At 58.2% G+C, this 57,671-nt stretch carries 53 protein-coding genes (1 of these 53 only partly in view); 27 read left to right on the top strand and 26 right to left on the bottom strand.

The features are described 5' to 3' along the window. The 6 genes in view from mreC to ACJO3M_RS01465 are tightly spaced (at most 34 nt apart) and all read left to right on the top strand, a layout consistent with a single transcriptional unit that may run on beyond the window. Positions 1 to 18 carry the final stretch of a rod shape-determining protein MreC gene (mreC, locus tag ACJO3M_RS01490; RefSeq protein ID WP_406999094.1) on the top strand. 819 nt of this gene lie to the left of the window's left edge, so the window shows 18 of its 837 coding nt (coding positions 820-837); its start codon lies off the left edge, out of view; its stop codon occupies positions 16 to 18. Continuing rightward, positions 18 to 494 (top strand): rod shape-determining protein MreD, encoded by a 477-nt coding sequence (gene mreD / locus ACJO3M_RS01485; protein WP_406999060.1) that lies wholly within the window; start codon positions 18 to 20, stop codon positions 492 to 494. Before mreC ends, mreD begins: the two co-directional genes overlap by 1 nt. Positions 495 to 503: 9 nt before the next feature. Further along, a complete protein-coding gene (locus tag ACJO3M_RS01480) occupies positions 504 to 1,106 on the top strand; it encodes a Maf family protein (protein ID WP_406999058.1) in 603 nt (200 codons plus the stop codon). Continuing rightward, positions 1,099 to 2,580: a ribonuclease G gene (rng, locus tag ACJO3M_RS01475; protein WP_406999056.1), complete on the top strand. Its 1,482-nt coding sequence runs from the start codon at positions 1,099 to 1,101 to the stop codon at positions 2,578 to 2,580. The genes ACJO3M_RS01480 and rng overlap by 8 nt, the downstream gene beginning before the upstream one ends. 13 nt (positions 2,581 to 2,593) lie before the next feature. After that, on the top strand, positions 2,594 to 6,331 hold the full coding sequence (locus ACJO3M_RS01470; RefSeq protein ID WP_406999054.1) for a YhdP family phospholipid transporter: 3,738 nt from the start codon (positions 2,594 to 2,596) through the stop codon (positions 6,329 to 6,331). Positions 6,332 to 6,365: 34 nt separating this feature from the next. Further along, a complete protein-coding gene (locus ACJO3M_RS01465; protein ID WP_406999052.1) occupies positions 6,366 to 7,208 on the top strand; it encodes a carbon-nitrogen hydrolase family protein in 843 nt (280 codons plus the stop codon). Positions 7,209 to 7,212: 4 nt separating this feature from the next. Here the strand turns inward: ACJO3M_RS01465 and yjgA are convergent, their stop codons facing one another. The 12 genes from yjgA to ACJO3M_RS01405 form a co-directional block, all read right to left on the bottom strand. Beyond that, entirely contained in the window at positions 7,213 to 7,734 is a 522-nt protein-coding gene (gene yjgA / locus ACJO3M_RS01460) for a ribosome biogenesis factor YjgA (protein ID WP_406999050.1), read from the bottom strand. A 46-nt stretch (positions 7,735 to 7,780) separates the two neighbouring features. Continuing rightward, on the bottom strand, positions 7,781 to 9,142 hold the full coding sequence (gene mgtE, locus ACJO3M_RS01455; RefSeq protein ID WP_406999048.1) for a magnesium transporter: 1,362 nt from the start codon (positions 9,140 to 9,142) through the stop codon (positions 7,781 to 7,783). A gap of 111 nt (positions 9,143 to 9,253) precedes the next feature. Beyond that, a complete protein-coding gene (locus tag ACJO3M_RS01450) occupies positions 9,254 to 9,523 on the bottom strand; it encodes an HPr family phosphocarrier protein (protein WP_406999046.1) in 270 nt (89 codons plus the stop codon). Between the two features lie 7 nt (positions 9,524 to 9,530). Beyond that, positions 9,531 to 10,418 (bottom strand): RNase adapter RapZ, encoded by an 888-nt coding sequence (gene rapZ, locus ACJO3M_RS01445; RefSeq protein WP_406999044.1) that lies wholly within the window; start codon positions 10,416 to 10,418, stop codon positions 9,531 to 9,533. A gap of 28 nt (positions 10,419 to 10,446) precedes the next feature. Beyond that, positions 10,447 to 10,917, bottom strand: a complete 471-nt coding sequence (gene ptsN / locus ACJO3M_RS01440; protein ID WP_406999042.1) for a PTS IIA-like nitrogen regulatory protein PtsN — start codon at positions 10,915 to 10,917, stop codon at positions 10,447 to 10,449. A gap of 88 nt (positions 10,918 to 11,005) precedes the next feature. After that, complete coding sequence (gene hpf / locus ACJO3M_RS01435; RefSeq protein WP_406988422.1) at positions 11,006 to 11,314, bottom strand: ribosome hibernation promoting factor; 309 nt, start codon at positions 11,312 to 11,314, stop codon at positions 11,006 to 11,008. Between the two features lie 84 nt (positions 11,315 to 11,398). Continuing rightward, the gene (locus ACJO3M_RS01430; RefSeq protein WP_406999040.1) at positions 11,399 to 12,919 is read right to left on the bottom strand and encodes an RNA polymerase factor sigma-54; all 1,521 of its coding nucleotides are present in this window, start codon (positions 12,917 to 12,919) and stop codon (positions 11,399 to 11,401) included. 173 nt (positions 12,920 to 13,092) lie between these two features. Beyond that, a complete protein-coding gene (gene lptB, locus ACJO3M_RS01425; protein ID WP_406988418.1) occupies positions 13,093 to 13,818 on the bottom strand; it encodes an LPS export ABC transporter ATP-binding protein in 726 nt (241 codons plus the stop codon). Continuing rightward, positions 13,796 to 14,353, bottom strand: a complete 558-nt coding sequence (lptA, locus tag ACJO3M_RS01420; RefSeq protein ID WP_406999038.1) for a lipopolysaccharide transport periplasmic protein LptA — start codon at positions 14,351 to 14,353, stop codon at positions 13,796 to 13,798. The genes lptB and lptA overlap by 23 nt, the downstream gene beginning before the upstream one ends. Then, complete coding sequence (gene lptC / locus ACJO3M_RS01415; protein WP_406999036.1) at positions 14,325 to 14,942, bottom strand: LPS export ABC transporter periplasmic protein LptC; 618 nt, start codon at positions 14,940 to 14,942, stop codon at positions 14,325 to 14,327. Before lptC ends, lptA begins: the two co-directional genes overlap by 29 nt. Before the next feature lie 14 nt (positions 14,943 to 14,956). After that, positions 14,957 to 15,514: a KdsC family phosphatase gene (locus ACJO3M_RS01410; RefSeq protein WP_406999034.1), complete on the bottom strand. Its 558-nt coding sequence runs from the start codon at positions 15,512 to 15,514 to the stop codon at positions 14,957 to 14,959. Positions 15,515 to 15,525: 11 nt separating this feature from the next. Next, complete coding sequence (locus ACJO3M_RS01405) at positions 15,526 to 16,524, bottom strand: KpsF/GutQ family sugar-phosphate isomerase (protein ID WP_406999032.1); 999 nt, start codon at positions 16,522 to 16,524, stop codon at positions 15,526 to 15,528. Positions 16,525 to 16,712: 188 nt separating this feature from the next. On the opposite strand from ACJO3M_RS01405, the gene ACJO3M_RS01400 reads away from it, so the two are divergent. From ACJO3M_RS01400 to ACJO3M_RS01350, 11 genes are all read left to right on the top strand, one after another. Then, entirely contained in the window at positions 16,713 to 17,525 is an 813-nt protein-coding gene (locus ACJO3M_RS01400) for an ATP-binding cassette domain-containing protein (RefSeq protein WP_406999030.1), read from the top strand. Beyond that, on the top strand, positions 17,522 to 18,304 hold the full coding sequence (mlaE, locus tag ACJO3M_RS01395) for a lipid asymmetry maintenance ABC transporter permease subunit MlaE (protein ID WP_406999028.1): 783 nt from the start codon (positions 17,522 to 17,524) through the stop codon (positions 18,302 to 18,304). Before ACJO3M_RS01400 ends, mlaE begins: the two co-directional genes overlap by 4 nt. 57 nt (positions 18,305 to 18,361) lie before the next feature. After that, positions 18,362 to 18,811: an outer membrane lipid asymmetry maintenance protein MlaD gene (gene mlaD / locus ACJO3M_RS01390; RefSeq protein ID WP_406999026.1), complete on the top strand. Its 450-nt coding sequence runs from the start codon at positions 18,362 to 18,364 to the stop codon at positions 18,809 to 18,811. A gap of 55 nt (positions 18,812 to 18,866) precedes the next feature. Next, positions 18,867 to 19,520 (top strand): MlaC/ttg2D family ABC transporter substrate-binding protein, encoded by a 654-nt coding sequence (locus tag ACJO3M_RS01385; protein ID WP_406999024.1) that lies wholly within the window; start codon positions 18,867 to 18,869, stop codon positions 19,518 to 19,520. After that, the gene (locus tag ACJO3M_RS01380; RefSeq protein ID WP_406999022.1) at positions 19,517 to 19,834 is read left to right on the top strand and encodes an STAS domain-containing protein; all 318 of its coding nucleotides are present in this window, start codon (positions 19,517 to 19,519) and stop codon (positions 19,832 to 19,834) included. Before ACJO3M_RS01385 ends, ACJO3M_RS01380 begins: the two co-directional genes overlap by 4 nt. A 121-nt stretch (positions 19,835 to 19,955) precedes the next feature. Beyond that, positions 19,956 to 20,198: a BolA/IbaG family iron-sulfur metabolism protein gene (locus ACJO3M_RS01375; protein WP_406988403.1), complete on the top strand. Its 243-nt coding sequence runs from the start codon at positions 19,956 to 19,958 to the stop codon at positions 20,196 to 20,198. A gap of 30 nt (positions 20,199 to 20,228) precedes the next feature. Further along, complete coding sequence (gene murA, locus ACJO3M_RS01370) at positions 20,229 to 21,491, top strand: UDP-N-acetylglucosamine 1-carboxyvinyltransferase (RefSeq protein WP_406999020.1); 1,263 nt, start codon at positions 20,229 to 20,231, stop codon at positions 21,489 to 21,491. A gap of 29 nt (positions 21,492 to 21,520) precedes the next feature. Further along, complete coding sequence (gene hisG / locus ACJO3M_RS01365) at positions 21,521 to 22,165, top strand: ATP phosphoribosyltransferase (RefSeq protein WP_406999018.1); 645 nt, start codon at positions 21,521 to 21,523, stop codon at positions 22,163 to 22,165. A 245-nt stretch (positions 22,166 to 22,410) separates the two neighbouring features. After that, entirely contained in the window at positions 22,411 to 23,718 is a 1,308-nt protein-coding gene (hisD, locus tag ACJO3M_RS01360; RefSeq protein ID WP_406999016.1) for a histidinol dehydrogenase, read from the top strand. A gap of 200 nt (positions 23,719 to 23,918) precedes the next feature. Continuing rightward, positions 23,919 to 24,971 (top strand): histidinol-phosphate transaminase, encoded by a 1,053-nt coding sequence (hisC, locus tag ACJO3M_RS01355; RefSeq protein ID WP_406999014.1) that lies wholly within the window; start codon positions 23,919 to 23,921, stop codon positions 24,969 to 24,971. Positions 24,972 to 25,135: 164 nt separating this feature from the next. Beyond that, positions 25,136 to 25,879 carry a Nif3-like dinuclear metal center hexameric protein gene (locus tag ACJO3M_RS01350; RefSeq protein WP_406999012.1) on the top strand — a complete coding sequence of 248 codons (744 nt, stop codon included), beginning with the start codon at positions 25,136 to 25,138 and terminating at the stop codon, positions 25,877 to 25,879. Positions 25,880 to 26,036: 157 nt separating this feature from the next. Here ACJO3M_RS01350 and ACJO3M_RS01345 read toward each other — a convergent pair whose 3' ends face one another. After that, positions 26,037 to 26,483 (bottom strand): Z-ring associated ZapG family protein, encoded by a 447-nt coding sequence (locus tag ACJO3M_RS01345; RefSeq protein WP_406999010.1) that lies wholly within the window; start codon positions 26,481 to 26,483, stop codon positions 26,037 to 26,039. 243 nt (positions 26,484 to 26,726) lie between these two features. On the opposite strand from ACJO3M_RS01345, the gene zapE reads away from it, so the two are divergent. From zapE to ACJO3M_RS01320, 5 genes are all read left to right on the top strand, one after another. Beyond that, the gene (gene zapE / locus ACJO3M_RS01340) at positions 26,727 to 27,824 is read left to right on the top strand and encodes a cell division protein ZapE (RefSeq protein ID WP_406999092.1); all 1,098 of its coding nucleotides are present in this window, start codon (positions 26,727 to 26,729) and stop codon (positions 27,822 to 27,824) included. A 67-nt stretch (positions 27,825 to 27,891) separates the two neighbouring features. Continuing rightward, on the top strand, positions 27,892 to 29,076 hold the full coding sequence (locus tag ACJO3M_RS01335; protein WP_406999009.1) for a thiolase family protein: 1,185 nt from the start codon (positions 27,892 to 27,894) through the stop codon (positions 29,074 to 29,076). Positions 29,077 to 29,559: 483 nt separating this feature from the next. Beyond that, complete coding sequence (locus tag ACJO3M_RS01330; RefSeq protein ID WP_406999007.1) at positions 29,560 to 31,413, top strand: DUF1302 domain-containing protein; 1,854 nt, start codon at positions 29,560 to 29,562, stop codon at positions 31,411 to 31,413. Positions 31,414 to 31,446: 33 nt separating this feature from the next. Next, entirely contained in the window at positions 31,447 to 32,808 is a 1,362-nt protein-coding gene (locus ACJO3M_RS01325; RefSeq protein ID WP_406999005.1) for a DUF1329 domain-containing protein, read from the top strand. 280 nt (positions 32,809 to 33,088) lie between these two features. Next, on the top strand, positions 33,089 to 35,785 hold the full coding sequence (locus tag ACJO3M_RS01320) for a helix-turn-helix transcriptional regulator (RefSeq protein WP_406999003.1): 2,697 nt from the start codon (positions 33,089 to 33,091) through the stop codon (positions 35,783 to 35,785). Positions 35,786 to 35,838: 53 nt separating this feature from the next. Here the strand turns inward: ACJO3M_RS01320 and yihG are convergent, their stop codons facing one another. From yihG to pilB, 12 genes are all read right to left on the bottom strand, one after another. Beyond that, the gene (yihG, locus tag ACJO3M_RS01315; protein WP_406999001.1) at positions 35,839 to 36,774 is read right to left on the bottom strand and encodes a 1-acylglycerol-3-phosphate O-acyltransferase, YihG family; all 936 of its coding nucleotides are present in this window, start codon (positions 36,772 to 36,774) and stop codon (positions 35,839 to 35,841) included. After that, positions 36,774 to 37,703, bottom strand: coding sequence for a glucosaminidase domain-containing protein (locus tag ACJO3M_RS01310; RefSeq protein ID WP_406998999.1), 930 nt, complete (start codon positions 37,701 to 37,703; stop codon positions 36,774 to 36,776). Before ACJO3M_RS01310 ends, yihG begins: the two co-directional genes overlap by 1 nt. Positions 37,704 to 37,808: 105 nt before the next feature. Then, positions 37,809 to 40,028: a hypothetical protein gene (locus ACJO3M_RS01305; RefSeq protein WP_406998997.1), complete on the bottom strand. Its 2,220-nt coding sequence runs from the start codon at positions 40,026 to 40,028 to the stop codon at positions 37,809 to 37,811. A gap of 135 nt (positions 40,029 to 40,163) precedes the next feature. Continuing rightward, positions 40,164 to 40,724, bottom strand: a complete 561-nt coding sequence (locus ACJO3M_RS01300; RefSeq protein WP_406998995.1) for a YfaZ family outer membrane protein — start codon at positions 40,722 to 40,724, stop codon at positions 40,164 to 40,166. Between the two features lie 160 nt (positions 40,725 to 40,884). Then, on the bottom strand, positions 40,885 to 41,073 hold the full coding sequence (yacG, locus tag ACJO3M_RS01295; protein WP_406988449.1) for a DNA gyrase inhibitor YacG: 189 nt from the start codon (positions 41,071 to 41,073) through the stop codon (positions 40,885 to 40,887). Positions 41,074 to 41,112: 39 nt separating this feature from the next. Then, positions 41,113 to 43,464, bottom strand: a complete 2,352-nt coding sequence (locus tag ACJO3M_RS01290; RefSeq protein ID WP_406998993.1) for a hybrid sensor histidine kinase/response regulator — start codon at positions 43,462 to 43,464, stop codon at positions 41,113 to 41,115. A gap of 85 nt (positions 43,465 to 43,549) precedes the next feature. Further along, positions 43,550 to 44,281: a tRNA (N6-threonylcarbamoyladenosine(37)-N6)-methyltransferase TrmO gene (gene tsaA / locus ACJO3M_RS01285; protein WP_406998991.1), complete on the bottom strand. Its 732-nt coding sequence runs from the start codon at positions 44,279 to 44,281 to the stop codon at positions 43,550 to 43,552. After that, on the bottom strand, positions 44,278 to 45,357 hold the full coding sequence (locus tag ACJO3M_RS01280; protein WP_406998989.1) for a hypothetical protein: 1,080 nt from the start codon (positions 45,355 to 45,357) through the stop codon (positions 44,278 to 44,280). The genes tsaA and ACJO3M_RS01280 overlap by 4 nt, the downstream gene beginning before the upstream one ends. Then, the gene (coaE, locus tag ACJO3M_RS01275; protein ID WP_406998988.1) at positions 45,350 to 45,949 is read right to left on the bottom strand and encodes a dephospho-CoA kinase; all 600 of its coding nucleotides are present in this window, start codon (positions 45,947 to 45,949) and stop codon (positions 45,350 to 45,352) included. The genes ACJO3M_RS01280 and coaE overlap by 8 nt, the downstream gene beginning before the upstream one ends. Continuing rightward, a complete protein-coding gene (locus tag ACJO3M_RS01270; protein ID WP_406998986.1) occupies positions 45,949 to 46,824 on the bottom strand; it encodes a prepilin peptidase in 876 nt (291 codons plus the stop codon). The genes coaE and ACJO3M_RS01270 overlap by 1 nt, the downstream gene beginning before the upstream one ends. A gap of 73 nt (positions 46,825 to 46,897) precedes the next feature. Further along, positions 46,898 to 48,118 carry a type II secretion system F family protein gene (locus ACJO3M_RS01265; protein ID WP_406998984.1) on the bottom strand — a complete coding sequence of 407 codons (1,221 nt, stop codon included), beginning with the start codon at positions 48,116 to 48,118 and terminating at the stop codon, positions 46,898 to 46,900. Between the two features lie 2 nt (positions 48,119 to 48,120). After that, positions 48,121 to 49,836, bottom strand: a complete 1,716-nt coding sequence (pilB, locus tag ACJO3M_RS01260; protein WP_406998982.1) for a type IV-A pilus assembly ATPase PilB — start codon at positions 49,834 to 49,836, stop codon at positions 48,121 to 48,123. 397 nt (positions 49,837 to 50,233) lie between these two features. On the opposite strand from pilB, the gene ACJO3M_RS01255 reads away from it, so the two are divergent. The 3 genes from ACJO3M_RS01255 (at position 50,234) to ACJO3M_RS01245 (ending at position 54,665) form a co-directional block, all read left to right on the top strand. Then, positions 50,234 to 50,707: a pilin gene (locus ACJO3M_RS01255; protein WP_406998980.1), complete on the top strand. Its 474-nt coding sequence runs from the start codon at positions 50,234 to 50,236 to the stop codon at positions 50,705 to 50,707. Between the two features lie 135 nt (positions 50,708 to 50,842). Continuing rightward, a complete protein-coding gene (locus ACJO3M_RS01250) occupies positions 50,843 to 52,387 on the top strand; it encodes an O-antigen ligase family protein (RefSeq protein ID WP_406998978.1) in 1,545 nt (514 codons plus the stop codon). A 310-nt stretch (positions 52,388 to 52,697) separates the two neighbouring features. Further along, entirely contained in the window at positions 52,698 to 54,665 is a 1,968-nt protein-coding gene (locus tag ACJO3M_RS01245) for an AarF/UbiB family protein (protein WP_406998976.1), read from the top strand. 94 nt (positions 54,666 to 54,759) lie between these two features. Here ACJO3M_RS01245 and ACJO3M_RS01240 read toward each other — a convergent pair whose 3' ends face one another. Then, positions 54,760 to 56,121: an MBL fold metallo-hydrolase gene (locus ACJO3M_RS01240; protein ID WP_406998974.1), complete on the bottom strand. Its 1,362-nt coding sequence runs from the start codon at positions 56,119 to 56,121 to the stop codon at positions 54,760 to 54,762. 162 nt (positions 56,122 to 56,283) lie between these two features. Here ACJO3M_RS01240 and cysQ point away from each other — a divergent pair, with 162 nt between their 5' ends. Both cysQ and rfaH read left to right on the top strand, forming a co-directional pair. Continuing rightward, positions 56,284 to 57,042: a 3'(2'),5'-bisphosphate nucleotidase CysQ gene (gene cysQ / locus ACJO3M_RS01235; RefSeq protein ID WP_406998972.1), complete on the top strand. Its 759-nt coding sequence runs from the start codon at positions 56,284 to 56,286 to the stop codon at positions 57,040 to 57,042. Between the two features lie 4 nt (positions 57,043 to 57,046). Beyond that, on the top strand, positions 57,047 to 57,529 hold the full coding sequence (rfaH, locus tag ACJO3M_RS01230) for a transcription/translation regulatory transformer protein RfaH (RefSeq protein WP_406998970.1): 483 nt from the start codon (positions 57,047 to 57,049) through the stop codon (positions 57,527 to 57,529). Positions 57,530 to 57,671: the final 142 nt, after the last annotated feature.

Genomic DNA, 57,671 nt, shown 5'->3' with positions numbered 1-57,671 from the left:
GGGGAAGAGGTGCGCTGATGTTATCCGTGATCAGTTATCCGGTCTTCGCCCTCAGTGTGGTCCTTGCTTTGGTGCTGAGTATTTCCCTGTTTCCGGTGGGCTGGTTTGAATTCCGGCCCGAATGGCTGGGGTTGATGGTGTTCTACTGGACGTTTCGGGCCCCGGCACAGTTTGGCATCCTGCTGGCCTGGTGCCTGGGATTGCTGCTGGATGTACTGGAAGCCACGCCGCTGGGCGTCAATGGCCTGGCGATGGGGCTGATTGCCTTCCTGGTGCTGACCATTCACCAGCGGTTGCGTATGTACCCAATGCCCCAGCAGTGCCTGATGGTATTCCTGTTGCTCGGCATCAACCAGATGCTGGTGCACTTCATAAAGCAGATGCTGGGCGGTGAGGATGCCGGTTTCAGTTACCTCTGGCCGGCACTGACCAGCGCCATTGCCTGGCCCTTTGTGTGTGTGCTGCTGGATAACCTTAACCGCAAACTGGGATAGGATGTTCCCATGCAGTCCATCATTCTGGCTTCGGCCTCTCCCAGACGCGCCGAACTGCTGACGCAGATTGGTCTGTCTTTTCATACCCGGCCCGTGGATATCGACGAGACGCCTGAAGCGGGGGAGCTCCCCTCGGCCTACGTCGAGCGCCTGGCGCGGGAAAAAGCCCTGGCAGGCGCGGTGGATCCGGAATGGCTGGTTCTCGGTTCCGATACCTCGGTGGTGCTGGGCGGCCACATTCTTGGCAAGCCAGCCGATGCTGCCGAGGCCGAGGCAACCCTGAGCCGGCTGTCCGGCCACACTCATCAGGTAATGACCGCCGTGGCGCTGGCGTCCCGGGGGCGTTGCTCGACCTGTCTGGTCACTACCGATGTGACCTTCCGGAATCTGTCCAGTGAAGAGATACGCGCCTATGTCGCAAGCGGGGAGCCGATGGACAAAGCAGGAAGTTATGGAATTCAGGGACTTGGTGGTATTTTTGTAAAGGAAATACGGGGCAGTTACAGCGCGGTGGTGGGTTTGCCGCTGCAGGAGACCGCCACACTGCTGGCGCAAGCCGGTTACCCGGTCTGGAAAGTCTGGCAACGTAGTCTGGAGAGCCACAATGAGTGAAGAAATTCTGATCAACGTTACCCCGGTCGAGACAAGGGTGGCTCTTGTCGAAAACGGCATGCTGCAGGAAGCCTATATTGAACGGACCAGCCGCAAGGGTATTGTTGGTAATATCTACAAGGGCAAGGTCGTTCGGGTATTGCCGGGTATGGAAGCGGCGTTTGTCGATATCGGGCTGGAGCGTGCCGCCTTTATTCACGCCTCCGACGTGGTCGCCAGCCAGTCAACGGCACAGGAAACCAACGAAGCTCCAAAGGTAGTGCCCGATATCCGCACCCTTCTGCGGGAAGGTCAGTCCCTGGTGGTACAGGTGACCAAGGACCCGATTGGTACCAAGGGCGCCCGCCTGACCACCCAACTGTCGATCCCTTCCCGCTACCTGGTGTTTATGCCGGGTACCTCTCACGTTGGCATCTCCCAGCGTATTGAGGATGATAACGAACGCGCGAGGTTGAAAACCCTGGTAGAGGAATCCGCTGCGAAGCAGACCGACGCGGAGGGCGGTTATATTATCCGCACTGCGGCGGAGGCTGCCGCTCCGGACGACCTGATCGGTGATATGGCCTATTTGCACCGGCTCAGCCAGTCCATCCATGAACGCATTGCCCGGGTTCAGGCGCCGACGGTGGTGTATCAGGACCTGCCGCTGTTTATTCGCACCATTCGCGACCTGATCCGCCCCCAGACCGAAAAGGTCCGCATCGACAGCCGGGAAAGCCACCAGCGAGTGATGGAATTCGTTGAGGAATTCGTCACGGAGTTTTCCGACAAGGTGGAATATTACCCCGGCGAGCGGCCCATCTTTGACCTGTATTCCGTGGAAGATGAGATCCAGAAAGCCCTCAGCCGCAAGGTTCAGTTGAAGTCCGGCGGGTACGTGATCATCGACCAGACCGAAGCGATGACCACCATCGACATCAACACCGGGGCGTTTGTCGGGCACCGGAACCTGGAAGAAACCATCTTCAAGACCAACCTCGAGGCGGCCCGGGCCATCAGCCGGCAACTGCGCTTGCGGAACCTGGGCGGCATTATCATCATTGATTTCATCGACATGGAAGATTCCGAGCACCAGCGCCAGGTCCACCGTATGCTGGAAAAGATGCTGGAGCGTGACCACGCCAAGACCAAGATAACCGGGGTATCGGAACTGGGGCTGGTGGAAATGACCCGCAAGCGGACCACGGAAAGCCTGGGACAGATCCTCTGTGAGCCTTGCCCGATCTGTGATGGCCGTGGCTTCCTGAAGACCAGCGAAACGGTATGCTATGAGATATTCCGGGAAATTCTCCGGGTGAACCGGGCCTACGACACGGAAAGCTACCTGGTGATGGCTTCCCAGAGCGTGGTGGATCGGCTGCTGGATGAGGAATCCGATAACGTTGCCGACCTGGAAACCTTCATAGAGAAAACCATCCGGTTTCAGGTAGAGCCATTCTACAGCCAGGAACAGTACGACGTAGTCCTGCTGTAATCATAGATAAGCGATGTCATCCATGATCGACGACCAGGATCCGGAGAGCACACCGGTCCGGCTGGCCTCCAGACTGGCCAGCCTGGTGTGGTGGTCGCTGCTGGTCGCATTGGTCCTGCTGGCGCTGTTTGCCGGAATCGGACGGCAACTGACCCAGAACATCGACAGCTTCCGGAATGACATTGAAGCACGCCTGTCGCAGGAGCTCGGGCACGAGATCTCGATAGGGTCCCTGAGATCCGGCTGGACCTGGCTGGATCCTTCCCTTGAGGCTCGCGACCTTGTCGTCAGAAGCGAGGACGGCAGCGAGATCGCGGCGTCCCTGCAGCACCTTCGTATCCGCCTGGACACCCTCTCCTCCCTGTTCCGTTTCCGCATTGTATTTGGCGAGTTCGAAGCCGATGGTCTGGCGCTGACCCTCAATCAGACACCCCGTGGGGCGGTTTCCGTCGAAGGGGCGGATCTGCCGGAACCGGTCACCAACGACCTTAAACTGTGGCTGGACCGGGCCGGAGACTGGCTGTCGGACCCCCGCGTGAAGATTACCCGCGTCAGTCTCGGAGTCCGGGACAATAACGACAAGATCCGCCACCTCGATATTCCGCAGTTGGACCTGGTATACCACCGTGGGCTATTCAAGGCGTCGGGCCGGGCCATGCAGGCGGGAACCACCGAGCAACTGGCCAGCTTCAGCCTGCTGGGACAGCACTTTTTCCGGGGCGATTTCACCGGCCAGCTTTATGTCGATGTGAACTCGGGACGGCTGTTCGACGGTCTGGTTGACGAATATAGCTGGCGGAACATCCGCGTGGAGGGTTTCGACCTGGGCGGCCATGCCTGGCTGACCTTCCGCGAAGGGCGTCTGGAACAGGTGACCGGCACGGTGGAAACACCCTATCTTCAGCTTGGAGTGGATCGTGAGTCCCTGGCGCCACTGGAGGACATTCGTGCCAGGTTTGGCTGGCGTCGCAGCGAGACCGGGCTGACGGAAGATGAACCGGTCGACCTTGAAACCCTGGCCGGTGATGGCGAGCTTCATCTCAATGACCTGGAGTGGACCTGGGATGGCGATCAGGTGTCTCCCTTCAACCTGCGGGTGATCCGGCGCCAAGAAGGGCTGGATATCATCGCTGATGAGGTGCCGCTCAGACCGTTGCGGAGGGTGGTCTCCAGCATTGGTCTGTTGCCCCCGGTCGCGAGTCAGGCGCTGGATAATTACCGCCCGGGGGGCCGGCTTGACGATTTGCGTGTGCAGGTGCCCGGTCAGGACGGCGAAGGGTTTGAGCTCTTCGGGATGCTGGACGACGTCAGTGTCGAAGCCTATCGCGGGGCTCCGGAAGTGCGGGGGCTGAATGGTCGTATCGTGATGGATCACCGTCGCGGCTATGTGGTGGCCGATAGCGAAAACGCGACGCTGGGTTTTCCCCTGTTGTTTCGCGATAACTGGATAATGACCTCGCTCGGTGCGAGGGTGGCGTGGCAGATGGAGGGGCCCATTACCCGGGTCTGGTCCGACGACATCCGCATGGAATATGGCGAGAACACCGAACTGACCGGGGCGTTTGATCTGCGCATGGATCGTGAGGGTGAGGATAACCTCAGCCTGCAGGTGGGCGTCAGGAATGGTGAGGCTGACATGCTGGCCGAGTTTGTGCCGGTGCATGTGGTTGATCCCGGGCTGTATGAGTGGCTGACCACAGCCATTACCGATGCGGATATCACCGAGGGCGTCTATTACGGTCACGGGCTGATCAACCGGGACGCGCCACCGGGGTCCTTCGTGTCATCCATGCGGTATCGCTTCGATAACGCCAGCGTGCGTTACGACGAGCGCTGGCCGGCCGTGGAAAACGGCCGGGGCGAAGTGTTCATTCACAACGGACAGACCCGGGTTGAGCTGGAGCAGGGCACCACCGGACAACTGCAACTCGAGCGGGGGCAGGTGCGGGTGGAGCCGGTGGACAATCGCCTGCGGCTCTTCGTGGACGCATCTGCGGCGGTTCCAGGGGCGGCGGTGTCGTACTGGATGGAGAACAGCCCGCTGGGCGAAATGGCGGGGGCTGCCGGGCGGAGCATATCGGTTGGTGGTGACTATCAACTGGATCTGGGGCTGCAGATGCCCCTGGATGGTAGTGGCGAGCCGGACGTGGAAGCCAGGGTGGCGACACAGAACGGACAGGTCGCCTACCCGGAAGCGGATTTGGTCTGGGAGCAGTTGTCGGGGGAGCTTGGGTTCAGTAATACCTCCGGATTTTCTGGTGAGCCGCTGAAAGCGGTGTTCCTGGGTGATCCGGTTACTGTCACGTTGTCTCGGAATGACGGCAGCGGCGCCATGACCATCCAGCAGCGGGGGCGGATCAGCCTGCCGCAGGCGTTTACCCGTGCGGGCCTTGGGAGCGATGTGGGCCTGGGTCTGGAGGGCGAAACGGATTACACCGCCACCCTGAATGTGTCGCCGGAAACCGCCTCGACGGTGACCATCCGTTCCAACCTGGAAGGCGTGTCCGTTGACTGGCCCGAACCGCTGGCCAAGACCACGGATGAGGGGGCCCCCCTGAGCGTGACCATTGATCCGGCCCGTGAAGGTGGCCTTGGCATTGCCGTGACCTGGGAGAACCGGCTGTCATTTGATCTTCTACGGAAATCCGGTGGTTTTGATCTGGATATCGAGCGGCTGTGGCTGGGGCGCCAGCTACTGACGAACATTGACGTCGCGGCCAGTGACCTGGGGGATCAGTGGGTCGTCAACACCCGCTCGGACCGGGCAGTCGGGCGAGTGGTGCTGCCGGATGGCGATGATCCCATTACTGCTGATTTCGAGAGTCTTCATCTGACTCGTGAAGGCGGAACAGAGCCGGATCAGAGCGAATTGTTGACGGTTGATGAGCAGCTGGAAGCATTTCGTGCGCTGGAAATAGGGGAGTGGCCGGATATCAACGTGAGTATCGCCCGACTCAGGCTGAACGACGATGAGCTGGGCCGCTGGGCCTTTCGCCTCAGACCGGAACCCCTTCGCCTGAAGGTGGAGGCGATTGAGGGCCAGCTCAACTCGCTGAAACTGGCCGGTGACATGACCTGGAGTATTGCCGGCGACAGGGAGATGACTCGCTTTGCGGGCAATATCGAGGGCGGCACCCTGGGAGACCTGGGCAACCTGTTTGATGCCGATATACCGCTGCGTAACGAAGAAACCGCTATCCAGCTGGACCTTGACTGGCCGGGCCGCCCCAATGAATTCGGGTTCGAGGCCCTGAGCGGGTCGGTCAGCCTGCGACTGGATGACGGTGTTATTCTGGAACGCAATAATACCGCCCAGGTGTTCCGCGTGTTCAACCTGCTGAACGCCGATACCCTCTGGCGTCGCCTGAAGCTGGACTTCTCCGATCTGTACGAGGCGGGCGTTGCCTTCGACGCCATTTCCGGCAAAGCCGTGATTACCGATGGGTTGCTTAGCTGGGATCCGGAGTTACAGGTGGTGGGGCCATCCGGCGCCTTCAAGCTGTCCGGTACAACCGACATGGAGGAAGAAACCCTGGACATGCGGTTGGTGGTGGTCTTGCCGTTGACCCAGAATCTGCCGCTGGCTGCACTGCTGATGGGAGCCGGGGCGCCCATTGGCGGGGCCCTGTTCGTACTGGACAAGATTCTTGGAGACCCATTGAGCAAACTGACCAGTGCGTCCTATAGTGTAACCGGAAGCTGGGATGAGCCGGAGGTAGACCTGCGGCGGGTATTCGACACCGGCGAGTGATTCCCGTAACCCGGCACGATAACGGAGCCTGACCATGACCAATATTTCTGCACCCACCGTCGCCGCCATCCAGATGGTGAGTACCCACGATATTGATGCCAACCTGCGCGAAGCCGGCCGGTTACTGACTGAAGCGGCGCGGGCAGGAGCCCGTGTGGCTGTGTTGCCGGAAAACTTTGCGGTGCTGGCCACCTCCCAGATGGTCACTTGTGGCCAGCAGGAGGCATCAGACGCGCCGGTCATCCGCCAATTCCTTGCTGACCAGGCGCGCCGGTTGGGGATCTGGATTGTGGGGGGCTCATTACCCATGGGCACTCGCCCGGACGGATCAGCGATCGACGGTCGGGTCCGCGCCACCGCCCTGGTTTACGATGATCAGGGCAAAGAGGTTGGCCGGTATGACAAGATTCACCTGTTCGACGCCATGGTGGAAGACGCCCACGGCCAATACCGGGAATCCGATACGTTCGAACCCGGCGATGCCGTGGTGACTATTGAAACGCCTTTTGGCCGGTTGGGGATGGCGATCTGCTATGACCTGCGATTCCCCGAACTCTTTCGCGCACTGCGGGACAAAGAGGCGGACTGGATCTGCCTGCCCAGTGCGTTCACCTGGCAGACCGGGGACGCCCACTGGCACGCGCTGATCCGCGCCAGGGCTATCGAGAACCAGGTTTGGGTGGTGGCTGCCGGGCAGGGCGGTCAGAATAGCGAGCGCCGCCGTACCTACGGCCACAGCCTGATTTGCGACCCCTGGGGCAAGGTGGTGTCGGAGATTACAGAAGAAGGCCCCGGAGTGGTGACCGCAGCCCTGGACGCCGACCACCTGGCCAACGTCCGCACCCGCATGCCAGTCTGGGAACATCGGCGATTATAAAAAACTACTCCACGTCGTCAATCGCTTCCCGCAAATACCGGAACAGCTTTCTCGCCTGTCCGGTATTCTTCTGCTTTTCCGCGTCCTTGCGGGCATTACGCGCGAGGTTGCGCAGGTGCTGGATATCGGCGCCGGGGCAATAGTTCACGAATTCGCCCACCGCTGAATCGCCCTCGCTGATCATGCGGTCACGCCAGCGTTCCGCCAGGTGGTGGCGGCGGGTGTGTTCCTCGCTGCCGGCGTCGAATGCATCAATCGCCCGCTTCAGGGCATCCGGATCGTCTTCCTGGCGGATCACCTTGCCGATGAACTGCAGGTGCCGGCGCTTGGCCTCATTCTGGCGAATGCGGCGGGATTCCTCGATCGCAGCCCTCAGGGTGTCGCTGATGGTCAGGGTTTCGAGCTGGTCATTGCTCAGCTCCAGCATGCGTTTGCCGAGATCCTGAAGGGCGTGCATTTCCCGCTTCAGCTGGGATTTGCTGGGGCCAGAGTATTCCGGCGCGTCGTTGTCTTGGTGATCGTTCATAATGTTGCCTGTTCGTCGGATTACGCTTCGCTCATCCGACAGGGATTTATGCATAGAATATGGTAGCCAGCCCAAGAAAGGCCATGAAACCCACCACATCCGTAACCGTAGTCAGAATCACGCTGCCGGCCAGCGCCGGGTCAATATTACGGGATTTGAGAAACAGCGGCAGGACCGTACCCACCAGGGCGGCGGCTACCAGATTGATAATCAACGCCGCGGCAATGATACCCCCAATCAACACATCCTTGAACCAGAGCGTTGCGGCCGTGGCAACCACCACGGCCCAGAGCACGCCGTTGAGCATGCCCACCACAAACTCCCGGTTCAGCAGCCAGCGGACGTTAACGCCGCTGATCTGGCCCACGGCCATGCCGCGGATCACCAGGGTCAGGGTCTGGCTGCCGGCAATGCCGCCCATGCTGGCGACAATGGGCATCAACACCGCCAGTGCAACCACCTTGGCGATGGTGTCCTCAAAAATGCCGATAACGCCGGACGCAATGAACGCGGTAATCAGGTTGATGCCCAGCCAGATGGCCCGGCGCCGGGTCGTTTTAAGGATTGGCGCGAACGTATCCTCGTCCTCATCCAGACCGGCCATGCTCATCAGCGAATGGTCTGCGTCCTCGCGGATAACGTCTACCACGTCATCGATGGTGATACGGCCCAGCAGGCGACCATCCTCATTCACTACCGGCGCGGAAATCAGGTCGTAGCGCTCAAACAGGGTGGCAACCTTGGTGTCCGACAACAGCACCGGAATGGGTTCAATGTCAGTGTCCATCACTTCCCGCACCGTCGCCGCCGGATTGGAGACCAGCATCTTGGTGATCGGGAGCATACCAATGAACTCATCCCGCCGGCTCACCACGATCAGGCTGTCGGTCATTGGCGGCAGGTTGCGGTGCCTGCGCAGGTAGCGTAATACCACATCGATGCTGATGTCCGGGCGCACCGTGATGGTGTCCGTGTTCATCAGGCCGCCGGCGGTGTCCTCCGGGTAGGACAGAACTTCCTCTACCCGCTGCCGGTCCTGCTCGTCCATGGTATCCAGGACTTCCTGGATGACGGTATCCGGCAGCTGTTGCAGCAAGTCGGCCAGGTCATCCGACTCGAAATCTTCCAGGATGTCCGCCAGTTCCTGGGCATTAAGCTGGCTGAGGAAGTAGCCCCGGATGTCATCGCTGAGGTACTGGAGAACCTCCCCTTCAAGCTGCTTATCGACCAGGTTCCACAGCAGAGCCCGCTGGCGGGGCGGTGACGATTCCAGCAGGTGAGCAATATCACTGGGGCTCAGGCCGCCATTCAGGATGCGTGCAACCTGTTTCAGCGCACCACTGTCCAACGCTTCGCTGAGGGAGCGAAGGCGCTGGCGGGCCTGGCTTTTTTCCAGAATATCGGTCATGAATCACCCACAGTCAGAAAACCCCCGTATTATAGCGGAGTTAGGCGGTACAGGTGAGAAAGAGTTGTAGGTGAATGTCGAAGAAAACCGCCCGGCGAGCGAGACGGGGCCTTACTCGCCTTCGCCAAAATAGTCATTGATTAGCTCGGCCAGGGCTTCAATGGCCTGTTGTTCGTCCTCGCCGTCTGCAATCAGCTCTACTTCCGTTCCCTTGCTGGCCGCCAACATCATGACCTGCATGATATTCTTGGCATCAACCTCACGGCCCTTGCCGCAGATTCTCACGGTACTTTGGTAAGCGGACGCCGTTGCAACCAGCTTGGCGGTTGCCCGTGCGTGCAACCCCAGCTTGTTGATAATGGTGATGTTTCGGCGAATCATAAGCAGGTTACGCTGGGTCCCGGGGTTGCAGGTGCGGCAGTTCCGTGTGGCGCACCTGAACGTTGCTGTACTTCTGGCGGAAATGCTGGCCAAGTTGTTCGCAGACGTAGACGGAGCGATGCTGGCCGCCGGTGCAGCCGATGGAGATGGTCATATAGCTTCGGTTGCTGTCAGCGAAGGTAGGAAGCCAGCTTTCCAGGAACGTGGTCAGGTCCTCGACCATCTTGCGGGTCAGTGGTTCCTTTTCCAGGAAATCGATGACCGGTTGCTCAGTGCCGACAAACTGTCGCAGGCTTGTGTCCCAGTAAGGGTTGGGCAGGCAGCGCACGTCGAAGACGTAGTCAGAGTCCAGTGGCACGCCGTGCTTGAACCCGAACGACTGGAACAGCAGCGCCAGTTCCTGCTCCTTGCGACCGACGATCCGTTGTTTGACCATGTCACGTAACTCATACATGGACATGCCGGTGGTGTTGACGTAAAGGTCGGCCAGTTTGGACAGCGGTTCCAGCAGTTTTTTCTCGTTGCTGATGGCCTCACGGAGCGAGGTCTTGTCGTCGCTCAGCGGGTGCTTGCGCCGGGTGGCATGGAAACGCTGAAGCAGGGATTGTTCGTCCGCGTCCAGGTAAATGATCTCGACGGTCACGCCGGTATTCTGGAGTTGGCGGTAAATGGCTTCGAAATTGGTCAGTTCACCCGCCAGGTTGCGGGCATCAATGCTGACCGCCATCTTCTTCAGGCGACCGGGAGTGTCGCTGTGGCTGGCGGCTTCCTTGGTCAGGGGGAAGAGCAGGCCAATGGGCAGGTTATCAATACAGTAAAAACCAAGGTCTTCCAGTACATGCAGCGCCGTACTTTTCCCTGAGCCCGACCTGCCACTGACAATAATCAGTTTCATCGCCTGTTTGCCTCCGGTCAGTAAAATATCAGCCGTTACTGTCCAGCATGCGGCTGTAAAGAGACTGGGCATCGGTACACTGCCGCAGTTGATCGCAAAATCCGCGATCGTTGAACTTCTCCGCCAGCTGGCTGAGCAGTTCCAGGTGTTCGCTGGTGGCTTCCTTGGGAACAATCAGGGCAAACACCAGGTCCACCGGCTGATTGTCAATGGCGTCAAAGCCCACGCCTTCTTCCAGCGTAAACAGCACGCCTACCACTCGGTCCAGGCCGTCCAGGCGGCAATGAGGGATAGCGATCCCCTGGCCGATGCCGGTACTTCCCAACCGCTCCCGTGAGATCAGGTTGTTGAAGATCTGGGTCTCACTGAGGGAGGCGTCCTGCTGATTTACCTCCTCGGCAATGAATTCCAGAACGCGTTTCTTGCTGGACGCAGCTACCCGGCAAAGGGTCAGCTCCGGTGCAAGTATGTTTTCGATAGTCAGGGATGTGTCGCTCATGGATCGACTGCAATTCCGTAAAAAAAAGGCTGCGGCATGTTAACCCATGCCGCAGCTCGATTGTTTTGAATGCCTGGAAAACAGCGCCTTAACGGGCGCCGTTACCATGCATACGATCGACGTTCTTTTCCTTGTGCTTGAGAATCTGACGGTCCAGCTTGTCAATCAGCGAATCAATCGCTGCGTACATGTCATCGTTTTCCGCCTTTGCGTGAATCTCACCGCCAATCACATGGAGTGTCGCCTCCGCCATCTGCCGTACCTTCTCCACCTCAAGCGTTACCTGGCAGTTGCTGATGTGGTCAAAATGGCGCTCGAGCTTTTCAAACTTGCCTGATACGTAATCTTTCAGTGCGGGGGTCAATTCTACATGGTGGCCTGAAATATTGAGTTGCATAGGCGTCTCCTGTCGTCATCTTGCCGGCCCCTGTTAAGGGCTGACGGTGTGCCAGCGCTGTTCACGCCGGCGGATCCTGTCGGGTCAAACCAGCCGTTTTCGTTCGTTGGATGGCGGAATGTGCATAGCCTCCCGATATTTGGCTACGGTCCGCCTGGCTACCTTGATGCCCTGTTCTCCTAGCATGGCTGCAATTTTGCTATCGCTCAATGGCTTTTTCGGAGTTTCTGACGCAATCAGTTTCTTGATCATGGCACGGATCGCGGTTGAGGAACACTCTCCGCCTTCATCGGTGCTGACATGGCTGGAGAAAAAGTACTTTAGTTCGAAGATGCCACGGGGGGTGTGCATGTATTTCTGTGTGGTCACCCGGGAAATGGTGGACTCATGCATTTCCACGGCCTGGGCTATGTCCGAGAGGATCAGCGGCTTCATGGCTTCCTCGCCATGATCCAGGAATCCCTGCTGGTGCTCGACAATGCGGGTTGCCACCTTGAGCAGGGTTTCGTTCCGGCTCTGCAGGCTCTTGATGAACCATTTGGCTTCCTGCAACTGATCTCTCAGGTAGGTGTTGTCGGCACTGCTGTCCGCGCGCTTGATCAGGGAAGCGTAGCTGGCATTGACCCGGATCCGCGGCGCAATGTCCGGGTTGAGTTCAACACGCCAGCGCCCGTTATGCTTGCGAACCATCACGTCGGGAATGACATAGTCCGGCTCCGCCCGGTCCACCGAATCGCCCGGGCGCGGGTTGAGGCTGGTGATCAGCGCCAGCACTTCCCGCAGCTGGTCTTCCTTCAGGCGGCTGCGGCGCAGCAGTTGCGCGTAATCCCGGTTGCCCAGAAGGTTGATGTAATGGGTGATAACCAGTCGCGCCTGGGCCAGCCAGGGGGTGTCCGGGGGCAGTTGGTTCAGCTGGATCAGCAGGCACCCCTGCAGGTCACAGGCAAAGACGCCGGGAGGATCAAAGTGTTGCAGGCGGTGCAGCACAGCTTCCACTTCATCCAGTTCCAGCGGGTCGTCTTCCGTGTCGTCAAGCAGTCCGGAATGGATTTCCTCAATGGAGGTGGTCAGGTATCCGCGTTCGTCTACCGCGTCCATCAGGGCGTGGGCGATGGCCTGGTCCCGTTCGCTGAGGGGGGTCAGGTTCAGCTGCCACTCGAGATGGTCCTGAAGGGTTTCCGTCGGGGAGTTGCGGGTTTCGAAGTCGCTGTCGTTTTCGTCGTCGTTGCGGGCCGCCGGTGCTGGCGCGGACTGGTAGATGTCATCCCAGGCGGTGTCTACCGGCAGGTCATCGGGGATGTTGTCGGGAATGTCGTTCTCCGACGACCAGTCGGGGCCGTTCTCGGATTCATCCCAATCGGTGGCGGATTCCGCCGCTGAAGCGGTTTCCTCGGCCTTGGCCGACTCCTCGTTGTCCTGCCCGGATTCGTTGGCGTCGGGCGCGTCGTCATCTTCCGACGTTTCCAGCATGGGGTTCGAGTCCAGCGCCTGCTGGATTTCCTGCTGCAGGTCCAGTGTGGAGAGTTGCAGAAGCTTGATCGCCTGCTGCAACTGGGGCGTCATGGTCAGGCTCTGACCCAGTTTTAACTGTAATGACGCTTTCATAACCATGGTTCAGGATCCGTGACTCAATAGCACCGTCTTAACGGGTGATTGCAAAAAAATTCGTTGTATGCTGGCTACTTGCCAGACCAAGCAAGTTCTTTGCCGAGTGTACTTGCTTGTCACCAACATGACAATTGGGTCATGAAGACGGCGGTGCCGGAATATGCGTTACGTCAAAGTCGGAATTCATTGCCAAGGTAAACCTCTTTCACCTGCTGGTTGGCCAGGATTTCCTCGGAATTGCCGGAGGCAATGATGTGGCCGCCCGACACAATGTAGGCGTTCTCACAGATATCCAGGGTTTCACGCACGTTGTGATCGGTAATCAGAACGCCGATGCCCTTGTCCCGCAGGTGGCGGATTATCTGCTTGATATCGCTGACTGAAATCGGATCAACACCGGCAAACGGTTCGTCCAGCAGGATAAACGCCGGCTCCATGGCCAGTGCCCGGGCAATTTCCACCCGCCGCCGCTCACCGCCGGACAGCGCCATACCAACGCTGTCACGGATGTGGGTAATGTGAAACTCCTCCAGCAACTCTTCCACCTTGCTCTCGCGATCGGTCCGCTTGAGTTCCTTGCGGGTTTCCAGGATGGCCATGATGTTGTCCCGCACCGTCAGCTTGCGGAACACCGACGCTTCCTGGGGCAGGTAACCAATGCCTCTGCGCGCCCGGCCATGCATGGGCAGCGGAGTGATGTCCTGGCTGTCGATGGTGATGCGGCCATTATCCGCCGGCACCAGACCCACGATCATGTAGAAGCAGGTGGTCTTGCCGGCCCCGTTGGGACCCAGAAGGCCAACGATTTCGCCGCTGCGGATCTCCAGGGAGACGTCAAGGACCACTTTCTTTTGCTTGTAGCTTTTCGCCAGATTACTGGCCCTGAGAACTGCCATCCGAATCCTGTCTGTTTTGGCTGTTGCGTGGCTGGATAACCATTTCAACACGGCCACTGCCGTTGGTTTCTTCGGCAGCACCTTCGGCGGTAACTACCCGATCGACGCTATCATAATGAATGATGTCGCCACGGAACAGGTTGCCGTTCTGTTCGATTTCCGCTTCGCGTTCGAACGTCAGCCGGCTCTCCGGAGCGGAATAGGTGATATTGAGGGCGCGGGCATCGGTTTCACCCTGACCATCCCGGGCGGGTTGCCGGTAATGGGCGGGCCGGCCGGTTGCCTCGATACGCCGGAGGCCGTTCTCGTCCCGGTACAGGATCACCTTGTCGGCGGTAAGCTCGGTGGCGCCCTGGGTCAGGATGACATCACCGGTGTAGGTGGCAACGCCCTTGCTGTCGTCCAGCCGCGCGTTGTCCGCGTTGACTGTGATCGGGATGTCGGAATCCAGATTGAAAGCAGCAGCGGATCCGGCAACCAGCAAGGCGGCCAGTGCGGCAGTCAATTTACGGATTGGCTTGTTGGCCAGGCTCATAGCGTCCTTCCACCTGTGAGTTGAGTTCGAGTATGCGGTCATCAATCCACGCCTTCATGCCGATGGCCCGGGTTACGCTGAAGGAGTCGGTCAGTTTCACCGGTGCGTCGGTATAGACTGTACGACTACTGTTGTCCAGCGTCAGTCTGGAAGTCGTCAGTATGCCCTGCCGGTTATCGCTGGTATGGCGAATCACTTTGACATTGTCCTCCAGGAGTAGCAGGCCCTCCGCCTGCAGGAAGGTTCCGCTATCCGAGCTCAGGCGCCAGGGCTCATCTTCGCCCTCGCTGTACAATCGTGCCCTGGGGGACGCCATCAGCGCCTTGTTGTCGGATTCAAACTGTTCAATGCGTGGGCTTTCAAACCACACGGTCAGTCTTCCGGTGTCATCAAACGAGCGGTATCGACCGTTGACCACAAAACCATCGGGTTCGGACTGTCCCCTCAGGGCTGCTGCCTCCACCGGTTCCTGAGGCTCGTCACTCTGCCACATCATCATCACCAGAGCCACAACGGTACAGCCCAGCGCCAGGGTTCTCAGCACGGGGCGGTCAGCCAGCAGCAGGGTCGAAAGCAGGTTGCCTCTCATAGTGACGGGATCCTTCAGTCGGCCTGGGTGTAGCTTGCCAGGGTGGAGTCAAGCTTGCCGCGCGCGGTCAGCAGCAGATCGCACACCTCGCGCACCGCGCCACTGCCGCCGGCAACCGATGTGCATACGTCCGCGTGTTCGCGGACCAGCCAATAGCCATTAGGTACTGTGATCCCGAGGCCGGCGAAACGGATGGCCGGCAGATCCGGCAGGTCGTCTCCCATATAGGCGATGCTTTCCGCAGCTACCCCCAGCGTGTCCACCAGCTCTTGCAGCGCCACTTTCTTGTCTTCGCGGCCCTGCATCAGGTGCGGAATGCCAAGATCCTTCATACGCTTCTCGGTCAGCGGCGACGTGCGCCCGGTAATTACGGCAACGGTCATGCCCGCGGCCATGACCTGTTTGAGGCCAAGTCCGTCCAGAATATTGAAGCCCTTCATTTCATCGCCGGTGGCACTGAAAAACAGCTTGCCATCGGTCATGATGCCATCGACATCCAGGGCCAGCAGGTGAATGCCGGCGGCCTTGTCGAGAATGCGTGCGGGCCACTGCGGGCGCAGGGTGTCTGTCATCCGTTGGCTCCTCAGATTACGCCGGCGCGGAGCAGGTCGTGCATGTTGATCGCGCCGACCAGTTGACCGTTCTCATCGGTGACAGGCAGGGCGTTGATCTTCATCTCTTCCATGATATTCAGCGCCTCCGCGGCCAGATGGTCGGCCTGGATGGTCTTGCCGTTGTGGGTCATCACCTGGTGAATGGGGGTGGTGTGAACGTCAAAGGATTTGTCCAGCGTGCGGCGCAAGTCGCCGTCGGTGAACACGCCTGTCATGTTGCCGTCCGCATCCACTACGGTGGTCATGCCCAGGCCCTTGCGGGACATTTCAAGCAGTGCACCGCTCAGGGGGGTGTCGCCGGTTACCCGGGGAATGCGGTCACCGGTGTGCATGATGTCGGAAACCCGCAGCAGCAGGCGGCGTCCCAGGCTGCCACCCGGGTGGGAAAACGCAAAATCTTCGGCGCTGAAGCCTCGGGCTTCCAGCAGTGCGACCGCCAGGGCATCCCCCATCACCAGGGTGGCGGTGGTGCTGGACGTGGGTGCCAGCCCCAGGGGGCAGGCCTCCAGGGTCACGCTGACGTCCAGATTCGCCACCGCTTCCTTTGCCAGGGTGGAGTCCGCGTTGCCCGTCATGCTGATCAAGGGGGCTCCCATGCGGCGCAGCAGCGGCAGAATCGTGACCACCTCGCTGGTATTACCGCTGTTGGAGATGGCGAGCACGACATCCTGGCCGGTAATCATGCCCAGGTCGCCATGGCTGGCCTCACCGGGATGCACGAAAAAAGACGGGGTGCCGGTGCTGGCCAGGGTGGCGGCAATCTTGTTGCCGATATGGCCGGATTTTCCCATGCCGGTAACCACCACGCGCCCCTTGCACGCCATGATGACCTCGCAGGCGCGGATGAAGTGATCATCGATGCGGTCCGAAAGGGCGGCAATGGCGTCCTTCTCGATTTCAATGGCCCGGAGCGCCGAGTCCCGGAAGGTCTGATTGATGTCGGCTGTGGACTTGTTGCTGTCGCTCATGATGTTTTCGGCTCGCACCTTGTCGTCATTGGGGACACTGAATGAATTGGCGAGAGTATATCACTTCACGAGGCTGCAGGGCCTTGTTGAAGGAAACTGATCATTGCGATCAGGACATTTTGTGAAGGACGGATTGAGCTTCCAACCGGGTTCGCATAATGTAGGCCCCAGTTTGATAGGGATGGGTTATGGCTTCGGACGCATACATAACATTGAGGGACGTGGTGTTCACCCGCTCGGGGCGGCGCATTTTCGATGGCGTTACCCTCGACATTCCCCGTGGCAGGATCACCGCCATCATGGGGCCGAGCGGAACCGGCAAGACCACGTTGCTGCGGCTGATCGGCGGCCAGCTCAAACCCGACTCCGGCGCCATTACCGTGGCCGGTGAGAATGTGCCCGGGCTCAAGCGCAAGGCCCTGTACACCCTGCGGGAAAAGATGGGCATGCTGTTCCAGAGCGGCGCCCTGTTCACCGACCTGAGCGTGTTCGAAAACGTCGCCTTTCCCCTGCGGGTACACACCTCGCTGCCGGAAGACATGATCCGGGATATCGTACTGATGAAGCTGGAAGCCGTCGGTCTTCGGGGGGCGAGGAATCTGATGCCGGCAGAGCTGTCCGGAGGCATGACACGCCGGGTGGCGCTCGCCCGCAGTATCGCCCTGGATCCGGAACTGATCATGTATGACGAGCCCTTTGCCGGGCAGGATCCGATCGCCATGGGCGTGCTGGTCAAGCTGATTCGCGATCTCAACAGCTCCATGGGCCTGACCAGCGTGCTGGTCTCCCACGACGTGCCGGAATCCCTCAGCATCTGCCACTACGCCTGTATCATCGCCGACGGCCAGGTGATCGGCGAGGGGACTCCCGATGAGCTCAGGCAGCACCCGTCCGAACAGGTGCAGCAGTTCCTGCAGGGCCAACCGGATGGCCCCGTGCCGTTTCACTATCCGGCTGCGGATGCCGCGACCGACTGGGGAATTTCCGGAGGCTCCAGATGATGGATCGGATTGCCGCGCTTGGCCGCCTGGGGCTTGATACCGTTGCCGCAGTGGGCCGCGCCGGCCGTTTCCTGGGTGGCGCCCTGGCCGGAGTGCCGAGGCCCTCGGTGGGGTTCCCGTTACTGGTGCGTCAGCTATATGCCGTGGGGGTATTGTCCCTGGCGATTGTTGTGGTGTCGGGGCTGTTTATCGGCATGGTGCTGGGGCTGCAGGGTTATACCATCCTCAGTGACTACGGCTCCGAAGCTGCTGTGGGCCAGATGATCGCGCTGACACTGGTGCGTGAGCTGGGTCCGGTCGTGACGGCGCTGCTGTTCGCCGGTCGGGCCGGCTCGGCATTGACCGCTGAAATCGGCCTGATGAAGGCCACAGAGCAGCTGTCCAGTATGGAAATGATGGGGGTGGATCCCCTCAGGCGGGTGATTGCCCCCAGGCTGTGGGCCGGCTTTATCGCGATGCCGATCCTGGCTGTGATCTTTTCAGTGGTGGGTATCTGGGGCGGTATGCTGGTGAGCGTCGAATGGCTAGGCGTTTTCGAGGGTGCGTTCTGGGGTAATATGCAGTCATCGGTCAGCTTTGTGGATGACGTGCTGAACGGCGTGGTGAAAACGGTGGTTTTCGGATTCGTCTGTACCTGGATTGCGGTCTACCAGGGTTACGATTGCGTGCCGACCTCCGCGGGGATCAGTTCGGCCACCACCAAAACCGTTGTGTATTCATCGTTGGCCGTGCTTGGCCTGGATTTTGTGCTTACTGCCGTCATGTTCGGGGATTTCTGACCCGGATTGTTGGTGCGAGTACAGCAGAATTGACCAGAACTTAATCGGGAGCCGGAAATGGCGCAGAGAACCACGGAAATCATCACCGGCCTGTTCATCATAGCGGGGCTCGCCGCGATATTGGTCCTGGCGTTGCAGGTGAGCGGGCTGTCAACCAAAAGCACGGGCGATACGTACACCCTGTACGCCAGCTTCAATGATGTTGGCGGGATTTCGCGCAGGGGTAAGGTCGCCATGGCGGGGGTCACGGTGGGCTCGGTGCGCAGCGTGACCCTGGACAGGGAGACTTTCCAGGCCAGGGTGGAGCTGGCAATAGATGCAGACGTGGACAATATTCCGGCGGACAGTTCCGCAGTAATACGTACATCCGGGTTACTCGGGGATCAGTACATTGATATTTCGATCGGTGGCGACATGGACTCCCTGAAACCCGGCGACAGCTTTTATTCAACCCAGTCAGCCATGAATCTTGAGCGCCTGATCACCAATTTTGCCTCCGGCAAATAGTACGAGTGATGAAGGGGTGGGGATACAAGGATCTGAAACGTTACAGGAGAAAGACATGGTATTGATCAGACGCAGCATGCTCTTTGTTGCTTTCGTAATGGCGGCCCTGGTGCTTCCCGCTCACGCCGGTCAGGAGGAAGACCTGGCAAAGTATGTGGACGAAAACACTCAGCGCCTGGTAGACAAGCTGAACGCAGAAAAGGGGCTGTATGACACAGACCCCGAAGCCTTTTATAGCAGTATGGATCAGGAACTGCGGGAGTTCGTGGACTTTCGCCGCATCGCGGCCCGGGTGATGGGCCGGTACGCACGCCAGACTTCTCCTGAGCAGCGGGATGAGTTCGTTGAGAAATTCAAGCGCAGCCTGTTCGACAGTTACGCCCAGGCGTTGGTGAGTGCAGATGACTTCTCTATCGAAGTCCTGGGCGCCGAAATCAATGCCAATAACAGTGAGCGTGCTTCTGTCCAGATGGAAGTACAGACCTCCGGCGGCAACCGTTATCCGGTGACCTACTCCATGTACATGAACGGCGACGGGCGTTGGATGATGGAAAACATCATCGTTGAGGGTATCAATATCGGGCTGGCTTTCCGTGACCGTTTCGCCCAGGAAATGGAAAAGAATGCGGGGAAAGTCCAGGCTGTGATCAATGGCTGGGACAGTGCAGTGGAAGCTCTCAACCTCGAAGACGAAGTGGATAATTCATGAGTTCAGCCGCCCGGGTAGAACTCCGCGGCGATACCCTGGCGGTGAGCGGGACGATTGACCCGCTCACCGTGCTGGCAACCAGAAAGCAGGGTGAGACGCTGATCCGGTCCGCCACCGGCGATCTGACCGTGAACCTGAGCGCCATGGAAACGGCACACAGCGTGGTGTTGTCCCTGTTGCTTTGCTGGCAGCGGCTCGCCGGGAGCCAGGGGCTTGCCCTGTCGTTCAGTGGCGTCAGTGACCGGTTGAACTCACTGGCAGCCCTGAGCAACCTGGAAGAACAATTGCCGGGTTTTCGATCGGGCGTCGCCTGATACCTGTCTCTGTTGCCCCCTACCGTTGACTCTCTCCATTCTGTCATTCGTTGCTGGCTGACCCGGGCCGCGTAATTGGTTACAATCTCGCCCCTGATTTATAAACACCCGAGGATTTTCTATGGAAGCCGCCGAAGTTACTGAACTGGTAAAGCAGGCCCTGCCGGATTGCGACGTGCAGGTTCAGGTCGATGGCACCCATTATATGGTTGTCGTGGTAGGGGAGGTTTTTGAAGGCCTGCCAACCATCAAGCGGCAGCAAATGATCAACAAGGTGCTTTTCCAGCACATCATGGATGGCACCATACACGCCCTGCATCCGAAAGCATTTACCCCGGCTGAGTGGGCCGCGCGCCAGGGCTGATAGCTGCCCGCCAATAACAGGAAGACTATTGTGGACAAACTTCTGATCAGGGGCCGTAAGCCCCTGAATGGTGAAATCCGGATTTCCGGCGCCAAGAACGCCGCACTGCCCATACTGGCTGCTACCCTGCTGGCGGACGAGCCGGTCACCGTGGGTAACCTGCCGCACCTGAATGACATCACCACCATGATCGAGCTGCTGGGCCGCATGGGCGTGGAATTGCTGATTGATGAAAAAATGAGCGTGGAAGTCCACGCCAACACCATCAAGCATTTCCATGCGCCCTACGAACTGGTCAAGACCATGCGGGCGTCCATCCTGGTGCTGGGTCCGCTGGTGGCACATTTCGGTGAGGCGGAAGTATCGCTGCCGGGCGGTTGTGCCATCGGCAGCCGGCCGGTGAACCTGCACATCCACGGCCTGGAAATGATGGGCGCGGAAGTGAAGGTGGAAAACGGTTACATCAAGGCCAAGACCAATGGTCGCCTGAAGGGCGCCCACATCTTCCTGGACACCGTGACCGTCACCGGTACCGAAAACCTGATGATGGCCGCGGCCCTGGCGGACGGCAAAACCATCCTGGAAAACGCCGCGCGCGAACCGGAAGTGGTGGATCTGGCTGAATGCCTGATCGCCATGGGCGCAGACATCAAGGGCCATGGCACCGCGACCATCGAAATCAACGGCGTGGAGCGCCTGCACGGCTGCCACTACGACGTACTGCCTGACCGCGTGGAAACCGGCACCTATCTGGTGGCCGCAGCCGCGACCGGTGGCCGGGTGAAACTGAAAGACACCCGTGAAGACCTGCTGGAAGCGGTACTGCTCAAACTGGAAGAGGCCGGGGCGCACATTTCCACCGGTAAGGACTGGATCGAGCTGGATATGAAAGGCAACCGCCCGAAAGCGGTGAGCCTGCGCACAGCGCCGTATCCTGCATTTCCGACAGACATGCAGGCCCAGTTCGCGGCAATGAATGCCGTCGCGGAAGGCACCGGCACCATCGTGGAAACGGTGTTTGAAAACCGCTTCATGCACCTGGATGAACTGAGCCGAATGGGCGCGGACATCACCCTCGAGGGCAACGCGGCGATCATCAAGGGCGTTGAGTACCTGACCGGAGCACCGGTGATGGCGACCGACCTGCGCGCCTCTGCCAGCCTGGTTATTGCCGGTCTGATGGCGGATGGCGACACCATTGTGGATCGCATCTACCACATTGACCGTGGCTACGAGTGTATTGAAGAGAAACTGCAGCTGCTGGGCGCCAGTATCCGCCGTCTGCCAGCATGATCGACACGGATCAGAAACCGGAAGGACACATGACCGACTCCATCACCATCGCATTGTCGAAGGGGCGAATCCTCGATGAAACCCTGCCATTGCTTGCGGAAGCAGGCATTGAGCTGGTTGACGACATCAAGAAATCCCGCAAGCTGGTGTTTCCCACCACCGATCCCAATGTGCGGGTGCTGATTATCCGCGCCACCGATGTTCCGACCTATGTGCAGTACGGCGGGGCGGATCTCGGTGTAACGGGTAAAGATGTGCTGATGGAGCACGGCGGGGATGGTCTCTACGAGCCGCTGGATCTGAATATTTCCCGCTGCCGTCTGATGACCGCCGGCCCCAAGGATAAGCCGGCCCCGGCGGGGCGCATTCGTGTCGCTACCAAGTTCGTTAACTTGGCACGCCGTTACTACTCGGCCCAGGGCCGGCAGGCGGATATCATCAAACTGTATGGCGCGATGGAATTGGCTCCGATCCTGAACCTGGCGGACGAAATTGTCGATATCGTCGATACCGGCAACACTCTGAAGGCCAATGGCCTGGAGCCGAGAGATTTGATCGAACCCATCAGCAGCCGGTTGGTGGTCAATCGCGCGTCCATGAAGATGAAACACGAGCGGATTAACCCCATAATCGAGAAGATGTCCCTCGCTGTCGAAAAGCGTAGAGAAAGCTAAGAAAGCGGGGGAGGCCTGCGCTGTCCAGTCCACTATTGTTGGACGGAGGGATCGGGTAAGGCTTTCCAAAACTGTGCGGAGCCATGGATGGCGGAGCCCAAGCGCCACATGGATGTGCTTGAGCGTGTTTTGGAAAGCCTTACCCGATCCCGCCAGCCCGCCAAGCTCTGCTTCTGGACAGTGCTGGCCTCACCCGCTTGAGCACACAATTATCGGGCTCAACCAAGTCAACTCAGGAACCTAAGATGACCGATATCACCATCAAACGACTAAACGCCTCCCAAAGTGACTTTGACAGCGCACTGGCCAAACTGCTGGCCTGGGACGACAGCGTGGATCATCAGGTGAATGAGTCGGTGCGTCATATCCTGCATGAAGTGAAAACCCGCGGTGACCAGGCGGTTCTGGAGTTTACCGAGAAGTTTGATCGTCTGAAGGTCGGCAGCGTTTCCGAGCTGGAAATGGACCAGAGCAGACTGCAAAAGGCGTTGGGTGCCATTCCGGATGACCAGCGTGTGGCCCTGGAAAAGGCTGCCGAGCGGGTTCGCAGTTATCACGAACACCAGAATCAGAATTCCTGGCAGTACGAGGACGAAGACGGCACCGTGCTTGGCCAGAAAGTCACACCATTGGATAGGGCAGGGCTTTACGTTCCCGGTGGCAAGGCCGCCTATCCGTCTTCCGTATTGATGAACGCCATTCCTGCGAAAGTCGCGGGTGTGGGCGAAGTTGTCATGGTTGTTCCTACACCGGACGGTGTGGTGAACGATATGGTGCTGGCTTCCGCGGCCATTGCTGGCGTTGATCGCGTATTCACCGTTGGTGGGGCGCAGGCGGTTGCTGCGTTGGCCTACGGCACTGAAACCATTCCTGCCGTCGATAAGATCGTCGGGCCCGGTAATATCTTTGTTGCCACTGCCAAACGCGAAGTCTTCGGTACTGTCGGCATCGACATGATCGCCGGTCCGTCCGAAATCCTCGTGATCTGTGACGGCAAAACCGACCCTGACTGGATCGCCATGGACCTGTTCTCCCAGGCCGAACACGACGAACAGGCACAGTCCATCCTGATCAGCCCGGATGCAGCATTTCTCGACGCGGTCGAAGCCAGCATCAACAAACTGCTGCCGACCATGGAGCGCGCAGACATCATCCGTACCTCCATGACCGACCGCGCCGCGCTGATCCAGGTCGCCGACCTCAGCGAAGCCGCCAGGGTCTCCAACCGGATCGCTCCGGAACACCTGGAGCTCTCAGTGGAGAACCCCGAAGCCCTGGTGGAAGAAATCCGCCACGCCGGCGCCATCTTCATGGGCCGCTACACCGCCGAAGCCCTCGGCGACTACTGCGCCGGCCCGAACCACGTGCTGCCGACCAGCGGCACGGCACGGTTCTCCTCGCCGCTGGGGGTTTATGACTTCCAGAAGCGCTCGTCCATCATTGGTTTCAGCGCCGAAGGGGCGGATCGAATGGGGCGCGTGGCGTCGGTGTTGGCACGGGGTGAGGGGTTAACGGCCCACGCCCGGTCGGCGGAATATCGGGTTAAAGATTGAGTTGGTTTGTCGGGTTACGCTTCGCTAATCCGACAATATGCTATCACCCAAGTTTGAGAGCGCGGCAGGCAGGTCGTCCCAAAAATTTCGAAGGCCAAGGATGGCCTGAGAGAAGCGCACATGGATGTGCTCGTAGCGGTTTTTGGGACGACCTGCCTGCCGGGCTCCTGCACCAATATGCTCAGGAGCATAATTCCCAAATGAGTAAATTCTGGAGCCCACTGGTCAACGACCTGGTGCCTTATGTACCGGGCGAGCAGCCGAAAATGGCCAACCTGGTGAAACTGAACACCAACGAAAACCCCTTCGGCCCGTCACCCAAAGTCATCGACGCCATCCAGGCCGAACTGAACGACAGCCTGCGCCTGTACCCGGATCCGGAAGGCGAAAGCCTGCGCCAGACCATCGCCGGCTACCACAACGTCAAACCCGAGCAAGTCTTCCTCGGCAACGGCTCCGACGAAGTCCTGGCGCACATCTTCTACGGCCTGTTCCAGCACGGCGAACCGGTCCTGTTTCCGGACGTCACCTACAGCTTCTACCCGGTGTACTGCGGCCTCTACAACATCGAAGGCAAAACCGTTCCCCTGACCGACACCTTTGAAATCAACCCGGCCGACTACAAACAACCCAACGGCGGCGTCATCTTCCCGAACCCGAATGCGCCGACCGGGCGTTACCTCGGTTTGGAGCATGTAGAAGCTATCCTGCAGGCTAACCCTGACCGCGTAGTCGTAGTAGACGAGGCCTACATCGATTTCGGCGGCGAAAGCGCAATTACACTCGTCGATAAATACCCGAACCTGCTGGTCACCCAGACCCTGTCCAAGGCCCGCTCACTGGCCGGCTTGCGTGTCGGCTTTGCAGTAGGGCACCCGGACCTCATCGAAGCTCTCAATCGCGTCAAAAACAGCTTCAACAGCTACCCCCTGGACCGCTTGGCCCTCGCCGGCGCAAAAGCCGCCTACGGAGACGAAGCCTGGTTCCGGAAATGCTGCGATGGCGTTATCTCGGAACGCGAACGAGTCACCAGCGCGCTGGAAGATCTGGGTTTTGAGGTGCTACCGTCAAAAGCCAACTTCATCTTCGTCCGCCACAAAACTCAGGCCGGCGAAGCATTGGCAAAAGGCCTGAGAGAGCAGGGCATCATCGTCCGTCACTTTAACAAGCCCAGAATCAGTGACTTCCTCCGAATCACAATTGGCACCGCTCAGCAGAACGATGCCCTGATTGAAGGCATTAAAGCCCTGTAAAGCACCCATGCTGGATCAAGGCCGACAGGGAGGGGTGTTCCGGGAATGTCGGAGGCCATGGATGGCCGGAGATCAAGCGCACATGGATGTGCTTGTAGCGTTTCCCGGCACACCCCTCCCTGTTGGCCGATAACTCCAAAGTCTACAGACAGACGGAGAGTTCTATGGCAAACCGCAACGAGATTCTCAAAACAATCGAACAATGGCTCCAGCCCGAAAACTTCCAGGACTACTGCCCAAACGGCCTCCAGGTCGAAGGCAAAGACGACGTTAACACCATCGTCACCGGCGTTACCGCCTCAAAAGCCCTCATCGACGCCGCCATCGAAGCCAACGCCGAAATGATCCTCGTCCACCACGGCTACTTCTGGAAAGGTGAAGATCAGCGCATCCAAGGCATGAAACGCCAGCGGATCAAACAACTCCTGGACCACGACATCAGCCTCGTCGCCTACCACCTGCCACTGGACGACCATCCCGAATACGGCAACAACCGACAGTTGGCCGACGTGCTGGGCATCGAAAACCCGCGCCCCCTCGGCGGCCTGGTCTGGGAAGGCGAACTGCCACAAGCCATCAGCCCCGAAGAGTTTGGCCAGCTCATCGCCGAAAAACTCCACCGGGAACCGCTGTGGGTGGGCGAAGGAAAACCGGAAATCAGACGGGTAGGGTGGTGCACCGGCGCGGCGCAAGGCTTCATCAACGCGGCACTGGACGCCGGCCTGGATGCGTATATCAGTGGTGAAATCTCAGAACCGACGACCCACACCGCCCGGGAATGTGGAATTCACTACTACGCAGCCGGACATCATGCAACGGAACGTTATGGGGTTCAGGCTCTGGGTAAGGCGTTGGAGAAAGAATTTGGTGTGGCTCACCAGTTTATCGATTGCGACAACCCGGTTTAAAAGGTAGTGGGGAAGGCACCTCGAAAGTCAGGGTGACTGGTTGAGGGGCCCTTTCCAAAACTGTGCGGAGCCATGGATGGCGGAGCCCAAGCGTCACATGGATGTGCTTGAGCGTGTTTTGGAAAGATAGGCCCAACCAGTCACTTCACCGAAAGATTCAGGCCTTAGAGGTTGAAGGCTTGTCGCCCTTCTTAAGCCCAAAGTCCTCAGCCAGCGTGCCCTTCTCCTCTGGCCCGGCCTTCGGCGCATAATCCCGAGGCGGCTCCACGCCATCCTCGCGAACATCCTCAAGACGAGCACGGGACGTCTCCCGCTCAAGCTCATTCATCCAGTCCTCATCATTACACAGCCGGTTCGCCCCCCGCGCCATGTGCTGATTCACATCGCGATACGAATCATTGAAACGGCGCAGCAGATGGGCCGACTCCATAAAGTGCTCATTCACCTGGGCCTGGTAGCGGGTATATTCGCTACGCAGCTCCTCAATCTGTTGCTCGACACGGCGCTGACGCAGATTCGTAGTCTGCCCCGAGCGACCGACCAGTACGCCAATGACAATGCCAACAACCAATGCGGCAATCGCTGCCAGAATCAGGTTCGTCATAAGATGTGTCGTCCTTTTACGTATTAAGAGCTCAGCCCGTTAATGGAGTATAACGTTCCAGGCCGCCTGCGCCCATCCATACAGCCTGAGCCAATCGTCGTATTGCTTCAGCCAGGAGCGCCCTGGCCGCCGGATCAGAGGCCCTGCGCCAGCACTAACGTGGCGAAAAATCCCAAAATCGGCCACAATACGCCGCCGTAAATGAACGACCACACTTCGGGAACAGGCTTGATGACCGACCACATGACCCCTTGGCAACGCTACCAGCAGGATCTCGAACGCCCGGATTTTCTTCGGGATCCGGCACAGGAAGATGCCGTCCAGCGTTTGCAGTCACTGTACGACAAACTCGTGGAAGCCGAAAGCGAACGCCATAAAGGATTGGCAAAACTGCGAAGAAAACTGAAAAAGGGTAAGGAAGAGCCGGTCAAAGGACTGTATTTCTGGGGCGGGGTGGGTCGTGGCAAGACCTACCTGATGGACACCTTCTACGAATCACTACCGTTTGATCGCAAAATGCGGGTTCACTTCCACCGCTTTATGCAGCGTGTCCACAACGAACTCAAATCCCTGAAAGGGGAGAAAAACCCGCTGGAACTGGTGTCAAAAAAGTTCGCCGATGAAACCCGGGTGATCTGCTTCGACGAATTCTTTGTTTCCGACATCGGTGACGCCATGATCCTGGCTACCCTGATGGACGGCCTGTTCAGCCGCGGCGTGACCCTGGTTTGTACGTCCAACATCGTTCCCGACGGACTCTACAAGGACGGCCTGCAGCGCGCCCGCTTCCTGCCAGCCATTGACCTTGTGAAAAAACACACCGAAGTGGTGAATGTCGACGGCGGCGTGGATTATCGCCTGCGTACGCTCGAACAGGCCGAGCTCTACCACTTCCCGCTGGACGACGAAGCCGACGTCAGTCTCCGCAAGAGTTACGATGCCCTGGCGGTGGAAGCGGCCAAACACAGCAGATCCATGGAAATCAACGGCCGCAAGATCCCCGCCATCGCCCACGCCGATGACGTGGTCTGGTTCGATTTCAAAGACGTGTGCGACGGCCCCCGCAGTCAGAACGACTACATCGAACTGGCGCGTCAGTTCCACGCCATCATCATCAGCAACGTACCGGTGCTGGGTGGTGAAAAGGACGACCAGGCTCGTCGTTTTATTAACATGATTGATGAGTTTTACGACCGTAACGTCAAGGTCATCATCTCCGCCGCTGCCGTCATCACCGAATTGTACGCCGGCGGTCGCCTGGGCTTCGAGTTTGAGCGAACCGAATCCCGGTTGCTGGAGATGCAGTCCAGGGAGTACCTGGAAGCGGCGCATAAACCATAAGTGGTGTCGGATTACGGCTGCGCCTAATCCGACAAACCTACCAAACAACCAACAGAGAGATTCAGTTATGAGCACAGATAACGTAGTGATCGTCAGCGGCGTCCGCACCCCCATGGGCGGTTTCCAGGGCAGCCTGGCTGACGTCAGCGCCCCGGACCTGGGCGCCATCACCATCGCCGAAGCCGTGAAGCGCGCCGGCCTGCAGCCGGCAGACGTACAGGAAGTGGTCATGGGCAACGTACTGCCCGCTGGCCTCAAGCAGGGGCCGGCCCGTCAGGCCATGCGCAAGGCCGGCCTGCCGGACAACACTGGTGCCACCACCATCAACAAGCTGTGCGGTTCCGGTATGAAAGCCGCCATGTTTGCCCACGACATCATCAAGGCTGGCAGCAACGACATTCTGGTTGCCGGCGGCATGGAAAGCATGTCCAACGCCCCTTACGTTCTCCAGGGTGTTCGCAAAGGTTACCGCATGGGGCCAGGCCAGGCGCCGCAGGATCATATGTTCCTGGACGGTCTGGAAGACGCTGAAACCGGCCGGCTGATGGGCGCCTTTGCTCAGGAAATGGCGGACAAGAAAGGCTACACCCGGGAAGAGATGGATGAATACGCCATCACTTCTCTGACGCGGGCCAAGAAAGCCATCGATGAAGGCCTGCTGAAGGACGAAATCGTTCCGGTTACCGTCAAGACCCGTAAAGGCGACGTGGTTGTAAAAGACGATGAGCAGCCCCATAACGCCAATATCGAGAAGATCCCGAGTCTGCGCCCCGCGTTTGCCAAAGATGGCACCGTCACTGCCGCCAACGCGTCTTCTATTTCCGACGGCGCATCTGCGCTGGTTCTGATGCGTGAGTCCGAAGCCGAGAAGCGCGGCCTTAAGCCGCTGGCCCGCATCGTTGGTCATAGCACTCAGTCTCAACACCCGTCCGAGTTTACCTGTGCGCCGGTGGGGGCGATCGAAACACTGTTCTCCAAAACAGGTTGGAGCAAGGAAGACGTCGATCTGTTCGAGATCAACGAAGCCTTCGCCATGGTCGCAATGATGCCGATCCGCGAGCTGGGTCTGGACCCGGAGAAGGTCAACATCCACGGCGGCGCGTGCGCCCAGGGCCATCCTGTCGGCTCCACCGGCTCCCGTCTGCTGGTCACCCTGATGTACGCCCTGCAGCGTTACGGCAAGAAGAAAGGCGTCGCAGCGCTGTGTATCGGTGGCGGTGAGGCTACGGCCATGGCTATCGAAATGCTATAAAGCTCTGGCCTGGGAGTTTGGGGAGGGGGATGTCCCTTTCCAAAACACGCTCCTGCGGCACATCCATGTGACGCTTGGGCTCCGCCATCCATGGCTCCGCACAGTTTTGGAAAGGGACATCCCCCTCCCCACCGAAATTGCGGAGTTACCTGCAGGCGAATTCTTTGTCTGGGCACGGAGGGGCGTTTCCCGGAGAGAGAAACGTCCCTCCGTGCTTGCACCTCATTCAGCCTATCTCCTTCGCTGGAAATGGACATCTAAACAAGGTGGTTGCATCCACTATTGTTGTCTATAGTGATTCAGTGCGAGGGAACCCGGCGGTAAAACAGGGTGTGACCGCAAAATCATACTTTTGACTGATCAAAGCGCCCGAGGGCGTTAGCTATAGTGCCAGCATCACGAGCACTGTGCATGAAGCCTCCAAACATCGTGAACACCAATAATCAGAGCAGCGACTCAGAACAACAATGGAGTAGCCTTCCAATGACAAGAAAAACTCAACAATGGCATCAGTGGGCCAAATTGCCGCTGGCCGTGGCAGTTGCAGCCGGTATGTCCGGGCAGGCAGCTGCCTATTCTTTTTACATGGGGGACGTGGAAGCCCAGTTCAACACCACGCTGTCATACGGCGCTACCTGGCGAACCCAGGAACGTGACCGGCGCCTGATCGCCCAGGGTAACCTCGGGCCCGAATTTGCGAACACCACAGTTGGTGCTTCCACCAACAACTACGACGACGGCAACCTCAACTTCGAAAAGGGCGATGTGGTCTCTCATGTTGCTAAGGGCAACAGTGAGTTGTTCCTGAACTACAACGTGATGGGCGACTATCTGGATCGTGTTGGCGCACTGGTCCGGGGCCGTTACTGGTACGACTTCGAACTGAAGGACGGTGATCGCGCCGTTGATGACGTTGGTCAGCAGCGTGAGCTCAACGATGAAGCCAAGGACAACGCCTCAGGCGGCGAGTTCCTGGATGCCTACGTCTTCTCCGACTGGTTTTTCGGCAATGTGCCGGTCAGTCTTCGCTACGGCAAGCAGGTGGTGAGCTGGGGTGAGAGTACCTTTATTCAGGGCGGCATTAACGTCATTAACCCGGTTGACGTGCCGGCCTTCCGCGCGCCGGGTTCTGAGCTGAAAGACGCGCTGCTGCCGGTGGAGATGTTCTACATGTCCGCCGGTGTAACAGAGAACGTGACCGTTGAAACCTTTGTCCAGGCCGACTGGGAACCGGTTCGTCCCGACGATTGCGGCACCTTTTTCTCCACCAACGACTTTGCTCCCGATGGCTGCGGCCCGGTTCTGTTGGCCGGTCAGTTACCGGATTCCCAGGCACTCGCCCAGGGCTTCATTGCTCCGCGTCTGGGTGACAAGGAAGCAGATTCCAAAGACCAGTTCGGCGTGGCATTGCGCTGGTACGTTCCCGCGCTGAATGACTCGGAACTTGGTTTCTACTACATCAAGTACAACAGCCGGCTGCCATACGTCAGCGGTACCGTGCGTGATGATCGCGAAGGCGAGCGTTTCCCGTCCTACTTCATTGAGTACCCGGAAAACATCAACCTCTACGGTATCAGTATCAACACCACCACGCCGGGCGGCTGGTCGCTGGGTGCGGAATACTCCTTCCGTGACAACATGCCGATCCAGTGGAACGCGTTTGAACTGATCTACGGCGGCCTCCAGCAGGTGAACCCGGAAACCGGCGAGCCGGCCAGTTTGCTGCAGGTTCAGCGTGAAGCTGAAGCTGGTGGCGCTGATCTCCGAGGGCAGGAAGTGGATGGTTATGACCGCTTCAACGTTTCCCAGGCACAGTTCACCCTGATCAAGTTCTTTGACCAGGTTATGGGTGCAAGCCGGTTGTCGCTGATTACCGAATTCGGTGCAACCTACGTTCACGATCTACCGGACCAGGATGAAGCCCGTTACGGCCGTTCAGGTACCTTTGGTATCGGTGAGTTGCCGGGCGGCGCCTGTGATGGCAGCGGCGCCACTGGAGCCGCGCTGAACATCAATGCCAGCTACTGCACCAACGACGGTTTCGTGACGGATTTCTCCTGGGGTTATCGTACCCGTCTTGTCTGGAGCTACCCGAACGCGATTGCGGGGATCAACCTGTCACCGAAGCTGGCCTGGAGTCATGATGTCCAGGGTTACGGTCCGCAACCAGGTGGCGCATTTAATGAAGGCCAGAAGGCCATTGGTGTCTCTCTGGAAGGCGTATATCAGAACAAAATCACCGGTGAAATCGGTTATACGAACTTTTTCGGCGGTAAACCGTATAACGAGTTAACCGATCGTGATTTTGTCAGCGCGAGTGTGTCTTACTCCTTCTGAATCGGTGCGAATTCGTTTAACGAGGTAATCTAAATGAAACTGAACAAGAAACTACTGGCCTCCGGCGTATTGGCAGCATCCATGTTTGCCGGCAATGCCTTCGGTGCGGTATCCGCCGAAGAAGCCGCCAAGCTGGGTGACAGCTTAACGCCCATCGGCGCCGAGAAAGCCGGCAACGGGGATGAAATTCCGGCCTGGGACGGCGGCCTCAAGGAAGCGCCGGCCGGCTACAACGATGACGGCATCTACGTGAATCCGTTCCCGGACGACGAGGTGCTGTTTACCATTGATCAGAGCAATGTCGATCAGTACTCCGACAACCTGTCCCCGGGGCAGGTGGCGATGATCAAAAAGTACGATGACTACAAGATTCCGGTCTATCAGACGCGTCGTACCGCCACTTACCCTCAGTCAGTGATGGATGAAACCGTCAAGAATGCGACCGACGCTGAGCTGATCAAGGACGGAAACGGCATTGCGAACTACCAGGATGCGACGCCGTTCCCGATTCCGAACAACGGTGTTGAAGCTATCTGGAACCACATCACCCGCTATCGTGGTGGCTCTGTTCAGCGTAACGTGGGTCAGGTTACGCCAACCGAAAATGGTGATTTCAGTGTGGTCAAATTCCAGGACGAGCTGACCTGGCGTGCCTACCTGAAGGACTATGAGCCGGATCAGGATCCCAACGTCCTGTTCTACTTCAAGCAGGCTATTACCGCACCGGCCCGTCTCGCGGGTAACGTTCTTCTGGTCCATGAGACCCTGGATCAGGTTAAAGAGCCACGCCGTGCCTGGGTGTACAACGCCGGTCAGCGCCGCGTTCGTCGCGCGCCCCAGGTGGCCTATGATGGTCCGGGTACTGCCTCGGACGGCATGCGTACCTCGGACAACTTCGATATGTTCAACGGCGCGCCAGACCGCTACAACTGGGAGCTGGTGGGCAAGAAGGAAATGTACATCCCGTACAACTCCTACAAGCTGGTTGACCGTGATTTGAGCTACGACGAAATCATCAAGGCCGGGCATATCAATCAGGACCTGACCCGCTATGAGCTCCACCGTGTGTGGCACGTTCGTGCGACCCTGAAAGAAGGTGAGCGTCACATCTACGCCCAGCGGGATTTCTACCTGGACGAAGACTCCTGGCAGGCCAGTGTGATTGACCACTACGACGGCCGTGGCGAACTGTGGCGTGTTGCTGAAGCCCATGCCATGCAGTTCTACGACCAGCAGGTTCCCTGGTACGCGATTGAAGTGCTGTATGACCTGCTGTCCGGTCGTTATCTGGCCCTTGGTCTGACCAATGAGGAAAACGACCCCTACACCTTCGGTGTGGAGCGCAGCTCCCGTGAGTACACTCCGGCAGCCCTGCGTCGGGCCGGCGTACGATAACGCACGCGTCTATCCGTACGACAAAAACGGCGGGCTTTCGGGCCCGCCGTTTTTTTATGTCCGGACTTCTTTTTTGCGAAAATGTTGAAATTTCGCCGCCATTTTACACACTGCTACGTCAAAGTTTTGCAGCCCGCCCGGCATTTGGTTTAACCTCTCTTTCATACTAAAGGCGTACCCGATGATGGTACCCAGATACATTGTGCAAACATTGCATATTCCGGACGCACGCCAGTGCAACTCGCGGTTGCCCGTGAGCCGGACTTGAGCGGGGCGAAGTGTGAAACCATTTGATGATGGCAGTGCCGCCAATGATGAGTTCCAGTCGGTTTCGTCTGGCGCGCATCGGGGCGAGCTGGTCAGAGATCTTTTGCAACAACGGGTCCGTATTCCGTCACCACCTTCCGGTGATCTGAAGCGACCTGCATTAACCGGGCGAATCCAGTCGTCACTGGAGCCCGGGCGTGTGCTCTATCTGGAAGCGCCGTGTGGATACGGTAAATCCCACGCTTTGCTGTCGGCTCTGCATGAATCAGGCCGGCCGCAGGAAGCCATCAAATGGATATCCCTCACCGCGCAGGATAATGACCCCGACCGGCTGATGATGTTTCTGGGTCTTGCGCTCAACCTGCAGGCGACCCAGGACAGCACCCTGGCCCACGCCACTGCTAATCACAGTGAGGCCCTGTCATTGCTCCTGGCCCAGGACTACTGGCAACGGCCTGAGCGCAAGGCCGTGCTGGTGCTGGATAACCTGGCCTCCGCCACCCACCCGATGCTGATTGAGTTGCTGGAGCAGCTGATTACCGAGCTGCCCAACGGCCTGGCCCTGGCCCTGGTTTCCCGCAAACCTCTGCCGTTTGAAACCCACAAATCGGAACTGGAAGGGCGCTTTACACGAATTGGTCCTGAAACGCTGGAATTGACCCGGCAGGAAACCTTTGAGTTCTATGCCTCGGCGCAGGCTAATAGCCAGCTCACCACCGTCGCGATTGACCACCTGTACTCCCTGACGGAAGGCTGGATTACCCCACTGGCGTTGTATCAGCGGGAGCTGGCCGCATTGGCAGAATCCCGGTTGCCGATCCAGGAAACCGTCAGCGTGGAACGTTTCCTGCGGGATTCCGTGCTGGCCCGCCTGACTCCGCCCCAGCAGCGGGCCCTGCGAATCATGGCCGAAATGGACATTGTCTCCGACGACCTGTTTGGCAGCCTGAGGGATCAGGCCTGTGACACCGGGTTTCGGCCGTCCGTGGCGGCGGAGGCCGGGCTGCCCCTGCGCCCGCTCCCCGGACGGGGGCGATGGTTCCGCCTTAATCCACTTTTTCACGAGTGGCTGAGAAGTTCCGCTCTTGATGGCGCAAAGGATCGCGCGTTGGCGGCCAGTCGCTGGTTCTGTCAGCATCACCAGCTTCCGGAAGCCCTGCGATACGCGTTGCTGTCGGAAAACGCAGATGAAGCCGTCAGGATCGCCTCCGAGGGGTCCGAGGCGCTGCTGATCGGCCAGGATACCGCCTCACTGTTGCGTTTGCGCCGCTCACTGCCGCTCGGTCTGCTGGAACACAGCGCACGGCTGCAGTTGGTGTACAGTTGGGTTCACGCTATTGGTGGCCAGTTCTCCCAGGCCAGGGCCCTGTTGGATGGCCTTCCGGATGCCGAGCGCGAGGCGCTGGCCGGCCGGATTGATGCCCTGGAAGCCTTCATCCTGAGAGGCGAGGGTTATGTTGAACAAGCCCTGGAGGTTGCCGATCGGGCCCTGGAAGCCGAGAAGCTGTCCACCCAGGGCCAGCTGGTGACTCAGATGGTCCGTTCCAGCGCTTTTTGCGCAGCTGGGCGATTCGCGGATGCCAGAGAAGCCAACCGGGCAACCGCCAGGCTTGCCCGTGAAGCCGGGGATTCCGGATCGGAAGCTCTGGCGGTTTATACCCATGCCCGCATTGAACTGGGCAAGGGAGCGCTGAAACACGCCGAGCAGTTGCTACGGACCGGTCTTGATACCGCCATGAACGAAACCGCACGCCCGACGCGGGTTGGCGAAACCCGGCTACAACTGAACCTGGTGCTGGTGTTGTGGCATCAGGGCCGGCAGGCGGAGGCCGATCGGCTGCTGGTGACCTGTAGTCGCCACGCCGAGCAGACCCGGGATTTGGGGCTGTTGCTGGCTATGGCCTTGCGGGTATTGATTTGCCGTACCCAGGGCCGGCTGGAAGATGCCTTCGTGTGGATTGGACGCGCCGAGCGGACCATGCATGCCTGGGAGGTGGACGAGTCCGTTTTCGTGCCGGTGCTGGAGGCTCTGAAAGCGAGCTGCTGGCTGGCGTCCGGCAACATTGAAAGCGCCGCTCAGGCCATGGAGCGCCTGCAACCCTACCGGGACACCGGGTGTGTGCCGGAGTTGATTCCGATGATGCCGGGCTTGCTGGATTCGCTGCAGGTGAGGATTGAGCTGGCCAGGGGAGACGACGTCAAGGCGGCGGATACCCTGCGCTCCATTCGCCTGGACAATGGTCGGGTGATGCCGTTTGCCGTGGATTTGCACCTTATATTGTTGGAAAGCCTGCTGGCGTTCCGCGAGAAGGGCGTGGCGGCTGCCCAGAAACTGTTGACCCGGGCGGTCAATATCGCGGCGCCGGAGCACTTTATCAGCCCCTTTGCCGAACTTTACACCGAGATGGGCGAACTAATGGAGAAGGCCTATCCGCACCTGCCGGAAGGGGAATTTACCCGGTCACTGGGACAGCTTTTCGGGCTGTCGGTGGCCAAGGTGAACGCTGTGCCACTGGCGGAGCCCATCAGCGAAAGGGAGCAGGGAGTGCTGGAGCTGATCGCCAACGGCCTGTCCAATCAGGAAATTGCCGACCGGTTGCACATTTCCCTGCACACCGTAAAAACCCACGCCCGTCGCATCAACGCCAAGCTCGAAGTCAGATCCCGCACCCAGGCCATCGTCCGCGCGCGGGAGCTTGGTTTACTGTAGATGCATCGGTGTCGGGTTACGCTTTCGCTAACCCGACCTACGTGGGGCAAGGGTTACGCTTCGCTAACCTGACCTACTTCTTTGCTGGGGTGCGGCGCAGGGGCTTTGAGGGCTTCTATGCGGGCGTCTTTCTCCGCCCAGATCTCGCTGATCCACCTCTGGAAGTCCACTCGGGATTCACGGCTCCCCTCGTAGTCCATGCCCAGGAAACGCTCAGGAATCTCACGAACGCGAATGTCGATGATAAGCCGGCGCGTGCGGCCGCAGAGGAAATCCCAGAATCCGGAGCGACCATCGGGATAGACAATGCTGACGTCCAGCATGGTATGAATCATCTCCCCCATGGCGCTTAGCACAAAGGCCGTGCCGCCCGCCCGGGGCTTCAGCAAATGCTTGTAGGGGGACTTCTGGGCCGCGTGCTTGGCCGGAGTCAGGCGTGTGCCTTCCATGAAATTGAAAATGGTCACCGGCGTGTAGCGGAACTTCTCGCAGGCTGCCTGGGTGGCGGCGATGTCCTTGCCTTTCAGCTCCGGGCGTTTGGAGATCTGTTCCTTGGTATGGCGATGCATGAACGGGAAATCCAGCGCCCACCAGGCGACGCCCAGCAGCGGTACCCAGATCAGCTCTTTCTTGAGGAAGAACTTCAGCAGGGGAATACGGCTGTTCAGCACATACTGAATGGCCGGGATATCAGCCCAGCTCTGGTGATTGCAGGTCACGAAATACCAGTGTTCCCGGCTCAGGTTGTCCGCTCCCCGCACATCCCATTCAATCCGGTGGAGCAGATCCAGGAAGCGGTTATTGAACCCGATCCAGATAAACGCAATGTTGTTCAGCGCCACGGTGCAAAACTTTCGCACCGGAGTCAGCGGAATAATGAGCTTGACCAGTGAGAAGACCATCAGCACCGGATATAGAATCAGGGTGTTGAGCAATATCAGCAGGGCCGCCAGGGTACCCTTGAGCGGCGCAGGCAAAAAATCGAGCATCAGTGGATGTCCCCGGAATCGTCATTGTCTCCGGCGTTGGGCAGGAGAACACGTTCTTTGCTGGCAGAAGCCAGGGTTTGTAGCTTTTTGGTATTGCTGCCATCGACCGTAGCGGTGAAAGCCTTGTCGAAATACGCAAGGTTGTTGTACCGGATCATGCTACGAATCTCTTTTACATAATCCTCGCCCCGTTCTGAATAGCCAATCAGGCCGGCGGCCAGTGCTATCCCCGAAGCCAGCTTTCCGTTATCGCGCGCGGTCTGCCGCACGTCACGCAAAGCCTGGTAGGTAGGGTGACGGTTCAGATTCTGGATATACCCCCGGATGGACCGATAGGGGGAGGCAAACCGGGCCACTTCGTGGGTGGCGCCTTCCACGCGTCCCCGGGGCACCAGGCCACAGCCTTTCGAGAAACACCACTGGCCGAACAGGTTGTTGCCCTTGGTGGCAAAGCGCGAGGTGCCCCAGGCTGACTCGTTGGCCGCCTGTGCCAGGATGAGGGAAGGGGAGATAACGTCCAGGCGTTGGCGCAACTGCTTGAATAGCTCCGGGCTGGTCGGCTCTTCCTCAACCCGCAGGCGCTTCGCCTGGCCGGTCAGCCAGCTGCGTTCGGATTTGCTCAGTTCGTCTTTTTGCGCCAGGGCATCCAGGTAATCCCGTTCGATCAGGATGCGTGAATTGGCCAGCACAATCCGCGGATAGAGAAACGAGAAAAACGCGGCTTTGCGTTCCGTGGTATCGCGGTAACTGGAGAAATCCGGCAGCTCATCGCCTGCCCAGGCGGGGAGTGGGGGCAAGGAAGACAAAACGAGATCCGATCCGCTGCCGTCACCAAACAAGCCGTCGGGATCCGGTGTGTGGATACTGCCCCAGAATGCGAAAACCACCAACGGGAAAACCAGCGAAATAGCCCGGATACCTACAGACATAAAACCTCTCGTTACAATCGATATGACTTGAATTATAACAGGTTATACGTGTCTGTATCCTGGCCGGGTTACCCATGTCGGGTTAGCGTCAGCGTAATCCGACAATCACTCCGGCAGTCGCGTTGCAATCAACAGCCCCAGGCGCTGCTCGCCGCCTTCGGTGTTTTGCAATTGCAGAAAAATCTGATTCTGGTCCGCCGTCACGAAGCCGGTGAGGGTCAGATCCCCCGCCACGAAAGCCACCTCACCGTTGGCGCCCTGGGAGTAAGCCAGAGACAACTCGCCGCCGTCGAGAGGCGCAGGCCCGGAGATGCTCTCCGCATCCACCGAATGCACGATATCAAGGGTGCGTCTGTCCAGCGTCGCCTGAGTGGCTGAGTCGAGGGTCAGCACGGCGTTGTCGAAATGTCGCAGGCGGTTCTCACCATTCGCCAGGCCCATGGCAAAACCCTGCAGGCGGTATCGGCCGCTCTGGGGAAGCGTGGTGGTCTGCTCGGCGGCGAGGAGCAGGCCGTCACCGGTGTTGGCGTTGTCCAGGTTGAACGCCAGCAGGGAGCCGTCAGGAGTGCTGGCGCCAATGCCCAGATCCGGCGTGGCAAATTGCCCGGACGGATTGCTGATGTCCAGATTGAGGCGGCCAATCTCCCGGTCACCCACACTGAGTCGCGAGGGGCGGGAACTGATCGTCCAGCTGGCGTCCCGGTTGCCCGCCACAGGCCCGGTGACAGCGCCGGAACCGCCGTCCCGACCGATGGAGGTGGTGGCCATCACCTGGGCGATATCTTCCCCGCTGATGGTCCAGTCACCCACCCCGGACTCAATGGCCAGCGGCTCGGCGCCATCCGCGAACCGGGTTGCCAGGAAGACCACGTTGTACTGGCGGCCGTTGAGCACACTCAGGCTGAAACCTTCCTCCCGCAACAGATTCATTTCCAGTACGGACAGGTAGTGGTCTTCCTGCACTGACTTGCGTTGCAAGGTGTCTGCGGTCGCCTCCAGTTCGATGGCCTTGCCGGCGCTGAAATATCCGGCCAGCATGCGATCAGGCGCTTCGCTGGCCTCTTCTGTGGTGCTGACAAAACCATCCAGGAAATAGGGGTTGCGTGTCCAGCCGAGGATTTGGGAGCTGCCACGGCCTGTCACACTCTGGTAAAGCGCCCGTCCGGCAAGCAGCCGGGTGTCTTCGAGCAGCGTGGCGGCGCCCGGCGAGGAAGCGTGGGTATTGAGATCCCAGTGGTCCGTCCCCCGGGGATAAAACTCGTTGCCTGCTTGATGGATCAGGGCTTCGCGATCATAGGGCACATCCGACGCCAGGGAGGTAACACGAATATTGAACGCATCAAAGCTGGTCAGGGTCAGGGCCGGGTAGACGTAGCCGGTGCCGCCGTTGCTGTCGGTCACGCTCTCTTCCTGGGCGGTGCGTACCCCCCATTGCCCGGAACCGGCCAGGCTGGTTTCGCGGAAGGTCTGCCCCAGTTCGATCCCGAGGAACACGGTGTTGTAGTCAGCGGAGCTGGCGCTGATCTTGCCGGAGGATTCTTCGTCCAGCAGCGCGTAGCGGGCCATCTCTTCCACATAACGGGCGAAGTCACCGCGGTTGTCGAGGTGATCAAGCGCGCCTCCAAGATCGGCCTGATCGGGAATGTCGATCTCGAAATCGTGAACCTGATCCGCCAGGGTGGACCACACATACTTGTTCAGACACAGTTCACCGGAGGCATCGTTGACACAGTCCATGATCTGACTGAACTGGCCCGGGGAATAACCACTGATGGTGTTGCTGACCAGGTATTCAGAGAAGGGATTGACCTTTACATCGCGGTCCGCATCCGCCGCCAGGGCGCGCATCCGGATGTTGCCATAGGTTGCTTCGATCACCACATCCGGCCCCAGGGGCAGGCCATTGCTGAAGGCGATGACTTCCCGGCCACTGTCTTCAGTCCGACGGGTGACGTCAACAGAGCCGAGGTTGCGCAGGCTCTGGTCGGTGCGGTAGACGTCGACCCGGTCCGGGGCCACGATCCGCAGGTTGCGGCGCGTCAGTTCCCCATCCGGCGCCAGCGCCGCCGGCACCTCGAGTGTGACCCGGACCTCGTTGGCCTCCAGACCGGTCGAGTTGTTGGAATCACCGGTGCTGCCCGGGTTGAAGTCATTCTGGGGGTTCTTCGACGGAGGAAAGCTGTTACCCCGGGAGCCCGCCTCATCAACGGCGCTGTCGCCGCCGCAACCGGCCACTACAACGGCCACCGCCAGTGACAGGCAGGGGAGCAGGCGTGGTTTGCCGGAACGGGGAAAGAATGCAGGTAAACGTGTGCTGAGTGACATGCCTGGGACAATCCATTATCGGAACATGAGCCGGCAGTCTAGCAAGAGCGGTGAACGCAAAGAGTGAGGCAGGGCACGAAACGAAAACGGGCGCCTCGAAGGGCGCCCGCTATCAGACTCAGGTGCCTGGCAGGATCAGAAGAAGATCTTCATGCCGGCCATCACGCCCTCGTCCAGGTTGATGTCGCCGCGCAGGGGCGAATCCAGGTCGGTGTTCAGGTAGCGATAGCCGGCGAACACCTCGGCGTTACGGATAACCCGGTAGCTGCCGCGCAGCTCAAAGCTGGTCATGTCCTCGGAATCACCAAAAGACAGGATGCTCGGCGCGTAGTGCAGGCCGCCAGTCACCGACAGGCCCGGTACTTCGGGGATGTTGACCGTGGCAAAGCCGCCAAGGCCGACCGCGCCGCCGTCGACGTGGTCGTCATCCCAGCCGATGGCACGCAGGCCGATACCCGCGGTGGTCGGCAGGTTGCCCAGAGCCGTCTGGCCCTGGGCGTGGAAATCCACGTTACCGATGTGGCGACTACCTTCGTGGTAGGTGTAACCGGTGCCCAGCTGCAGATCGGACGTGTTGCCGAAGAAGTTCACCTGGCCCTTGACGGAATCGTTGGTCAGGCTCAGGTCCAGATCAGCTGCCAGAGCAGGAGCCGCGGCCAGTGACAGAGCAAGAACGGAAATACGGGTTGCTTTCATTCTTCTACCTTTCATGGGTCAATGAACGGAGTCCGGCGCCGGAATCAGCCGGCGCCGACGATTGTTCAGATGAGCGCATGGTAACGGGACGCCGTGGGCTGCTCAACTTAAAACGGGGTAAGGGCCTGTTAATACGGGATTATGGACCAGCAACCCGGCGTCAGTGCCGGGTATTCTCGTCCAACTGGTCCAGGTCCTCGGGCGATACATTCTGTGCCGGAACCCGGTATTCCTCATTGGCCCAGGCGCCAAGGTCAATCAGCTTGCAGCGTTCACAGCAGAAGGGGCGAAATGGATTGCTCTCGCTCCATTCGACGGATTTCTTGCAGTTGGGGCATTCTACTTTCATCATTTTAGAGCGAAACCTACGGTGTCTTAAGCCGGTGAATCAGGAGGGCGCGGATGCCTTACAGTATTGTTCCAGTACTGCACGCAACATTTCAATATTGACAGGCTTGGCAACAAAGGAATCCATCCCGGCTTCGCGGCACCGTTCTTCGTCCTTTTCCATGGCACTGGCGGTCAGGGCGACCACCGGCACCCGGTCGCGGCCGTTGTCGATTTCCCACTGGCGCAGACGCCGGGTGGCCTCAAACCCGTCCACGCGGGGCATGATGCAGTCCATGAACACCAGGTCAAACGGGTGCCATTGCCAGAGTGTGGCGGCAACCTCGCCGTCATTTGCGGTCATCACATCGCAGCCCAGCTTTTCCAGCAGGCGCCGGGTCAGGGTACGGTTGACGGGGTTGTCCTCTACCAGCAGCACTTTCATGCGACTGCAGGGCAATTCCTTGCGGCGGGATGTGTCACTGACCGTCTGGAGCGAGAACCGGGTAAGGAAGCGACGCTCGCCCGCGGCACGGTCGGCAAACAGCTGGTGCAGAATCGCCGTCAGGCAGGATTCCCGCAGGGACTTGCTGAGAAACGCATCGGCCCCGGCCTGCCGGAAATGCTCGGCATCCCCCCGCTGCGGGTTGGAAGACAGCAACAACAGGCGGATGTCGCTCCACTGCGGGTTGCTGCGAATCTGCCGGCACAGCAGATCACTGTCCATATCCGGCACAAAGCCGTCCAGCACAATGGCGTCATAGGGCTGCTGATTGTCCGCAGCGAGACGGACTGAGGTCAGGGCCTCGCCCGCCGACTTCACCGCTTCAATGTGCAGCTCATGGCGAGACAGCATCTCCAGGGTAATCTTGCGGGACAGCTCGTAGGAATCCACCACCAGAATCCGCCGGCCCTGAATCATCCGGGTGTCTGGGCGAATGCGGGTCGAGCTTTCTGGCGCTACCGGCAGTGACAGTTCCGCCCAGAAGGTGGTGCCTTCCCCGGGTCGGCTTTCCACTTCCAGGGTGCCGTCCATCAGCCGGACCAACTGGCGGCAAATGGTCAGGCCCAGGCCGGCCCCGGGAAGCTGGCGCTGGAAACTCTGGCCCAGCTGGACATAGGGTTCGTACACCAGCGGGATGTCCTCGGGGTTGATACCGACCCCGGTATCTTCCACGGCCAGCCGCAGGCGCACCATATTGTCCTTGCGACCAAGCACTTCCACGCTGATCAGCACATGGCCGGAATCGGTGAACTTGATACCGTTGGAAGTCAGGTTCAGCAGAATCTGCCGTACCCGGACCGGGTCGCCGCGCAGCGCCCAGGGCAGGTTTTCGTCCACCCTCAGTTCCAGTGCAAGACCTTTCTCGCGGGCGCGGGTGCCAAGCATGTGTACCAGGTCGTTCAGGGTTTCCCGCATATCAAATGGCAAATCCTCCAGCACCAGCTTGCCGGCTTCCATGCTGGAGATATCGAGCAGGTCATTGATGATCGACGACAGGCTTTCGGAAGCGCTCAGCAGGGTCTGGACGTATTCCTGCTGTTCCTGGTCCAGCGGTGTGTCGGTCAGCAGGTTGGCGTAGCCCAGTACCGACTGCAGCGGAATGCGCAATTCATGGCTGACATTCGCCAGGAACTGGTTTTTGGCGTGATTGGCGCGAACGGCCTCATCCCTTTCCCCCTGGGATTGCAGGGTGGTCTGTCTCAGTGAGCGGGTGTCTTCCAGCAACTGCAGCCGCATCTTGTTCAGCGCCTGCTCAACCTCACTGAGTTCATCCGGATTTTTGGGGGGCTTGCGTCGCAGGTGCAGGGGTTCGATCAGGGCGTCCAGGTTCAGGCGCGTGGCGTAGTCCGCCATGGTTTCCAGATGGCGGGACAACATCATCCTGACGATCAGCAACAGCCCCAGGGTGCCCAGCAGCACAATCAGCGACTGGAACCCGAGGGTAACCAGTGCCCGGTCCACCAGTTCGTTGTGTACCTGCTCCGCAGACGAGGTAATGGTCAGCGTGCCCATGTTCTGGGTGCCGCGGAATGATGAGCGATTGAAAATCAGCGGGAAGGACTGGGAGATCACCCGGCCTTCGGGGTAGGTGCCGGTGCTGAATTCCTCGCCGCTGGCGGTGACCACGCGGGCGTGCTGAATCACCGGCATCGCGCGCATGTCATCCAGGCTGTTGGCAACCTCGCTGAAATTCATCAGCCAGATATTATTGCTCATACTGCCCGAAATCAGCTCGGCTGCCTTTTCCTGGGTGCTGCGCAGTTCATCGGTACGGCGTTCATACTCACCGATCATCTGCAGGCCGGTGGCAGCGAGAGACAGTACCAGGCTGAACAGCAGCACATATACCAGCAGCCTCGCCGCCAGTGGCCGTACACCTATTCGTTTGAATAACCGGATCAAGGGCAAGACACGTATTCCCTGTGACTAATGAACTGGCGATTCCTTCTTGTAAAACGTTATAAACCGGAAACCGCCTTCAACTGATGCGAGTTTAACAGACCGTCAGCACTTCGACACGTTCCCCGGAATGATCATGGATAAACCGGAAACGCACATTCAGATCATACAGGTGAGCGCCGTAAATCCGGTCCTCCTCACGCCCGCGGCGAAACGATGGCCGGGGGTCGTAACTCACCACATCCTCAATCAGACGCCGCAGGTCGCGATAGGGTTCCATGGGCAAGGCCGACAGTTGCGTGTCCGCTTCCTCCAGGAACACCACCGGCAGTCGCTCCGTGGGTGGCGAATCCGCCCAGCCCAGGGTGGCGTCGGGTATCGAGTCTGCAAAGGGAAGGTAAGGTTTGATGTCCAGAATCGGCGTGCCCTCAATCAGGTCATGATCGCTGATTTGCAGGATCAGCCGGCCGTTTTCCCGTCGCAACCCTTCGTTGCGCACGACCGACAGCCCCAGGCTGTTGGGGCGGAACGGCGAGCGGCTGGCGAATACGCCCATCTTACGGTTTCCCCCAAGGCGGGGAGGGCGCACCACCGGCCGCCATTCTTCCCGCACCGCCTCATGGAACTGGAAGGTCAGCCAAAGGTGGCTGGCGGTTTCCAGGCCCCGGAACGCGTCTTCCCGGTCGAAGGGCGGGGCAATCACCAGATCGGCGTGGGCGTGGCGAGTCAGCCCCGGCTGGCGGGGCACTCCGAACTTGTCCCGGAAACAGGAGCGAGCGTGGGCGATGGGCGTTAACGTCAATGCGTCTTCAGGTGTGTAGGTCATGATCGGTCAATGGTACCCGAGAAATACAGTTCGATCCGCAACACCAGGGAACCCCGGTCCTTGAAGCTCTCATCCCGGGGGAACTCCATCGCGGGAATAATTTCGCCATACAGCCAATCGCTGTGCAGCCGGTAGCGGTAGGTCAGGTCCGCAAAAATAGAGGTTTGCCGCCAGTTTGGCTGGCTTTCGCCCAGTATGCCGAGGCGTGGACTGATTGTGGCGCGGTTGTTCAGACGTTTGTGGAAGTTAAAGGTTTGTGCCATCTCGAACTTACGCTTCACATGCACCCATTCCATCTCACTGGCGGACAGGAATTTCCAGCCGTTGCCCAGACTCCGTCCGGCCCCGAACGAGCTCCGTGCACCCCAGCCGTCCTGGTGGAAATAGTACAGCCGCTGTTCCACTTTCAGGCCCCAGTCGTCATCCAGACGCCAGCGCTTGTCGGCTGTCACCCGCCAGAACGCATCCGTGGGGAAGCGCAGGCGTACACCCACATCGTTACTCAGGTTGATCGCATCGCCGACTTCCGACAGGTAACGCAGGGCGCCGGTCGCCTCGGTGTCCGAGCGCTCTTCCTCGGTCAACTGGCGGTTGCGCCGCCGCTCCGCGAGGGGAATCAGCTCGTCGCTTTCACTCTCGATAACCAGCCGCAGTTTCTCCTCCACGGTGGGAATATCCAGGCGGAACCGCGCTTCCGGGTCCAACTGGGCGGGATCCCCGTATTCTGACTCGGTCGCAAAGCCCAGCCGCAGGTAGCTCTGGTTGTTGGGCATGCCGGCGGCAGCGCCGGAAAACGTGCGGTCCGCCCACTCGCCCAACGCCTGTACGCGGGAACCCTGGGTGCGCTCCTGGCGCAATACCCAGTTGCTGAAATGCAGCCAATAGGAATCCCTGGACTCCAGCCAGTAGTCATCGGGGGAAAAATCATAGAAATCCGGTGGCAGCGATTCGGGGGAGAGCACATCGCGAACGGCTGGTTCCCGGATAATGAAAACAGGGTCAGCGGCATGGGCCGCCGTAGCCGCCAACAGTACACCACAGAGCAATGCCGGCGCCGCCAGACGGTTATTACCCAAAGGCCACCATAAACTTCTTGTGCAGCTCACTGACCTGGCGTTCCACGTCACTCAACATCGTATTATTATCGACCACTTCATCGGCTTTTTGCAGGCGCTTCTCGCGGGGTATCTGGGCGGCAATGATACGCTCAACCTGCGCCTGATCATTGTCATCACGGGCCATGGTGCGGGCCAGCTGGATCTCCACCGGCACATCCACCACCACCACTTTTTCCGCCAACTGGTGCTGGTCGGTCTCCAGCAGAAGCGGAGACACCAGCAATACATAGGGCAGGGCATTGTCCGCCGGTTGAAGCTGGCGCATCAGCTCCTCACGGATTACCGGGTGCAGCAACCCCTCAAGCCAGGCCCGCTCATCCGGGTTCTCAAACACAATCGTCCGCAACCGGGCCCGGTCCAGCGAACCGTCCGCCTGCAGAATCTCTGCACCAAAATGCTCGGCAATCCGGGCCAGCGCAGGCGTGCCCGGCTCCACCACCTCACGGGCCACATCATCCGCATCCACCCAATGCACCCCCAGCGCCCCAAACATCCGCGCCACGGTAGATTTGCCAGAGCCAATGCCCCCGGTTAACCCGATAACTGCCATCAGCCCCCCAAAAACCCAAACCACCAACTCTGAATCTCGGAGCCGAACCACAAACAAAGCAACCCGGCTGCCGCCAGATACGGCCCAAACGGAATCGGCACCTCACGCCCCTGCTTGCGGAATACAATCAAACAAATTCCCACAACGGCCCCAACCACGGACGACAACAAAATCACCGCCGGCAACAACTGCCAGCCCAGCCAGGCCCCCAGGGCAGCCAGCAACTTGAAATCCCCATGGCCCATGCCTTCCTTGCCAGTCACCAGCTTGAACAGCCAATAAACCGACCACAGCGACAAGTAACCCGCCACAGCACCCCAGAATGCACTATGAAAATCCGTCAGTACACCAAAGTAATTGAGTACCAACCCCAACCACATCAGCGGAAGGGTCATGCTGTCCGGCAGCAGCTGTGTGTCAAAATCGATCATCGTCAGCGCGACCAGTGTCCACACCAGCAGCAGCGCCCACAGCGAGGATTCCGTCGGCCCGAGGGTGGCAACAGTCACCACCGAGAAAATCGCCGTCAGCGCCTCGATGATCGGGTAACGGGGAGAAATCCGCGCCTTGCAGGAAGAACACTTACCGCCCAACACCAGGTAACTGACCACCGGGATATTCTCCCAGGCGCGGATTTTGTGATCGCAGGCTGGGCAGGTGGACGCAGGGGAGGCCAGAGTAATAGGCGTTTCAGGCTTGCGCTGCCCTTCCGGCAGCTCCAGGAATTCCTCACACTGGCAACGCCAGTCCTGATGCATCATCTTCGGCAGGCGAAGAATTACCACATTCAGGAAACTGCCAATACACAGGGAAAACAGAACAACCGACAAATAAAGCAGCCACGGCGTGGCCAGCAGGGAATCAAGAATTTGCATGAAATATCCGAAAAGCAGGAGCGGAAAGAAACGTAGGTCGGGTTAGCAAAGCGTAACCCGACACAACAAGGCTTTAACCTACAACCTTACCCATCTGGAAGATCGGCAGATACATACCAATAATCAAACCACCAACCAGCACACCCAGAACCGACATAATCATCGGCTCCATCAGCGCCGTTAGATTATCAACCATGTCGTCAACTACGGCTTCGTAATGGTCTGCGACTTTCTCCAGCATTTCGTCCAGGTTACCGGATTCCTCGCCAATGGCAGTCAGCTGCACGGCCATAACAGGGAACACGCCGGTTTGCTTCATAGACGCCTGAAGTTGCGTACCGCTGGATACCTCATCTTTGATCTTGCTAACGGCATCCCGATAAACGGCATTACCGGTTGCACCGGATACCGATTCAAGCGCATCCACAAGGGGGACGCCCGCAGCGAAGGTGGTTGAAAGTACCCGGCCAAACTTGGCCACCGCGGATTTATCGAGAATCTCCCCCATCACCGGCAGTTTGAGCAGATATTTATCGACCAGATCCGAGAATTTCTGGGAGCGTCGTTTAGCCTCCTTGAACAGGAAGATGAAGCCAACGATACTCAGCAGTACAATAAACCACCATTGCTGCATCCACTCCGAGAGATTGACTATGAATTGTGTAAAGACCGGAAGGTCGGCGCCAAAGCCCTGGAAAAGGCTTTCAAACTGCGGCACCACTTTCACAAGAAGAATGGCGGTCACAATAATGGCAACAACAACGACTGCAATCGGATAGGTCATCGCCTTTTTGACCTTCTTTTTCAGCGTCTCGGTTTTCTCAAGATAGGTCGCTATGCGATCAAGCATCTGCTCAAGCGCACCGGCTTTTTCACCCGAGTCCACCAAGTTGCAGTAAAGGTCATCAAAATGCCTGGGATGCCTGCGGAGCGCGCCGGCAAAACTGGTACCGGAGGCAACGTCATTCCTGATAGCACCAACCAGTTCCTTCAGCCCCTGGTTTTCCAGCCCGTCCGTCACAATATCGAAACTCTGAACCAGTGGCACCCCGGCTTTCATCATTGTCGCCATCTGTCGGGTGAACATGGCGATATCGAACGGCGTAATTTTTTTGCTACCCCCAAACAGAGGCTTGGGCTTTTTCTTGACTTTGTCCGGGTTAATGCCCTGTTTACGCAACTGGGCTTTTACCAGTGCCAAATTCGTACCAGACACTTCCCCTTTGGTTTTATTACCTTTTCGGTCCTTACCTTCCCAGACAAATGCCTGAAGCTTTTGCGCTTTTTCTGCCATGGTTAATCCTTCGTCACGCGGTTGGCTTCCTCAAGGCTGGTCACACCTTCAATCACTTTCTTGAGGGCGGACTGGCGAAGATTCTGGAAGCCTTCGGCCTGAGCCTGCTTTGCAATTTTAATGGAGCTGGCCTCTTCCATAATCATGTTCGCCAGCTCGTCGGTAATCTTGACCACCTCGTAAATACCGACGCGGCCTTTATATCCACCATTGCATTTATCACAGCCCTTGGGGCGGTACAACGTGAAGCCTGTATCAATTTGTTCCTGTGTGAACCCTTCGGCTATAAGCACGTCGTGGGGAATGTCCGCGGGTTTCTTGCAGCTGTTACACAGCCTCCGGCCCAGTCGCTGGGCAATGATTAGGCTCACGGAGGTGGCGATGTTGAAAGCGGGCACGCCCATGTTCATCATCCGCGTCAGCGTTTCCGCCGCGCTGTTAGTGTGCAGAGTTGAAAGTACAAGGTGGCCGGTCTGAGCGGCCTTGATGGCGATATTGGCCGTTTCCAGATCCCGGATCTCACCCACCATGATCACGTCCGGATCCTGCCGCAGGAAAGCCCGCAGGGCTTCGGCAAACCCAAGGCCGACCCTGGTATTCACATTGACCTGGTTAATGCCTTCCAGGTTGATCTCCGCCGGGTCTTCCGCAGTGGAAATGTTCAGTTCCGGCGTGTTCAGAATGTTGAGGCCGGTATAGAGAGAAACGGTTTTGCCCGACCCCGTGGGGCCGGTTACCAGAATCATGCCCTGCGGCTGCTGCAGGGCATCCATGTACAGCTTCTTCTGGTCTTCTTCGTACCCCAATACATCAATCCCCAGCTTGGCCTGGCTGGGGTCCAGAATCCGCAGAACAATCTTCTCGCCCCATAAGGTAGGCAAGGTATTCACCCGGAAATCGATGGCTTTCGTCTTGGACAGCTTCATCTTGATCCGGCCATCCTGGGGAACCCGCCGCTCGGAAATATCCAGCTGCGCCATGATTTTTACCCGGGCCGAGATCTTGGGGGCCAGCTTGATAGAGGGCCGGGACATCTCCTTCAGAATGCCGTCTGTCCGGTAGCGTACCCGGTACACCTTTTCATAGGGCTCAAAGTGGACGTCCGATGCGCCGCCTCGAATGGCGTCGAGAAGCATCTTGTTCACATACTTTACGATCGGAGCATCATCAACTTCGCTGGAACTAACTGCACCATCGTCGTCCTTCTCTCCGCCTTCAGTTTCCACGCCTTCCAGATCGGCGTCCTCAAGATCCCCCATGGTGGAGTCCTGGGATTCCAGGTACTTGTCGATGGCGTCATGCAGTTTGGCATCATCAACCAGTATGGCGTCGGTACTAAGGCCAGTGTTGAATTTGATCTCATCCAGCGCCTGGATGTTGGTGGGGTCGGAAACTGCGATAAACAGTCGATTGCCACGCTTGTACAAGGGTAGCGCGTTGTGTTTCCGAATCAGCTTCTCATCAACCACCTTCTCCGGGAGCATCTCCGGAAGAAAAGCGCTGAGATCCAGAACGGATACGCCAAATTCCATGGCGGCAGAAAAGGCCAGCCCGCTACTGTCTGCCAGTTTGTTTTGAACTAGATAGGTGATCAGGGGGATCCGGTTCTGGGAGGCCTGAATAAAGGCATCCTTCGCGGTTGCTTCATCAAGTAGCCCGTCCTCCACAAAGCGACGTGCAAGGCCGGTAAGCGTTACGTTGGATTTGTTGGTAGCCATAAAGGGTATAAAGAGTGCTGCCTAAGTTGCTGAAACTCTGCCAAGAGCGAATGTACAAGAGTTTAGATGGCTGGGGATGCTTTGGAAAGTCACGAACTGTAAAGCATGATCCTGCTCAAGAATTGGGGGATGTAGAGGAGTAGTGAAATTTAGCGGGAGGGTGACCAAAGTTGTCACACACTGACGCTGGTTGACATTATTTCACATTCGTATCCTGTGTGATCTAGTTCACATGGACCCAGCATCGCGCTGTTATCAGGGCATTTATTAACTTAATCAGGATGTTGGCATGCCCCCTGCTTACAAACCTCTCAGGCTCAAACCGGTTGCGGGGCACAGCTCCACCGGCCCCGGAGCCATTCCGAGTTCAAAAACCGACTAACGCAGAGGTTTAATAATGAAGAACATTCAAATGAATCACGCTCAAAAAGGTTTCACCCTGATCGAACTGATGATCGTTGTGGCCATCATCGGTATTCTCGCCGCTGTAGCGATCCCGCAGTATCAAGATTACGTATCCCGGACTAAGTGGACCGATAGTATTTCGTCTGTTCGCCCTGTCCAAGTTGCAGTTGCCTCATGCGTGAACAGAATGCAGGCTCTGGATTCCTGTGACACCATTGGTGAGCTTCAGGCTACGGGTGACCTGCCTCAGACCTACTCCCTGCAGCAAGGTAAGTTCATGGATGCAACCCCCACTATTACCGCGAACACTGCTGCTATCAACATTAGTGGTTCGGCTGAAGTTGGCGGGTGCGACGTCATTATGGTTCCCAGCGCAAGTGTGCAGGCCATCACTTGGGATATTGTGGTTGATAGCTCAAGCCCGACTACCTGTGGCGCCTCTAACACTGGTTTCGAAAGATCGTAATAATGAAGACGCAAGGTTAGGCGTAACGTAGTCTGACTTTGATCAAACGGCCCGATGGTATATCGCCTCGGGCCGTTTTGCGTTTGCTGGCGCTTAACTGTGCGCAATGTCCTGGCTTTTTAGGGGAGAAAGCTTTTGGAGCAACGACGAGTATATGACGGCTCCCGCGATTGGAGAGTAAAGGCTTTGCCTTTTATAGCTTATGCAGTTTGCGGAGCAGGTGTTTTATCGCTGATTCTCGTCCTTTTCGGTGAGTACCTGGTTCCAGGGAGTATAGGGTCATATGCCAGTCAGCGATTCATGCTTGTGCTCGTAATGGGTCTGCTAAGTGTTTTTTCTCTCACCATGTTTGCCCTAAAAGGTCCTTCAGACGCTTTCTGGCTTGCAAAGCTCTCCCTGCCTACCATTCTGCTCTGTTCTGCGTTCCTGCTATTTTCCCTCCCTTTTAGTGAGAATGAGTATGTATGGGCTGAGCCCGGAATGTATGCGCTTTTCTTCCTAACCATGAATCTGGTTGGCCTGTTGTTGAAAGGCACAGGCATGACTATGGTTTGCGTTAGGCTTTTCTCTGTCGGTATGGCTGCTGCTTGTGCTCTCTACGGTTTGAGTTGTATCAATATTTATTTGTTTGCGCTTCTTGACGGCAACCCCAATTTCGGGAGTCATATACCGTATGGCTTTGGCAGTATTCGGTATTGGAGCCATATTGCCACTTGGTGTCTTCCCCTCTTTCCCCTTGCGGTCTTGATGGGGCCGCTAAAACACAAGCGAGCATGGCGTCTATTCGTGTTAGCTGGTGCGGGGATGTGGTGGTGGATTCTCATACAGAGTATGGGGAGGGGGTCCCTGCTAGGGATTGCGTTTGGTGTGTTATTGGCAATCTCGCTATTCGGAAAAAGAGCATTGCCGTGGTTTAAAGTCTTTCTGATCCAGCTGGCGGTAGGAATACTCATATGGCTCCTCTTGTCAGTGCTTATTCCTTTTGTGCTATATGACGGAGAAAGCCAACTCCGGACTTTTCATACTGGAGCCGCAGGGCGCTTGCCACTTTTTATGGAAGCCTGGCACAGAAGTCTGGAGAACTTTCCGTTTGGCATGGGGCCTCAGTCGTGGCTGACCGTGGAGCCGTTGACCATCGTCTACGCTTCTAGTTTGAAGTTTGGCCACCCACATAACATGTACCTCCTTTGGGCAGCGGAGTATGGTTGGCTTTTGGTTATGTTTATGGGGTTGTTGGTGCTGCAGGCGATTCGTTATTTTTGGCAAGCCCGGACCGTCAGTATGAGTGGCCCTGCAACGCAAACGCTTGGTGAAATATCGTTCTCACTTGCTGCTCTCACTGGATCAGTTTCTGCTGCTTTGTTTCATGCGGGGGTATCTGCCGTTTTTTTAGCCCCGGGCTCAATGCTTGTTGGGTTGTTTGTATTGATAATGTTCTGGGCGCTTATTGTTCCAATTGAGCCCAATGCATTGTCGAGCACGGGAGTGCGAAAACGCATGGGGCTGCACTCGACAATTGTTTTGATTCTGTCTGTTGCCTTATGTTTTAGTTGGCTGCTTTGGGTGCAAGGAGTGTCAAATTATTACATGGATATGAGGAGCGACAGCAAAAGCTATGCTGAAGAGGTGGGTAAGGCCACATACCCTCGGTTTTGGATGCATGGCAACTTTCCGCGCTAATAAGGCTCTCTTGGAGTTAAATCAGCGTAAAATGAATGCGGGAGTTCGCTCTATTTGCCCAATCCCTACACCCCAACCTCATCACACAACTCCGGCAACAACTGGAAGTCGGCTATACCTGACAAGGTGTGATGGCCGGACTCTTACTTAAATTTGCGCTTGCTTATATACTTTAAAGTAACGGCTAGGGCAGTTGCTCCGCTCCATTGCGATTTTACTCAAGAATTTCGGCCCAAAAACACCCAAACTTCCCCTCAACAATCTGGCATAGTACCACCCCATCCAGCACTGTGCCGGGTTACGAGGTTACATGGGCGAGCAAGACCAGCAGAAAATCATTCAGATCAACATTCCTGTCCTGAGGGAGCGCACCGGGTCCGCGATCCGGGGTGTGGGTAATTTCACGTCGATGACACTGAAAGTGCCCCGCGCGTTCTGGCCGGTGGCTCGGTTAGTGGGCAACTTGGAGCCGATTGACCAGACACAGCTTAGTTCGGCGCTGGACGAGTTGTTTGACACGCTGTATGAGCATCCGCTGAATGTGCAGTCTCGCTCGCTGACGCGGGTGTTGCGCAAGTATCGCCTGATTCCCAATGAGGAAACCACCGAGGGGCTGATCCGCTTCCTGGTGGGGCAGGTGGTTACCCGCAGTCCGATCGAGGTGCCGGAGAGCGTCGTCGATGAATTCTGGAACTTCTTTCATGAGCTGCTTGACGCGCCAGAGCTGAAGGGGCTGATTGAACTCAACCTCGACATCGTCCGTTTGGTCCTGCGTTCCTACGAACCGTTGATTGTTGAACTGGTGAACCGTCTCAAGGATATCCGCAAGGCCAATCAGGAAGGTCTGGCGGATGTGGGTCGTAAGGTCAGTGTCCTGCGTCGGGATCTTGTGATTTTGCGGCGGCAGATCAAGGCTATTCGTCATATCAAGCCCTTCCTGCAAACCGATCCGAAGGATTTTGCCGCCCAGGCACAGATTGTTGCCCGCATGGTTCGGGAGTTCGGCCCACTGTTTATCAAGATGGCCCAGGTCGCAGCCGCCAATGCCGATTTCCTGCCGGAGGAAATTGCCGCAGAGTTGGCGGTGTTCCAGGAGGACGTCGATCCGATGACACCGGATGAAGTCAACGATGCCTTTATGGACTGCTTTGGCAAGTTGCCAGGCGAGATGTACGTCCAGTTCGATGTGAATAAACCCTTGAAGTCCGGGTCGATCGGCTCGGTGTACCTCACCAAGAAGGTCGTACAGGATGACGGCGGGCTGGAGCGCCTGCAGCCGGTGATCGTCAAGGTGGCCCGTCATAACCTGGAGCGGGAGTTCCAGATGGGCAACCTGGCTATTGAGCTGATGCTGGTGAGCAGCCAGTTCTGGGCGCCGCACTCCAAACTGTTGCCATTCCTCCACGCGCTGTCGGACCAGGTGAAGGAGTTTACCCGGGGCTTTGAGCAGGAACTGAACTTTGAAGAAGAAGCGGTCATCCAACGTCGTTTTGCGGCACGTGCCCGGATAACCCGGGCCTGGCATGTGCCGGATGTGTTTGTGGCTACCAGCCGTATCCTGGAAATGGAGTACGTGGACGACGCCGTTTCCATCAAAAATGCCATTGGCAGCCTGCAGGGATCGGAGCGAAAGCAGTTCCAGCGCACCCTGGGGGAGAACTTCCTGTTCACCCTGTTTGAACACATCTTTGTGTACAACGAGCTCCATGGTGACCTGCACCCGGGCAATATCATGGTCTCGCCCGATGCGGAGCCTTATCTGATCGACTGGGGCAATGCGGTGCATATGGCCGGTAAGTGGAGCTTTGTGCGGGATTACATCATCAGCGTACTGATGGCGGATACTGAGCGCCTGGGCGATATGCTGATTGAAATGAGTACCCACCCCGACAAGAACCGACTGCGCCGGGAGGAAATCATCGAGCGCCTGAGCGACACACTTGCGCGCCGGGAAGTCTCGCCGCTGACCGAGGATGCTTTACGCACCCTGTGGCGGGAGGGTGCGGCAGGTTTGCATCGGCGTATGCAGACCGCGCTGCAGTTGCTGTCCAATACCTATCAGCTGGGCATTGTGATTCACAGCGATTACCTGCACCTGTCCCGCTCCCTGGTGGCAATGGCTGGCGCGTACATCAATATTTATGATGGTTTGCCCCGCAGCCTGGTGGTTCGGGACACGGTTAAAAGCCTGGTGTTGTTTCCGCTTAACCTGGGGATGGCGCGGTTGAGTCATCGGGTGACTCGTCTTCAGGGTGGGTTATTGCCGGGGGTGGTCTGAGGTTTGTCGGATTACGCTGCGCTATTCCGACCTACAAAAGCCAGATTCATCCCGCGTAGGTCGGATTAGGCGAAGCCGTAATCCGACAACGTACCTAAACCTCCACCTCATCAAACAACTCCGGCACCTCAGCCTCCCACCCTAGCTCCTCCACAATACGCTTGCGCATCACATCACTGGCCACCATCTCTCCGTGGGTGACATACACCTTCTCTGGCTTCAGTTGTCCCTGTCCCAACCATGTCAAAATCTCCTGGTAGTCACCATGGGCAGACAGTGAATCCAGGTTATGGATGTCCGCTTTCACTGGCCAGTATTCGCCGTGGATTTTTACTGACTCCGCGCCGTGCACCAGCGCGTCTCCCCGGGTTCCCGGGGCCTGGAACCCGGCAAACACCACGCTGTTGCGTGGGTTGGGCAGCAGGGTCTTCAAATGGTGCAGCACCCGCCCGCCGCTGGCCATGCCGCTGGCGGAGATAATCACGCAGGGATAGCGCGCGGCATCCAGCTTGATAGATTCTTCAACGGTGCGCACGAACTCTGTCTGGTCATCCATCATTTCGCATTGCGCGGCGCTTAGCCGGTGTTCCTTGTTGTGTCGGCAGAAGATCTCTGTGGCTTTTATGGCCATCGGGCTGTTCAGGTACACCGGCAATTTGGGGATACGCTGTTGGCCCATGATCTCGTGAATCAGGTACAGCAGCATTTGGGCCCGGCCCACGGCAAATGCCGGCATCAGCACAATACCGCCGCGGCCGGCGGTTCTGGTGATGATTTGCGCCAGCTCTTCCTCGGGATCCGTCTCCGCGTGGCGCCGATCACCGTAGGTGGATTCACACACCAGGATGTCCGCTTTCTGGAGGGGCTCCGGCGGTCGCATGATCACATCCTCCTGCCGACCGACATCGCCAGAGAACACCACCGTGCGGTCACTCGCCTTGTGGCGGACGTGCACGCAGGATGAACCCAGTATGTGGCCGGCAGGCGTGAAGGTCACTTCCATGCCTTTTACCGGTTCAAAGGCTTCATGGTAATGCAGCGATTCGAAATGCTTCAGTGCTTCCCAGGCGTCCTTCTCGGTGAACAGCGGTTCTGGCTTTTCATGTTTGGAGAACTTCTTGCGGAAAGCGTATTTGGCGTCCTCTTCCTGGAGAAAGCCGGCATCCGGCAGCAAAACTTTGCACAGATCGTGGGTGGCCTTGGTGCAGTATATCTTTCCCTTGAAGCCGTTCTTCACCAGTGCCGGCAGGTAGCCGCTGTGGTCGATATGGGCGTGGGTCAGTACCACGGCGTTAATAGTGGAAGGCTCTACCGGGAAGGGCGCCCAGTTTCGTCTACGAAGGGTTTTTACACCCTGGTACATGCCGCAATCCACCAGCAACCGGTGCTTGTTATCTGATAGAAGGTAACGGGAACCGGTTACGGTGCCGGCGCCGCCGAGGAAGCGCAGTTTCATGGGCTGACTCCATTCAGTGAGTGCTGATAGTCAGCTTAGCGCAAAGCTAGGAATGCGGATTTGATTTGTGTCGGGTTGGTGTTCATCAATCGCCACAGCACTAACACCACCCCCCGCCACTCCGTTAAACTACCCCAAAACCCACCAGCAGGACGTCCCTTCATGCAATACAGCGCCATCCTCCCCGACATCATCAGGATTGCCGATGAAGCCGGAGAGCGGATACTTCCTATTTACGAATCCGATTTCGAGGTTCACTACAAGGAAGATCAATCCCCCATCACCGCTGCGGACATGGCCAGCCACGATGTCATTGTAAAAGGCCTGGAAAGCCTCACCCCGGACATCCCCATCCTGTCTGAAGAGGGCGCCAGCATCCCCTGGGACGAGCGCAAACACTGGCGCCGATTCTGGCTGATCGATCCCATCGACGGCACCAAGGAGTTCACCCAGCGCACAGGCGAGTTCACCGTCAATATCGCCCTGATCGAAGACGGCGAACCGGTAATGGGCGTGGTCACCGCGCCGGCGCTGAAGGAAGCTTTCTGGGGCATAAAAGGCGAGGGTGCCTACAAGCGGGATCACGCAGGCGAGGTCAGCCCCATTCAGGTTGTTGCGCCGACAGCCGCCAAAAGGGTCGTCGCCAGCAAGAACCATATGAATGACGCAACCCGCAGCTTTATAGATAAGCTTGGCGAGCATGAACTGGTGCAGGCCGGCAGCTCCCTGAAGTTCTGCCGCCTGGCGGAAGGACTGGCGGATATCTACCCGCGCCTGGGCCCCACCTGCGAATGGGATACCGGTGCAGCCCACGCAGTGCTGATCGCCGCCGGCGGTAAAGTGGAAACGCTGGAAGGCCTGCCGCTAAAATACGGCAAGGAAGACGTACTCAACCCCCATTTCATTGCGTCCGGAAAGTAAGCCCATGACCTGGTACGCACTTCAACACAAACCTGCCCAGGGTGACCGGGCCCTGGAAAACCTCCAGAACCAGGACATCGCCTGCTTCTACCCCAAGATCACCGTGGAAAAAATCAAGGCAGGCAAGCGCACCCGCAAACTCGAGCCGCTGTTCCCCGGCTACCTGTTTGTGAACCTGGAGAAGACCGACCCCATGTGGTCCAAACTCCGCTCTACTCGGGGTGTGTTGCGGGTAGTGGGGTTTGCCAACAAGCCAGCCCCAATCGCGGATGATGTTATTGAGCATGTCAGGGATAGCTTGCATACCGTGGCAGAGCAGGGTGGTATCAAGCCAGGGCAGTCTGTTGAGCTCAGCGACGGGCCGTTTCAGGGGCTGGAGGCGATTTTTCAGGCTTATGATGGGGAAGAGCGGGCGATTGTTTTGATTGGCTTTATGCAGAAGCAGCAGAGTGTGAAGGTGCCGGTTTCTTCTATCCGGCACTCGTAAGACATATTTTGCCCCTCCCTTTGGGCCTTTCTCCTGTTTTTATAGGCCTGTCGAGGAACGGAATTTCTGAGTTATCGTCTTTCACCTTGAGAGTAACGGTTGCCAGATCCTAACTAGTTTCTAACAAGGATTAACTGAAAAA

The organism is Marinobacter alkalisoli, assembly GCF_045449795.1.
GTDB lineage: Bacteria > Pseudomonadota > Gammaproteobacteria > Pseudomonadales > Oleiphilaceae > Marinobacter.
The sequence above is the reverse complement of the archived record's forward strand: the minus strand, read 5'-3'. Positions and strand labels throughout refer to the sequence as shown.

Coding starts and splice junctions, on each gene's coding strand:
- ACJO3M_RS01410 (WP_406999034.1), bottom strand. CDS start 15,514: ATGACAGACACCCTGCGCCCGCAGTGGCCCGCACGCATTCTCGACAAG.
- pilB (WP_406998982.1), bottom strand. CDS start 49,836: ATGGCTACCAACAAATCCAACGTAACGCTTACCGGCCTTGCACGTCGC.
- ACJO3M_RS01310 (WP_406998999.1), bottom strand. CDS start 37,703: ATGTCTGTAGGTATCCGGGCTATTTCGCTGGTTTTCCCGTTGGTGGTT.
- rfaH (WP_406998970.1), top strand. CDS start 57,047: ATGACCTGGTACGCACTTCAACACAAACCTGCCCAGGGTGACCGGGCC.
- ACJO3M_RS01255 (WP_406998980.1), top strand. CDS start 50,234: ATGAAGAACATTCAAATGAATCACGCTCAAAAAGGTTTCACCCTGATC.
- ACJO3M_RS01335 (WP_406999009.1), top strand. CDS start 27,892: ATGAGCACAGATAACGTAGTGATCGTCAGCGGCGTCCGCACCCCCATG.
- ptsN (WP_406999042.1), bottom strand. CDS start 10,917: ATGAGCGACACATCCCTGACTATCGAAAACATACTTGCACCGGAGCTG.
- coaE (WP_406998988.1), bottom strand. CDS start 45,949: ATGGCAGTTATCGGGTTAACCGGGGGCATTGGCTCTGGCAAATCTACC.
- lptA (WP_406999038.1), bottom strand. CDS start 14,353: ATGAGCCTGGCCAACAAGCCAATCCGTAAATTGACTGCCGCACTGGCC.
- ACJO3M_RS01480 (WP_406999058.1), top strand. CDS start 504: ATGCAGTCCATCATTCTGGCTTCGGCCTCTCCCAGACGCGCCGAACTG.
- lptB (WP_406988418.1), bottom strand. CDS start 13,818: ATGGCAGTTCTCAGGGCCAGTAATCTGGCGAAAAGCTACAAGCAAAAG.
- ACJO3M_RS01465 (WP_406999052.1), top strand. CDS start 6,366: ATGACCAATATTTCTGCACCCACCGTCGCCGCCATCCAGATGGTGAGT.
- ACJO3M_RS01305 (WP_406998997.1), bottom strand. CDS start 40,028: ATGTCACTCAGCACACGTTTACCTGCATTCTTTCCCCGTTCCGGCAAA.
- hpf (WP_406988422.1), bottom strand. CDS start 11,314: ATGCAACTCAATATTTCAGGCCACCATGTAGAATTGACCCCCGCACTG.
- mlaE (WP_406999028.1), top strand. CDS start 17,522: ATGATGGATCGGATTGCCGCGCTTGGCCGCCTGGGGCTTGATACCGTT.
- lptC (WP_406999036.1), bottom strand. CDS start 14,942: ATGAGAGGCAACCTGCTTTCGACCCTGCTGCTGGCTGACCGCCCCGTG.
- ACJO3M_RS01325 (WP_406999005.1), top strand. CDS start 31,447: ATGAAACTGAACAAGAAACTACTGGCCTCCGGCGTATTGGCAGCATCC.
- ACJO3M_RS01400 (WP_406999030.1), top strand. CDS start 16,713: ATGGCTTCGGACGCATACATAACATTGAGGGACGTGGTGTTCACCCGC.
- yacG (WP_406988449.1), bottom strand. CDS start 41,073: ATGAAAGTAGAATGCCCCAACTGCAAGAAATCCGTCGAATGGAGCGAG.
- ACJO3M_RS01300 (WP_406998995.1), bottom strand. CDS start 40,724: ATGAAAGCAACCCGTATTTCCGTTCTTGCTCTGTCACTGGCCGCGGCT.
- ACJO3M_RS01350 (WP_406999012.1), top strand. CDS start 25,136: ATGGCAAACCGCAACGAGATTCTCAAAACAATCGAACAATGGCTCCAG.
- ACJO3M_RS01430 (WP_406999040.1), bottom strand. CDS start 12,919: ATGAAAGCGTCATTACAGTTAAAACTGGGTCAGAGCCTGACCATGACG.
- hisC (WP_406999014.1), top strand. CDS start 23,919: ATGAGTAAATTCTGGAGCCCACTGGTCAACGACCTGGTGCCTTATGTA.
- zapE (WP_406999092.1), top strand. CDS start 26,727: ATGACCCCTTGGCAACGCTACCAGCAGGATCTCGAACGCCCGGATTTT.
- ACJO3M_RS01345 (WP_406999010.1), bottom strand. CDS start 26,483: ATGACGAACCTGATTCTGGCAGCGATTGCCGCATTGGTTGTTGGCATT.
- ACJO3M_RS01385 (WP_406999024.1), top strand. CDS start 18,867: ATGGTATTGATCAGACGCAGCATGCTCTTTGTTGCTTTCGTAATGGCG.
- rng (WP_406999056.1), top strand. CDS start 1,099: ATGAGTGAAGAAATTCTGATCAACGTTACCCCGGTCGAGACAAGGGTG.
- tsaA (WP_406998991.1), bottom strand. CDS start 44,281: ATGACCTACACACCTGAAGACGCATTGACGTTAACGCCCATCGCCCAC.
- ACJO3M_RS01380 (WP_406999022.1), top strand. CDS start 19,517: ATGAGTTCAGCCGCCCGGGTAGAACTCCGCGGCGATACCCTGGCGGTG.
- mgtE (WP_406999048.1), bottom strand. CDS start 9,142: ATGACCGATATTCTGGAAAAAAGCCAGGCCCGCCAGCGCCTTCGCTCC.
- hisD (WP_406999016.1), top strand. CDS start 22,411: ATGACCGATATCACCATCAAACGACTAAACGCCTCCCAAAGTGACTTT.
- mreD (WP_406999060.1), top strand. CDS start 18: ATGTTATCCGTGATCAGTTATCCGGTCTTCGCCCTCAGTGTGGTCCTT.
- ACJO3M_RS01450 (WP_406999046.1), bottom strand. CDS start 9,523: ATGATTCGCCGAAACATCACCATTATCAACAAGCTGGGGTTGCACGCA.
- cysQ (WP_406998972.1), top strand. CDS start 56,284: ATGCAATACAGCGCCATCCTCCCCGACATCATCAGGATTGCCGATGAA.
- mlaD (WP_406999026.1), top strand. CDS start 18,362: ATGGCGCAGAGAACCACGGAAATCATCACCGGCCTGTTCATCATAGCG.
- yjgA (WP_406999050.1), bottom strand. CDS start 7,734: ATGAACGATCACCAAGACAACGACGCGCCGGAATACTCTGGCCCCAGC.
- yihG (WP_406999001.1), bottom strand. CDS start 36,774: ATGCTCGATTTTTTGCCTGCGCCGCTCAAGGGTACCCTGGCGGCCCTG.
- ACJO3M_RS01405 (WP_406999032.1), bottom strand. CDS start 16,524: ATGAGCGACAGCAACAAGTCCACAGCCGACATCAATCAGACCTTCCGG.
- ACJO3M_RS01270 (WP_406998986.1), bottom strand. CDS start 46,824: ATGCAAATTCTTGATTCCCTGCTGGCCACGCCGTGGCTGCTTTATTTG.
- rapZ (WP_406999044.1), bottom strand. CDS start 10,418: ATGAAACTGATTATTGTCAGTGGCAGGTCGGGCTCAGGGAAAAGTACG.
- ACJO3M_RS01265 (WP_406998984.1), bottom strand. CDS start 48,118: ATGGCAGAAAAAGCGCAAAAGCTTCAGGCATTTGTCTGGGAAGGTAAG.
- ACJO3M_RS01330 (WP_406999007.1), top strand. CDS start 29,560: ATGACAAGAAAAACTCAACAATGGCATCAGTGGGCCAAATTGCCGCTG.
- ACJO3M_RS01245 (WP_406998976.1), top strand. CDS start 52,698: ATGGGCGAGCAAGACCAGCAGAAAATCATTCAGATCAACATTCCTGTC.
- hisG (WP_406999018.1), top strand. CDS start 21,521: ATGACCGACTCCATCACCATCGCATTGTCGAAGGGGCGAATCCTCGAT.
- ACJO3M_RS01240 (WP_406998974.1), bottom strand. CDS start 56,121: ATGAAACTGCGCTTCCTCGGCGGCGCCGGCACCGTAACCGGTTCCCGT.
- ACJO3M_RS01375 (WP_406988403.1), top strand. CDS start 19,956: ATGGAAGCCGCCGAAGTTACTGAACTGGTAAAGCAGGCCCTGCCGGAT.
- ACJO3M_RS01470 (WP_406999054.1), top strand. CDS start 2,594: ATGTCATCCATGATCGACGACCAGGATCCGGAGAGCACACCGGTCCGG.